This window comes from Anaeromusa acidaminophila DSM 3853 (genome assembly GCF_000374545.1).
GTDB lineage: Bacteria > Bacillota > Negativicutes > Anaeromusales > Anaeromusaceae > Anaeromusa > Anaeromusa acidaminophila.
In genome coordinates, this window is sequence record NZ_KB894584.1 from 114,876 (window position 1) to 172,546 (window position 57,671).

48 protein-coding genes and 1 riboswitch (2 of these 49 cut by a window edge) are annotated in these 57,671 nt (G+C 52.3%); of the genes, 39 read left to right on the forward strand and 9 right to left on the reverse strand.

All coding sequences use genetic code 11. The annotated features are described in order from the left end of the window. Positions 1-1,594, forward strand: the 3' portion of a protein-coding gene (locus tag C508_RS0103290; protein WP_018702115.1) for a methyl-accepting chemotaxis protein. Its footprint begins 449 nt before the window's first position; only the last 1,594 of its 2,043 coding nucleotides appear in the window; its start codon lies beyond the left edge, outside the window; its stop codon occupies positions 1,592-1,594. Positions 1,595-1,822: 228 nt separating this feature from the next. Next, complete coding sequence (locus C508_RS0103295) at positions 1,823-3,868, forward strand: methyl-accepting chemotaxis protein (RefSeq protein ID WP_018702116.1); 2,046 nt, start codon at positions 1,823-1,825, stop codon at positions 3,866-3,868. A gap of 53 nt (positions 3,869-3,921) precedes the next feature. Here C508_RS0103295 and C508_RS0103300 read toward each other — a convergent pair whose 3' ends face one another. Then, positions 3,922-4,122: a hypothetical protein gene (locus tag C508_RS0103300; RefSeq protein ID WP_018702117.1), complete on the reverse strand. Its 201-nt coding sequence runs from the start codon at positions 4,120-4,122 to the stop codon at positions 3,922-3,924. 173 nt (positions 4,123-4,295) lie between these two features. On the opposite strand from C508_RS0103300, the gene C508_RS0103305 reads away from it, so the two are divergent. From C508_RS0103305 to C508_RS0103315, 3 genes are all read left to right on the forward strand, one after another. Then, positions 4,296-4,913 carry a nitroreductase family protein gene (locus tag C508_RS0103305; RefSeq protein WP_018702118.1) on the forward strand — a complete coding sequence of 206 codons (618 nt, stop codon included), beginning with the start codon at positions 4,296-4,298 and terminating at the stop codon, positions 4,911-4,913. Continuing rightward, a complete protein-coding gene (locus C508_RS0103310) occupies positions 4,913-5,317 on the forward strand; it encodes a 2-thiouracil desulfurase family protein (RefSeq protein WP_018702119.1) in 405 nt (134 codons plus the stop codon). Before C508_RS0103305 ends, C508_RS0103310 begins: the two co-directional genes overlap by 1 nt. A gap of 118 nt (positions 5,318-5,435) precedes the next feature. Further along, the gene (locus C508_RS0103315) at positions 5,436-5,639 is read left to right on the forward strand and encodes a TOBE domain-containing protein (RefSeq protein WP_018702120.1); all 204 of its coding nucleotides are present in this window, start codon (positions 5,436-5,438) and stop codon (positions 5,637-5,639) included. A 311-nt stretch (positions 5,640-5,950) separates the two neighbouring features. Here the strand turns inward: C508_RS0103315 and C508_RS0103320 are convergent, their stop codons facing one another. Continuing rightward, entirely contained in the window at positions 5,951-6,829 is an 879-nt protein-coding gene (locus C508_RS0103320; RefSeq protein WP_018702121.1) for a LysR family transcriptional regulator, read from the reverse strand. Positions 6,830-6,939: 110 nt separating this feature from the next. On the opposite strand from C508_RS0103320, the gene C508_RS0103325 reads away from it, so the two are divergent. Next, the gene (locus tag C508_RS0103325) at positions 6,940-7,704 is read left to right on the forward strand and encodes a sulfite exporter TauE/SafE family protein (protein ID WP_018702122.1); all 765 of its coding nucleotides are present in this window, start codon (positions 6,940-6,942) and stop codon (positions 7,702-7,704) included. 248 nt (positions 7,705-7,952) lie between these two features. Here C508_RS0103325 and C508_RS17710 read toward each other — a convergent pair whose 3' ends face one another. After that, on the reverse strand, positions 7,953-8,861 hold the full coding sequence (locus C508_RS17710; RefSeq protein WP_018702123.1) for a LysR family transcriptional regulator: 909 nt from the start codon (positions 8,859-8,861) through the stop codon (positions 7,953-7,955). A 272-nt stretch (positions 8,862-9,133) separates the two neighbouring features. Here C508_RS17710 and C508_RS0103335 point away from each other — a divergent pair, with 272 nt between their 5' ends. The 11 genes from C508_RS0103335 (at position 9,134) to C508_RS0103385 (ending at position 24,895) form a co-directional block, all read left to right on the forward strand. Further along, entirely contained in the window at positions 9,134-10,327 is a 1,194-nt protein-coding gene (locus C508_RS0103335) for an MFS transporter (protein WP_018702124.1), read from the forward strand. A 119-nt stretch (positions 10,328-10,446) separates the two neighbouring features. Continuing rightward, positions 10,447-10,624: riboswitch (cobalamin riboswitch) on the forward strand. Positions 10,625-11,016: 392 nt separating this feature from the next. After that, a complete protein-coding gene (locus C508_RS0103340; RefSeq protein WP_018702125.1) occupies positions 11,017-11,979 on the forward strand; it encodes an ABC transporter substrate-binding protein in 963 nt (320 codons plus the stop codon). Further along, a complete protein-coding gene (locus C508_RS0103345) occupies positions 11,969-12,964 on the forward strand; it encodes a FecCD family ABC transporter permease (protein WP_018702126.1) in 996 nt (331 codons plus the stop codon). Before C508_RS0103340 ends, C508_RS0103345 begins: the two co-directional genes overlap by 11 nt. Position 12,965: 1 nt before the next feature. After that, positions 12,966-13,769, forward strand: coding sequence for an ABC transporter ATP-binding protein (locus tag C508_RS0103350; RefSeq protein ID WP_018702127.1), 804 nt, complete (start codon positions 12,966-12,968; stop codon positions 13,767-13,769). Positions 13,770-13,976: 207 nt separating this feature from the next. Beyond that, complete coding sequence (cobI, locus tag C508_RS0103355) at positions 13,977-14,666, forward strand: precorrin-2 C(20)-methyltransferase (RefSeq protein WP_018702128.1); 690 nt, start codon at positions 13,977-13,979, stop codon at positions 14,664-14,666. Positions 14,667-15,142: 476 nt separating this feature from the next. Then, complete coding sequence (locus C508_RS19325) at positions 15,143-19,609, forward strand: beta strand repeat-containing protein (protein ID WP_018702129.1); 4,467 nt, start codon at positions 15,143-15,145, stop codon at positions 19,607-19,609. Between the two features lie 285 nt (positions 19,610-19,894). Further along, positions 19,895-21,583, forward strand: a complete 1,689-nt coding sequence (locus C508_RS0103365) for a ShlB/FhaC/HecB family hemolysin secretion/activation protein (protein WP_018702130.1) — start codon at positions 19,895-19,897, stop codon at positions 21,581-21,583. Positions 21,584-21,934: 351 nt separating this feature from the next. After that, a complete protein-coding gene (locus tag C508_RS0103370; protein WP_018702131.1) occupies positions 21,935-22,213 on the forward strand; it encodes a hypothetical protein in 279 nt (92 codons plus the stop codon). Beyond that, positions 22,210-24,204, forward strand: a complete 1,995-nt coding sequence (locus tag C508_RS0103375; protein WP_018702132.1) for a clostripain-related cysteine peptidase — start codon at positions 22,210-22,212, stop codon at positions 24,202-24,204. Before C508_RS0103370 ends, C508_RS0103375 begins: the two co-directional genes overlap by 4 nt. A gap of 92 nt (positions 24,205-24,296) precedes the next feature. Further along, on the forward strand, positions 24,297-24,530 hold the full coding sequence (locus C508_RS0103380) for a hypothetical protein (RefSeq protein ID WP_018702133.1): 234 nt from the start codon (positions 24,297-24,299) through the stop codon (positions 24,528-24,530). A 17-nt stretch (positions 24,531-24,547) separates the two neighbouring features. Beyond that, on the forward strand, positions 24,548-24,895 hold the full coding sequence (locus tag C508_RS0103385; protein ID WP_026319333.1) for a magnetosome magnetite crystal formation protein family: 348 nt from the start codon (positions 24,548-24,550) through the stop codon (positions 24,893-24,895). Between the two features lie 265 nt (positions 24,896-25,160). Here the strand turns inward: C508_RS0103385 and C508_RS0103395 are convergent, their stop codons facing one another. Together C508_RS0103395 and C508_RS0103400 are read right to left on the reverse strand one after the other, a co-directional pair. Continuing rightward, the gene (locus tag C508_RS0103395; protein ID WP_018702136.1) at positions 25,161-26,498 is read right to left on the reverse strand and encodes a GHKL domain-containing protein; all 1,338 of its coding nucleotides are present in this window, start codon (positions 26,496-26,498) and stop codon (positions 25,161-25,163) included. After that, a complete protein-coding gene (locus tag C508_RS0103400; RefSeq protein WP_018702137.1) occupies positions 26,491-27,228 on the reverse strand; it encodes a LytR/AlgR family response regulator transcription factor in 738 nt (245 codons plus the stop codon). The genes C508_RS0103395 and C508_RS0103400 overlap by 8 nt, the downstream gene beginning before the upstream one ends. 260 nt (positions 27,229-27,488) lie before the next feature. Between C508_RS0103400 and C508_RS0103405 the strand changes: the two genes are divergently transcribed. The 8 genes from C508_RS0103405 to C508_RS0103435 all read left to right on the forward strand — a co-directional run bounded on the left by C508_RS0103405 (position 27,489) and on the right by C508_RS0103435 (position 34,333). After that, a complete protein-coding gene (locus C508_RS0103405; RefSeq protein WP_018702138.1) occupies positions 27,489-27,869 on the forward strand; it encodes a DUF8042 domain-containing protein in 381 nt (126 codons plus the stop codon). A gap of 312 nt (positions 27,870-28,181) precedes the next feature. After that, positions 28,182-29,537: a hypothetical protein gene (locus C508_RS17720; RefSeq protein WP_018702139.1), complete on the forward strand. Its 1,356-nt coding sequence runs from the start codon at positions 28,182-28,184 to the stop codon at positions 29,535-29,537. Positions 29,538-29,626: 89 nt separating this feature from the next. Beyond that, on the forward strand, positions 29,627-30,037 hold the full coding sequence (locus C508_RS0103415; protein WP_018702140.1) for an NUDIX domain-containing protein: 411 nt from the start codon (positions 29,627-29,629) through the stop codon (positions 30,035-30,037). A gap of 210 nt (positions 30,038-30,247) precedes the next feature. Further along, entirely contained in the window at positions 30,248-31,534 is a 1,287-nt protein-coding gene (locus C508_RS20640) for a methyl-accepting chemotaxis protein (protein ID WP_018702141.1), read from the forward strand. Continuing rightward, complete coding sequence (locus tag C508_RS20645) at positions 31,535-32,239, forward strand: methyl-accepting chemotaxis protein (RefSeq protein WP_018702142.1); 705 nt, start codon at positions 31,535-31,537, stop codon at positions 32,237-32,239. A gap of 220 nt (positions 32,240-32,459) precedes the next feature. Then, positions 32,460-33,017 (forward strand): V4R domain-containing protein, encoded by a 558-nt coding sequence (locus tag C508_RS17730; protein WP_071595760.1) that lies wholly within the window; start codon positions 32,460-32,462, stop codon positions 33,015-33,017. A gap of 395 nt (positions 33,018-33,412) precedes the next feature. Beyond that, positions 33,413-33,562: a hypothetical protein gene (locus tag C508_RS20250; RefSeq protein WP_018702144.1), complete on the forward strand. Its 150-nt coding sequence runs from the start codon at positions 33,413-33,415 to the stop codon at positions 33,560-33,562. Between the two features lie 81 nt (positions 33,563-33,643). Beyond that, positions 33,644-34,333, forward strand: a complete 690-nt coding sequence (locus tag C508_RS0103435; protein ID WP_018702145.1) for an FHA domain-containing protein — start codon at positions 33,644-33,646, stop codon at positions 34,331-34,333. Between the two features lie 362 nt (positions 34,334-34,695). Here C508_RS0103435 and C508_RS0103440 read toward each other — a convergent pair whose 3' ends face one another. The 3 genes from C508_RS0103440 to C508_RS0103450 form a co-directional block, all read right to left on the reverse strand. Beyond that, a complete protein-coding gene (locus C508_RS0103440) occupies positions 34,696-36,246 on the reverse strand; it encodes a hypothetical protein (RefSeq protein ID WP_018702146.1) in 1,551 nt (516 codons plus the stop codon). A gap of 2 nt (positions 36,247-36,248) precedes the next feature. Then, entirely contained in the window at positions 36,249-36,767 is a 519-nt protein-coding gene (locus tag C508_RS0103445) for a hypothetical protein (RefSeq protein WP_018702147.1), read from the reverse strand. A 297-nt stretch (positions 36,768-37,064) separates the two neighbouring features. After that, a complete protein-coding gene (locus C508_RS0103450; RefSeq protein WP_018702148.1) occupies positions 37,065-38,105 on the reverse strand; it encodes an AbrB family transcriptional regulator in 1,041 nt (346 codons plus the stop codon). A 255-nt stretch (positions 38,106-38,360) separates the two neighbouring features. Between C508_RS0103450 and C508_RS0103455 the strand changes: the two genes are divergently transcribed. The 8 genes from C508_RS0103455 to C508_RS0103495 all read left to right on the forward strand — a co-directional run bounded on the left by C508_RS0103455 (position 38,361) and on the right by C508_RS0103495 (position 48,303). Beyond that, positions 38,361-39,035, forward strand: coding sequence for a response regulator transcription factor (locus tag C508_RS0103455; RefSeq protein ID WP_018702149.1), 675 nt, complete (start codon positions 38,361-38,363; stop codon positions 39,033-39,035). Beyond that, a complete protein-coding gene (locus tag C508_RS0103460) occupies positions 39,032-40,045 on the forward strand; it encodes a sensor histidine kinase (RefSeq protein WP_018702150.1) in 1,014 nt (337 codons plus the stop codon). The genes C508_RS0103455 and C508_RS0103460 overlap by 4 nt, the downstream gene beginning before the upstream one ends. 22 nt (positions 40,046-40,067) lie before the next feature. After that, positions 40,068-40,832 carry an ABC transporter ATP-binding protein gene (locus tag C508_RS0103465; RefSeq protein ID WP_018702151.1) on the forward strand — a complete coding sequence of 255 codons (765 nt, stop codon included), beginning with the start codon at positions 40,068-40,070 and terminating at the stop codon, positions 40,830-40,832. Then, positions 40,819-42,711, forward strand: a complete 1,893-nt coding sequence (locus C508_RS0103470; RefSeq protein WP_018702152.1) for an FtsX-like permease family protein — start codon at positions 40,819-40,821, stop codon at positions 42,709-42,711. The genes C508_RS0103465 and C508_RS0103470 overlap by 14 nt, the downstream gene beginning before the upstream one ends. Positions 42,712-42,894: 183 nt before the next feature. After that, the gene (locus C508_RS0103475; protein WP_018702153.1) at positions 42,895-46,089 is read left to right on the forward strand and encodes an ATP-binding protein; all 3,195 of its coding nucleotides are present in this window, start codon (positions 42,895-42,897) and stop codon (positions 46,087-46,089) included. Between the two features lie 204 nt (positions 46,090-46,293). Then, positions 46,294-46,680 (forward strand): response regulator, encoded by a 387-nt coding sequence (locus tag C508_RS0103485; RefSeq protein WP_018702155.1) that lies wholly within the window; start codon positions 46,294-46,296, stop codon positions 46,678-46,680. A gap of 51 nt (positions 46,681-46,731) precedes the next feature. Beyond that, positions 46,732-47,487, forward strand: a complete 756-nt coding sequence (locus C508_RS0103490; protein WP_018702156.1) for a hypothetical protein — start codon at positions 46,732-46,734, stop codon at positions 47,485-47,487. Between the two features lie 141 nt (positions 47,488-47,628). Next, positions 47,629-48,303: a hypothetical protein gene (locus C508_RS0103495; protein WP_018702157.1), complete on the forward strand. Its 675-nt coding sequence runs from the start codon at positions 47,629-47,631 to the stop codon at positions 48,301-48,303. A 130-nt stretch (positions 48,304-48,433) separates the two neighbouring features. On the opposite strand, the gene C508_RS0103500 is transcribed toward C508_RS0103495, so the two are convergent. Then, positions 48,434-49,327 carry a LysR family transcriptional regulator gene (locus C508_RS0103500; protein WP_018702158.1) on the reverse strand — a complete coding sequence of 298 codons (894 nt, stop codon included), beginning with the start codon at positions 49,325-49,327 and terminating at the stop codon, positions 48,434-48,436. A gap of 216 nt (positions 49,328-49,543) precedes the next feature. Here C508_RS0103500 and C508_RS0103505 point away from each other — a divergent pair, with 216 nt between their 5' ends. The 6 genes from C508_RS0103505 to C508_RS0103530 all read left to right on the forward strand — a co-directional run. Continuing rightward, the gene (locus tag C508_RS0103505; RefSeq protein WP_018702159.1) at positions 49,544-50,749 is read left to right on the forward strand and encodes a metal-dependent hydrolase family protein; all 1,206 of its coding nucleotides are present in this window, start codon (positions 49,544-49,546) and stop codon (positions 50,747-50,749) included. Positions 50,750-50,793: 44 nt separating this feature from the next. Beyond that, positions 50,794-52,101 carry an MFS transporter gene (locus C508_RS0103510; RefSeq protein ID WP_018702160.1) on the forward strand — a complete coding sequence of 436 codons (1,308 nt, stop codon included), beginning with the start codon at positions 50,794-50,796 and terminating at the stop codon, positions 52,099-52,101. Positions 52,102-52,333: 232 nt separating this feature from the next. Beyond that, complete coding sequence (locus C508_RS19330; RefSeq protein WP_018702161.1) at positions 52,334-55,216, forward strand: bifunctional diguanylate cyclase/phosphodiesterase; 2,883 nt, start codon at positions 52,334-52,336, stop codon at positions 55,214-55,216. Between the two features lie 79 nt (positions 55,217-55,295). Continuing rightward, positions 55,296-55,895: a YitT family protein gene (locus C508_RS0103520; RefSeq protein ID WP_018702162.1), complete on the forward strand. Its 600-nt coding sequence runs from the start codon at positions 55,296-55,298 to the stop codon at positions 55,893-55,895. A 375-nt stretch (positions 55,896-56,270) separates the two neighbouring features. Further along, on the forward strand, positions 56,271-56,891 hold the full coding sequence (locus tag C508_RS0103525) for a helix-turn-helix transcriptional regulator (protein WP_018702163.1): 621 nt from the start codon (positions 56,271-56,273) through the stop codon (positions 56,889-56,891). 94 nt (positions 56,892-56,985) lie between these two features. Continuing rightward, on the forward strand, positions 56,986-57,671 hold the start of the coding sequence (locus tag C508_RS0103530; protein ID WP_018702164.1) for a helicase domain-containing protein. Its footprint extends 1,987 nt past the window's final position; 686 of the gene's 2,673 nt are visible here — the first part of the coding sequence; it begins with the start codon at positions 56,986-56,988; its stop codon lies off the right edge, out of view.

Sequence of the window (57,671 nt, forward strand, 5' to 3'; positions counted from 1 at the left end):
CAAGCTATCGGTAGTGATTGCTGTGCCGGTCTTTAATAAAGATGGCGGTCTGAAAGCGGTTTTAGCAGGGACTATGTCCTTAGAAAAATTGAATGAGGTATTAAAGCAGGTTAAATTTAAAGATACAGGCTATGCGTTTCTGGCGGATGATTCCGGCATGGTTCTGGCGCATCCCAAACGGCCGGAATTGGCTGGTAAGCTGAATGTGGCTAAAAAAGAGGTTAACCCGGAACTCAAGCTGCCGTCTAGCACGTTGGATGATCGAATGATTCAATTGTTTAAAACCGCATTGGAGAAAAATGATGGCGTACGCGGCGATTATACGTTTGTAGACGGCATAACGCGAATGGCTATCTATCAACCCATAGAGTTGGCCGGTGGCCAACGGTGGATGATCATGATCACGGCTCCATTGGACGAAGCTAACGCGGAAGTGCGGCATCTGACGTATATTATGCTGGGGCTCAGCGTATTCTGTTTGCTGTTAGCGATCGGAATCGCCGCAGTGATCAGCAAGCGCTTTGTAGCGCCCATACTCACCTTGCGTGATGCGGCGGAGCATATTGCAGCAGGGGATCTGCGCAGCCAGGAAGTGGCGGTGCAGTCGCAGGACGAACTGGGGCAATTAGCAGGCAGCTTTGCCGATATGAGCGGCAAGCTGCGCGATTTGGTGGTGCAGGTGCAGCGCGAATCCCAGCAGGTAGCGGCGGCCAGTGAAGAGCTGACAGCCAGCGCCGAGCAGGCGGCTCATGCGGTGCAGCAGGTAGCTGGAAGCGTGACCGAAGTGGCTGGCGGTGCGGATCGACAGCTGTCGGTGGCGCGAGAAGCCACAACCGAAGTGGACGTTTTGGCGAAAGAACTGGCCGGGGCCTCAAAGCGGGCCAGCGAAGTGCAAAAATCAGTGGCAAAAACCTCCCAAGCGGCGGAAAGCGGCGGCGAAGCCATCGGCAAAGCGATTCGCCAGATGCAGGCGCTCGATACGACGGTAACCCATTCGGCGCAGGTTGTGGCCAAGCTGGGTGAACGTTCCCAGGAAATCGGCCAGATTGTGGATACCATCAGCGGTATTGCCGGACAGACCAACCTGTTGGCCTTGAACGCAGCCATCGAGGCTGCACGGGCGGGCGAGCAAGGCCGTGGCTTTGCGGTAGTAGCGGACGAAGTGCGCAAGCTGGCGGAGCAAAGCCAGGAAGCCGCCGGACGTATTGCCTCTCTTATTGGCGAGATTCAAGGCGAGACAGGGCGTGCTGTAGAAGCCATGAATAAGGGTACGGCCGAGGTGAAAGAAGGTACTGTTGTCGCTGGCCAGGCCGGCGCGGCCTTTGAAGAAATTGTCGGCTTGATTCGTAAAGCCAACGAAGAAGTGGCGGCCATTACGACAGCCATCGAGCAGACCGTCAGCGGCAGCGGCCGTATCGTTCACGCCGTGGACGATATGCAAAACGTCAGCCGCGATACGGCGGAGCAGACCCAAACGGTGGCAGCAGCCACCGAAGAGCAGGCAGCCTCTATGGAAGAAATTGCTTCTTCCAGCCGTTCCTTGGCCCTGTTGGCGGAAGAACTGCAAGTGGCGGTCAGCCGTTTCAAAGTATAATTGAATCTATATTGTTCTCCCAAGTCTTCGCACAGCAAGTTGGAGTTGCTGTGCGAAGACTTTTTATTTTGTAAAATTTAACATAGCCAGGCAGGGAGTTGCGAATCAAAAACAGAACGTGTTGTGTAGCCAGGAAGTTTTGAAACCTAATGGGAATTCATGTAAAATATAAACATATGGGATGGAAATACTTTTTGCATAGGAAAAAGAACTGTAAGGAGGGGCACTATGAACGGCGTTAATACTCGGATTCAGACTCGATTAACGGTAGCGCTGGCAGGGCTTGTCGTTGTAACAATACTTATTTTGGGGCTGGCGAGTTATTGGCAGGCTAAAAGCGCCCTGTCGGAAAGTGTGGATGAAACCGCCTTTGCGTTGGCGGAACAGTACGGAATGCAGACGCAGTTTTTTACGGAAGAGGCGATTTTGCGCTTAGAAGATTTAGCTAGCGTGGATCTGCTTCGTGATAGTAGCGATACGGCGATGATAGCGCCGGTGTTGGCGGAAAATCAAAAACGAATTGGTATCTTTGAGAATATCAATTATGTAGCTAAGAATGGCGTTGGGATTCGCTCTAATGGTACGGCGACAACGAATACAGCCACGAGGGAGTATTTCAAAAAACTGCTGGCTACCCAAAAGCCTTGTGTTTCAGAAGTAGTCATATCCGGTTCAACCAACAAAGCCTCTGTAATTATTGCTGTGCCTGTGTTTGATCGAAAAGGGCAGCTGAAAGGCATGCTCGGAGGCACCTTGCCTTTGGAAAAATTACAAACGATGTTGCAAAAAGTTAAGTTTAAAGAAAGTGGTTATGCTTTTTTGGCGGACGACAGCGGCATGGTTCTGGCGCATCCCAAGCGGCCGGAACTGGCGGGCAAGCTGAATGTGGCCAAAAAGGAAATCAACCCGGAGCTTAAACTGCCAGCGAATACGCTAGACGATCGGATGATCCAATTGTTTAAAAACGCCATGGAGAAAAACGATGGCGTTCGTGGTGAATATACCTTTGTGGATGGCGTAACCCGGATGGCCGTATATCAGCCGATTGATCTGGCAGGCGGTCAGAAGTGGATGCTGATGATTACGGCGCCCGTAGATGAAGCTACGGCCGAAGTGCGTCACCTGACATACGTTATGCTGGGCTTGAGCATCTTTTGCCTGCTCTTGGCGGTTGGCGTGGCGGCGGTGATCAGCAAACGCTTTGTTGCGCCCATACTCACCTTGCGTGATGCGGCGGAGCATATTGCCGCAGGAGATCTGCGCAGCCAGGAAGTGGCGGTGCAGTCGCAGGACGAACTGGGGCAATTAGCAGGCAGCTTTGCCGATATGAGCGGCAAGCTGCGTGATTTGGTGGTACAAGTGCAGCGCGAGTCCCAGCAGGTAGCGGCGGCCAGTGAAGAGCTGACAGCCAGTGCCGAGCAGGCGGCTCATGCGGTGCAGCAGGTAGCCGGAAGCGTAACCGAAGTGGCTGGCGGTGCGGATCGACAGCTGACGGTAGCGCGGGAAGCCACAACCGAAGTGGATGCGTTGGCGAAAGAACTGGCCGGGGCCTCAAAGCGGGCCAGCGAAGTGCAAAAATCAGTGGCAAAAACCTCCCAAGCGGCGGAAAGCGGCGGCGAAGCCATCGGCAAAGCCATTCGCCAGATGCAGGCTCTCGATACGACGGTAACCCATTCGGCGCAGGTTGTGGCCAAGCTGGGCGAGCGTTCCCAGGAAATCGGCCAGATTGTGGATACCATTAGCGGCATTGCCGGGCAGACCAACCTCTTGGCCTTGAATGCGGCCATCGAGGCTGCCAGGGCGGGCGAACAAGGCCGCGGCTTTGCGGTGGTGGCGGACGAAGTGCGCAAGCTGGCGGAGCAAAGCCAGGAAGCCGCTGGACGCATTGCTTCTCTCATTGGCGAAATTCAAGGCGAGACAGGGCGCGCGGTAGAAGCCATGAACAAGGGCACCGCCGAGGTGAAAGAAGGCACCGTTGTCGCCGGACAGGCCGGCGCGGCCTTTGAAGAAATCGTCAGCTTGATTCGTAAAGCCAACGAAGAAGTGGCGGCCATTACGACAGCCATTGAGCAGACGGTAAACGGCAGCGGCCGTATCGTTCACGCCGTGGAGGATATGCAAACCGTCAGCCGTGGTACGGCGGACCAGACCCAGACCGTGGCGGCGGCCACCGAAGAACAGGCGGCGTCCATGGAAGAGATTGCTTCTTCCAGCCGATCCTTGGCTCATTTGGCGGAAGAACTGCAAGTGGCGGTCAGCCGCTTCAAAGTATAAGAGAAACAGGAAAGCGCCCTCTGCCGTTAGGCAGGGGGCGCTTTTTAGTCGTTTTAATTTCGTCCGTGGCGAGGATTAGATTTTTTCGGTGTTTGCGCATTTCTTTTTCGTTTTTCTTTGATCGCTAAACGAGCGGCGGCTTTGGCTGCTTTTGTTTGGTGATGGGTCCAAAACTTCCAGATGGCGTAAGCAGCGCCTAGAATTACCGCCGGCAGCAGGTTCCAAAAGAGCAAATCAAGTTCTTCTGCGGACATAAAGTTCCTCCTGGTAGTTTTAATTTGTTTTATTGTACCGACAGAATGACCGTTTGTACATAGAAAGAAACCGGATTATAAAAATAAAGTGGCTCCCATCAAGCATGGCTTTGAAAACCAGAAGAATCCGTGTACAATGAAACCATCATTACAATAATAAGGGGGCCTTGGATATGACGGATTGCAAGCGGCTGATGGAAGAGCGGCGCTCCGTGAATTTCTTTGATGCGGCGCAGCCATTGACACCGGAGCTTTTTCGGCAGATTGTGGAATTGGCGTCGCTGGCGCCGTCGGCCTTTAATTTGCAGCCTTGGCGGCTTATCGCCGTGCGCAGCGCGGAGGGAAGGCAACGACTGTGGCAGCTGGCGCAGCAGCAGCCCAAAGTCTTGGAAGCGCCGGTAACGTTGATTATTATTGGGGATCGCGGCGCATGGCAAGGCGACAATCCGGCCTGGGAAGAGCTGGCAGTCATGCTGGGCGGAGCGGAGGCCGTGAAACCATATCTGGCCATGGCGGAAGCGCTTTACGGCGCTACGCCGGAGCGGCGCATCAAATTTGCTGAGAGCAATGCAGCGCTTTTGGCGATGTCGCTGGCATACGCGGCGCGATGTTTTGGCGTAGAGGGCCACTTCATGTCGGGCATTGATTTTGCGGGAATTAAGGAAGGCTTTGCCTTGGATGAGGATGAGGAAGTGGTAATGCTTCTTGCTTTGGGCTATGCGGAGGGCGGCAAAGCGCTTTATCCGCGACGGAAACGTCGGACTTATGCTGAATTGGTGGAGGAAGTATAATGGAAGTGGTGAGCGCCTGCTTGGCAGGCATAATCTGCCGGTATGACGGAACGGCCCAAGAAGCGCCGGATGTAGTGGAAGCGGTGCGTCAAGGAAAAGCGCTGCCTCTTTGCCCGGAGATGCTGGGAGGCTTGCCGGCGCCTCGGCAAGCGGCGGAAATCAAAGAGGGCCGCGTAGTAACGGCGGCAGGCGTTGATTTGACGGAGCCCTTTCAAAAAGGCGCGGAGATTGCCACGCAAATCGCCATTCTAGCAGGCTGCCGCAAGGCGGTGCTTAAAGCTCGTTCGCCTAGCTGCGGCTGCGGGCGGATTTATGACGGAACTTTTTCCGGTCGGCTCATTGACGGTGACGGGCTGTGGGCGCGGGAACTAAAAAAAGCCGGCATAGAAGTGTCGGTAAGATGAACAGTTTTGTTTGTTTTTAGACGCAGGAAATGGAGGATGCAAAGAGAATCTCTGCAAAGAAAGCTTGGTGTGTAATGCGCATGATTAGCAGGCTTATCTTCAGCAGGAGGCGATTTGTATGAAAATCAGCGGCAGAAATAAACTGGGAGCTACGGTCAAGGAAATTGTTCGCGGCGGCGTGGTGGCTAAAGTGGTCATGGATTTCAAAGGGGAAGAGCTAGTGGCTGTTGTTACGAACGACTCTGTAGATGACTTGGGGCTCAAAGTTGGCGATGAAGTGACGGCGTTGGTTAAAGCCACGGAAATGATGATTTTGAAATAAAAGCAGTTAGAAAAAACCAGGCAAACGCGTACTAGGCGGTTGCCTGGTTTTTGATTTAGGATACCTAGAAAATTAAAGTACTGTAAAAAATCCCCCTGGCCCTGCGGGCCATCCCCCTTTAGCAAGGGGGACGCCTCCCTTGTCAAAGGGAGGCGCCGCCACAGCGGCGGAGGGATTCAGTTTCGCTGTAGTGTTTTAGCTCTCCGTCATACCCTCAGAAGATGTCGGTTGTTATGCCTTCCATAGCGCATTCGGAATTAGATACCTCACGTACCGTCAGGTGCATCCAGCACCGTCGCCGATTCTCTTGTTCAAATTTCTTTTTTGTTCTTTTCGCAGAAATCCAACAGCACATGGCAGGCTTGGGACAGATAGCGTTCTTCGTTCCAGGCGAAGCCGGCTTGGATGGAGAGGGGCGGCGTCAAGGGAAGACTGACGATGCGGGGGTGCTTGCGAGTAATATCGGCGGGCAGAAAGCCGACGCCTGCATTTTGCTCCACCAGGCTAAGAATGGTTTCGATTTGCCGCGAAGAAAAACGGATATGCGGCGTAAATCCATGGCGGGCGCACTCTTCTAAGATGAGCTGGCGCATATAGGTGTCTTCTTGAAAGAGCAGAAATGGCTCTTTGGCCAGCTGCGGCAACGAAAGGGACCGGGCGGAAGCCAGAGGGTGCGCCGGAGAGAGGCAGACATGGATGGCGCTTTCCGCCAAGGGACGCAGAGCCAGGCCGGGCGGCGCATCAGAGATGATCAGCAGTCCTAAGTCAAGCTCGTCTTCCAGAAGCTTGCGGCGCGTAGCGAGGCTGCCCGTCTCGGTGCACTGCAGCTCGATATCCGGATGTGCTGCATGAAAGGCGGCGAAAAGGCGCGGAAAGACAAAAGCGCCGATGACCGGCGTAATGCCTAGCTGAATGCGGCCTTTGCGGGACGCTTCGTAGTCCTTCATTTCTTCTTGGGCGTTATTGCGGCAGCGCAGCATAGCTTCGGCGTGCTGCAGCATGCGCTCCCCGGCTTGGGTGAGGCGGAGACGCCGTTGTTTGCGGTCAAAGAGAGGGACTCCCAGTTCTTCCTCCAATTTTTGCAGGGCAATACTGACCGAAGGCTGCGCTACGTGCAGCTGCGCGGCGGCGCGGCTGACACTGCCCAGACGGCAGACTTGCTGAAAATACTCCAATTGACGAAGTTCCATTGAAACCTCCATATAGTTATAAACTATATATAAATCAAAAATATATATTTTTATTCTATCAAAAGCTGCGGTATACTGCAAAAGAGAAGAAAAAAGCGGGAGGAATTACGATGGAACTGCTAGGATATTTAATTCTAGGGGTGGCGGTGGCTGCATTCGGTACGCTCGTAGGTATTGGCGGCGGCCTGATTTTGGTGCCCCTCTTCATTTTGGTATTTCATTGGGAGCCCAATTTAGCGGTGGGTACATCGCTGGTTGTGGTATTTTTTAATGCGATTTCCGGTACGGTGGCGTATATGCGGCAAAAGAAGGTGTACTATGACGCCGGTATTCGTTTTGCCTTGGCTACGCTGCCGGGGGCGTTTTTCGGCAGCTACGCGGTAAAGTACATTCCGGAAGCGGAATTTAAGGTGTTCTTTGGCGCGACCTTGATGGTTATGGCGGCGCTGATGTTTTGGCGCAACCATTCTAAAGGAGCGCCCAATAAGGGGACGGAAGTGCCTAAGAATTACAATCGTACCGCTGGCGTGCTTCTTAGTTTGTGCGTAGGCTTTTTATCCAGCATTCTAGGCATTGGCGGCGGCATTATCCATGTGCCGGCCATGGTCTACTTGCTGGCGTTCCCGGCGCATATTGCGACGGCAACCTCGCATTTTGTGCTGGCGATTTCTTCCATGGTCGGCGTGTTTTCGCATTTCTTGCTGCATAACATTCTGATTAAGGAAGCCTTGATGATTGGCGTCGGCGCGGTATTGGGAGCGCAATTGGGGGCGAAAATGTCCCTGAAAGTGAAGTCAAAGGCTATTCTGTCTTTGCTGGCGTTCTGCCTGTTCGGTTTGGGCGCACGCTTGGTCTTTACTGCAGGGGCCTTCTAGTAAGGCGCCGCTGCTTTATGTGCATCTCTCGATAAATCAATCTTTTTTCGATAGACTTTGTCAGAAAGCCTCAGCATAGCGCTGCTATGCTGAGGCTTTCTTTCGGGTTCGCCCCCTAAAAGACTTCGGTTTCTATGCAATCCGTAGATTTTCAGCGGAGACCGGATACTTGCCTTCCATGGCGTACATCACGTACCGTCAGGCGCGTTCAGCGCCGTCGTCGGAGCGTTTATTAAAGCGGCGGCTCCTTATAATTTTGGTACTTCTTCTTCTCGGGTTATGCGCTGTTCCAGCACGAAGTCTCGGAACTTGAGAGCTGCCGGCGACAGATAGCGTTCTTTGTGCCACGCGAGGCCGATGGTGCGGCGGCAGGGCGTGTCCTTGACCGGCAGGAAGGCTAGATGCAGATGTTCCAGACCGGCTAAATGAGGAATGAGGGCTACGCCCAGGCGGGCTTCTACCAGACCGGCGACGGTCATGATTTCTTCGCCTTCAAAGGTGATTTCCGGCTGGACGCCAGCTTGTTGCAGCAAGCGATCCGCTAACAGGCGCAGGCCGTAGTTGGGCTTGAAGGTAATCAGCGGTTCTGCGGCAATGTCCTGTAAGGATAAGCTTTCCTGTTGCGCCAGAGGATGTTCACGATGAACGGCGATAAAAATGTCTTCTTCAAAAAGCGGTCGCCACGCCAAATAAGATGGCGGCGTAGTAAAAGAACAAAGGCATAAATCCGTGCCTCCGCTATGGAGCTGTTCTAAAAGAGCGGCGGTGCTGTTTTGGTAAAGCCGGAAATGCACCTGCGGATGCAGGCGGCGGAACTGCTGCAGCAGCTCCGGCACAAGATGGGTGCCTTGGGAATGCAAAAAAGAAAGACTAACGCTGCCACGTTCCGGATGAATGAGGTCCAGCGCTTGCTGGCGTCCAGCTTCAATGCATTGCAGGCCTTGATCCAAGTTGTCGAGAAAAATACGTCCGCTGCGCGTTAGCTCCAGGCGTTTATGGCAGCGGTGGAATAGAGGAAACCCTAGTTCATCCTCTAAACGGGCTAGGGAACGGCTCAAGGCTGGCTGGGAAAGCGCCAACTGGCTGGCGGCTTGGGTCATGTGGCCCAGCGAGGCAATGGTGCGAAACGCATAGAGCTGCTGCAAATCCAAGGTCATCTTCCTTTCTAAAACATAAATATAATAACGGTGAACAAGAGAACCGGAGTCGCGAGAGGGTGCGCATGAGGGACTTCTCCATCGTGTCCTCCCTTTACTCACTCTACTCCTGTTTGAAATTTATTCCTTCTACTCCCAGCATACTGCTTTTCTGATCGCTTTTCCAGAAATACATAATTAAAATGCATCAAAATAATAAAAACGATGCATTGGACGCAAAGAATTGTTAGGAGTAAGATAAAAGAAAGGAACGTATTTTGGAGGCGGAGCTTGTGGGCTTGGAACGAGGAAATAGTAAGTATTGGCGCGCCTTGGCGGCGCTGTTTATGGGAAGCTTTGTGGAGTTTGCCCTTTTGTACGTGACGCAGCCGCTTTTACCAGCGCTGACAAAGGACTTTGCGTTGTCGCCGTCGGTGGTTAGTTTATCGGTATCTTTGACGACTGGCGCTATGGCGCTGGCGCTTTTACCGCTGGCGGCGGTGTTTAACCGGTTGCAACGCAAACCAACTATGCTGGCGGCGATGTTGGGCGCGTCGCTCTTGGCTATTGCGTCCGGCTGCAGCCCGAATTTTGAGCTACTGTTGGTCTGTCGGGCGTTGCAGGGGATGCTGATGGCGGCATTTCCCGCGGCGGCCATGGCCTATGTGAATGAAGAATTTGAGCCGTCCGGCGTGGGCTTGGCGATGGGGATTTATATTGCCGGTACGTCGATCGGCGGTTTGGGCGGACGTCTTTTGGTAAGCCTTCTCTCGGACTTTATGTCTTGGCGGACGGCGCTTTTAGTGATGGGCGGGTTCTGTCTGCTCTTGGCGATTTGTTTCTTTTGGCTGCTGCCGAAGGCGCAAAGCCGCCGCAGTACCGCGGTAAAGCAGGCCGGTCTGATGGCCGCGCTACCCTCCTTGTTAAAAACGCCGGGCATTCTTCCTCTATATATCGTTGGCTTTGTAGCGCTAGGCTCGTTTGTAGCTTTGTACAACTATATCGGCTATATATTGTTGGCGGCGCCGTATTCTTTTAGTCAGAGTCAAGTGGGCGCTGTATTTCTGTTATATTTGCTGGGGACAGTGAGCTCCATGGTTTCCGGCGGTCAGGTAGACAGGCGCGGCCCGGGAGCGGTGCTGGTGGCAGGGCTGTTGATGATGCTGGGAGGCGCGCTGCTTTCTTTAGGAACGCCACTGCTATGTAAGCTCGGCGGCTTGGGACTCTTTACATGCGGCTTTTTTACCACCCATGCGACGGCCAGCGGTTGGGTGGGACGCTTGTGCCGCGGCGATAAGGCGCAGGCGGCCTCGTTGTACTTGTTCTTCTACTATGTTGGGGCCAGTGTGATTGGCACAGGGAGCGGTATCTTTCTGGCCAGCGCCGGCTGGGCGGGTGTGATTGGAGTAACCGCCTTGATCCTCTCCGGAGCCTTGTGGTTGGCATGGCGTCAACAGGGATTGAACAGGAGAACCGGAGTCACGTGAGGGTTCGAAGGAGTAGAACCGGAATATAGCGTAAACTAGTGATTTCTTACGAGCTTGTTGCCGTCTTGCCTTTCTTTCTTGACGGCGGCAGGCTCCTTTGTTATAGTTGGGATAAGAAAATATAAATAAGTGGAGCAGGTGTCCCTAAGGGGCTTAATAGGGAAGTTCGGTGTGATGCCGACGCGGTCCCGCCACTGTAATGGGGAGCAAGTCCGTAGACGCCACTGGGAATTTCCTGGGAAGGCCGGACGAGCGAAGAACCAGAGCCAGGAGAACTGCCTGTTTGACAGTCACCGTCAGTACCTACGAGCGATGGGGAGGGGATTGCAGACAGCATGCGTGTTCCGCTGGCCAGCGGTTCGCCTGCCCGAAAGCAGTCTAGGATTCATCAACCCGGCGGTGCCGGGATTTTTTGTTTTAAAAGCGAGTTTGAACAAGAGAATCGGAGTCACGGGGTGCGATGTTTCAACAGGAGTAGAGTGAGTAGAGTGAGGGCTCGAATAGGAAGGAATAGATAGAGGAAATAGAGATGTCGTTGCGAGAAGCGGAGCGACGCGGCAATCTTTTGGGTCTTAAAACTTGTATCCTGTTTTCTATTGCATACCCTCCATTTACTCCCTCTACTCCTGTTCAATTCCCGTATTCCCCTTCGTTCCCGGCCAAGCTTGTTTTAGAAAGGAAGTACTTTGGTGAAAGTAAGAAGTTTCGTTCTGCCAGCGCTGCTGTTGGCGTTGCTGGTATTCATGGCTGGCTGCGGGTCATCTCCCGCAGCGCCTGCGGCATCAAAGGAAAACAGCTTTTCCTTTCAAGATGATACCGGGCGGACGCTGGCGTTGGCGAAAAAGCCGACTCGTATCGTCGTACTGACACCGTCGCTGCTAGAACCGCTTTATGCGGTGGGCGGTCAAGCGGTGGGACGGTCGGCATCGCGGTTGGGGGATATTCCAGATGCCGCCAAAGCCTTGCCTGAGGTTGGGTTTGCGTACCAAATCAACAGTGAGGCGGTCTTAGCCTTATCGCCGGATTTGGTGCTGGGGTTCCAGGGAATGCATGAAAACTTAATTCCTCTTTTCCAAAATGCCGGCGTGCCTGTGGCGCTGCTGCGGATGAAAGGCTATGAGGATTTGCTGCGCAACATTCGTTTGCTAGGAAGGCTGAGCGGCGATGAGGCTAAGGCGCAAGCGGAAGTGGCGCGCTTGGAGACGGCAAAAGAAGCGCTGCAAAAAAAGCTGCCTCAGGCGAGCAAACGTATCGTCATTCTCCACGCTACGGCCAAACAGGTAACGGTGGAGCTGCCTAATAGCCTGACCGGCGACATGGCGAACTTGCTCAAGGTGCAGAACGTAGCCGCTGGTTCGCAAGGGGTGGCGGCGGATGCGACCGCTGTCCCTTATAGTTTGGAAACCTTGGTTCAGCAGGACCCGGATATGATTTTAATCACCTCCATGGGTAGCACCAAGGATATTGAAAAGCGCATGCGCGATGACGTCATGGCCAGTCCAGCTTGGTCGTCTTTGCGGGCCGTGAAAAGCGGGCAGTTGTTCTTTTTGCCGCCGGAATGGTTTCAAGTGCATCCGGGCTTGAAGTATGACGCCGCCTTGCTGCACTTGGCGCAGACGATATACCCGGAGGTTTACGGTCATGCGCCCTGATGCAGCGGCCAGGCGAGCCTGGCGATGGCCTCTCTTAGCCTTTTTTGCGCTGCTGGCGGCGGGAGCTTGTCTTTTGGGCACGGTCAAAGGCGCGGCAGGGCTTTCTTTGCCGGAGGTGTGGCAGGCGTTAACGGGTGAAGGAAACGGCGGCAGTGCCCAGATTGTGCGCAACATCCGTTTGCCCAGGGTGCTTACCGGCGCGGCGGTGGGAATGAATCTGGCTTTGGCGGGGACGTTGCTGCAAGGCGTGCTGCGCAACAGCTTGGCGGATCCGCACATTATCGGCGTTTCCGCAGGGGCGGGCCTGACAGGCATCTTGATTTTAGTGATGTTTCCCCAGGCGGAGGCGCTTTTGACGCCAGCCGCCTTTGTGGGCGCCATCGGCGCAGCGGCGCTGGTCTATGCGCTGGCCTGGAACGGCGGTTTGCGGCCAGGACGGGTGATTTTGGCCGGCGTGGCCGTAGCGGCTCTTTTCGGGGCAGGTATTACTTCCCTTTTGATTTTCTACAGCGACCGGGTTCACGGAGCTCTGGCATGGATGGCTGGGGGGCTGGCTGCGCGGACATGGCCGCATGTGTACATGGTCTGGCCGTATGCGCTGGTTGGCGGTTTGATAGCTATGGCTATGGCCGGGCGTCTGAACCTGCTGCAGCTGGGTGACGATGTAGCGCGCAGCCTGGGTTTGGCGGTGGAAAAAACGCGGCTGTTGCTCATCGCTCTTGCGGCGCTATTGGCGGCCAGCGCGGTCAGCGTGGCCGGTTTGCTGGGGTTTGTGGGACTTATCGTGCCGCATGCGGCGCGCCTTTTGATCGGCAGCGACCATCGATTCTTGCTGCCGGCGGCAGGCCTGTTAGGAGCGGCGACGGTGACCTTTTGCGATACCGTCGCGAGAACGGCTTTTGCGCCGTTAGAGCTTCCGGTAGGCGTGCTGATGGCGGCCTTAGGAGCGCCCTTCTTCCTCTATCTTCTGCGAAAGGAACTGTGACATGAATATGCTCGAAGCGGAAAAACTGGTTTTTTCCGCGGCAGGACGCAACATTATTGAAGATCTTAGTCTGCAGGTTCCCGCAGGAGATGTGCTGGCCATTATCGGCCCCAACGGAGCGGGGAAGAGCACGCTGCTGAAAATGCTTACAGGACAGCTGACTCCTTCTGCCGGGTCCGTCCGGCTGCAGGGGGAGGCGGTGAACTCCCTGGCGCCTTCGGCGATGGCCAAGGTGTTGGCGTATGTGCCCCAGGGGCCGCAAGCCCCGCCGGATATTCTCGTGCGAGAGCTGGTGTCCTATGGGCGTCACCCGCACCGCGCCTGGTACATGGGCAGCCGCGCCGAAGACGAGGAAGCGGTAGAGCGGGCGCTGGAACGCACCGGTCTTTTGGACCTGGCGAAACGGCCGGTCGGGCTTTTATCCGGCGGCGAGAGGCAGCGGGCTTGGTTAGCGCTGGCGCTGGCGCAGCAGCCGCAGGTGCTGCTGTTGGATGAGCCGACTACCTTTTTGGATGTGTGCCATCAGTTTGAGTTGCTGGATCTTCTGCAGCGTTTGAACGAAGAAGACAATCTGACGGTGGTGCTGGTGCTGCATGAAATCAACCATGCTCTGCGTTACGCCAAACGGGTGGCTGTCGTCAAAGACGGTCGTCTGGCGGCCCTGGGACCTCCATGGGATGTGGTGACGCCGGAGCTGTTACGGCAGGTCTTCCGTGTACAAGGCGAAGTGGTGGCGGACAGCGACGGACGCGCGGCGCTGCTTATGCAGGGCCTGGACAGGAAGAGTGAACAGGAGTCACGGTGAAAACCGGAGGGCTCGAATGAGGGCTGCGGGGTACGGTTTTATTGAACAGGAGTAGAGGGAGTAGAGTGAGGGCTCGATTGATGGTTGCAGATGTTTAAAGTAAATAGCAGAGCTTTTCTGTTTCATATTTCGTATTTTGTAAATTAGGAGACGCTGATCTAATACATCAGCGCTTCCGTCAGGTAGATGAAGGAGGATTTTCTTATTATGGCAGGTTGTTTTATCGGCATTGGCGTAGGTCCTGGAGATCCGAAATTGTTGACCGTTCGGGCGGTTGAGTGCATTCAGGAGGCGGACGTAATTATTGCGCCGCGGTCCGAGAAAAAAGAAGAAAGTCGGGCGCTGTTTATTGCGCAGAGCTATATCAAGGCGGAAACGCAGATTATCAAGATGGTCTTCCCCATGGTCAACAGCAGCGAAGTGCAGCAGGAAGCTTGGAAGGAAAACCGCAAGGTGCTGCGCGAGCTGATGGAGCAGGGGAAAAAAGTAGTATTTCTTACCCTGGGCGACCCCATGTTTTATAGCACCTATATGTACGTATTCCAGGAATTGAAGGAAGCCGGCTATAAAGTAGAAAATGTTCCTGGCATTCCTGCTTTCTGCGGCATCAGCAATTATTTGGGGTATCCGGTTGCAGAAGGCACTTCGGTGCTGACGATCATTCCGGCTACCATGGAAGAGGGCGAGCTGGACAAGACCTTGGCCACGGCGGACAATGTGGTCTTGATGAAAGCCTATAAGAACGTAGCCTCCTTGATCGGCAAGCTGCGCACCGCAGGATTTAGCGGCGTTCTGGTGAGCAACTACGGTCTGCCGGATCAGAAGGTCAGCGAGTGGGAAGAAGTAGAGCGCGTTGGCGCACCGTACCTTTCGACCATCTTGGCGCGCCGGGCGTAGAGAACATAAAAACATAAGAACGGTACCCAGAGTAACTGAGTAACAGAGGAAATGCCAGAGAGAACGAGGCTTTGAACAAGAGTCGCGGTGAGAACCGGAGGGCCCACATGAGGGCTACGGGGGTTGGAATAGAAGGAAGAGCAGGGCAACGGACTTGATCCGTGGCTCTGCTCTTTTTTTTGTGTATCCTCCATCGTACCCTCCCGCGACTCCGGTTCTCTTGTTCAAATTTCTTTCTCTGTTTCCTCTGGATTTTCTCTGTTACTCTGTGTTCCGTTCTCCTGCGTACCCTCCGGTTCTCCGATTCTATTGTTTAGTGCTTCTTTTTGCGCCAAAACTTCCCGTTTACGAACAAAACTCCCCTTTTACGGAAGGTCGGTTGTTTTTTTCGATCCAACTCGTTATGGTAAAAGATGGAGTATTTGTTTTGAAAACAGCAGTACTGCTAGTTTTTAATAGATGAAGGAGGCCGTTTTATGCAACGGAAGTGGAAGCGGAATTGGCGCAGGGACGCGCTGCGCAGGGTATACGCAGGATTTTTAGCAGGGGCGCTGCTGTTGGGCGGGTACAGTACGGCGCTGGCTGCGCCGGAGGGCGGCACGGTTGCGGCGGGGAGCGCCACGATCAGCCAGAGCGGAGCGCTCACGACGATCAACCAGGCCAGCCAAAAGGCGATCATCAACTGGAACAGCTTTAACATCGCCAAAGGGGAGACGGTGCGCTTTAATCAGCCCGGGGCTGCGGCCATCGCCTTGAACCGCGTCACCGGCAACAACGCCAGCGCCATCTACGGCACCTTGTCCGCCAACGGCCAGGTGTTTTTGGTCAACCCTAACGGCGTGCTCTTCGCCAAAGGAGCGCAGGTGAACGTAGGGGGCCTAGCGGCGTCGACGCTGGGGATTTCGGATAAAGACTTTTTAAACGGCAACTATCAGTTCAGTGGCGACAGCGCGAAAAGCGTCGTCAACCAGGGCGAGCTGTCTGCTGCCGCGAAAGGCTACATAGCGCTCTTAGGGGCGAACGCCGTCAACGAAGGGGTCATTGTCGCCAAGGAAGGAACCGCCGCCCTGGCCGCGGGGAGCAAAGTAAATCTCGACTTTACCGGCGACGGTCTGCTGCATATGTCGGTAGACCAGGCTGCCGTAGCGGCGCTGGCGAGCAATAAAGGACTCATCCAGGCCGACGGGGGGCTTGTGGTGATGAGTGCCAAGTCCGCCGACGCTCTGGCGGGAACGGTGGTCAACAACAGCGGTGTTATCGAAGCGAAAAGCGTCAGCACGAAAAACGGCGTCATTCGTCTTGAAGGCGGTGCGAACGGAGCTGTGGTCAACAGCGGCACGCTCAACGCTTCCGGTCTGGAAGCGGGCCAAACCGGCGGCACCGTGAAGGTGCTGGGGGATAAGGTGTCCCTGACCAATACGTCGGTACTCAACGCCTCTGGCGATGCCGGCGGCGGCACGATTCTCGCGGGTGGCAACTACCAGGGCAGCGGCACGGAGCAGCGGGCTACGGAAACCAACGTGGCCGCGGGAGCGTCCCTTAAAGCTGACGCCGGTACCAGCGGCAACGGCGGCACCGTAGTTGTCTGGTCTGACAAAAATAGCACCTTCGGCGGGACGATTTCTGCTAAAGGCGGCAGCCAAAGCGGCGACGGCGGTAAGGTGGAAACCTCGGGTAAGCAAAAGCTGACCGTGGCGGATACGGCCAAAGTAGACACCACCGCCGACAAGGGGAAAACCGGCAATTGGCTGTTGGACCCATGGGACTTCACCGTTGCCCCTAGCGGCGGCGATATAACCGGAAGCGTGGTTTCCGGCTGGCTTGAAGGCAGTAATGTAATCATTGAGACGACACAAGACTACAGCGGTGCCTCCAACGACAATGGGGATTATGTAAATGGAAATAGTAGTGGAACTGGCGATATTAGTATCAATGACAGCATCACCTGGAATTCGTCCAACACCCTTACCTTATCGGCCTATAACAATATCAACATCAATGCGGCCATTAGCAGCACTAATGCCAGTAGTAGTTTGAAGCTAACTTCGGGGACGGGGAATAGCACTGGAAGTATTAGCGGTACTGGCACGGTTGATGTTGGTAGCGTAGCGATAACAGGCAATAATGTTACGCTCAATGCCTTGAACGCCTTGAAGCTGGGAGCTTCCAACGTTCGTGGCAACCTGAATATTACCTCCGGCGGCGATGTTACTCAGAGCAAAGTTTTAACAGTGGGAGGCGCGACAACGATAAACGCGCAAGGCAATACCATCGCTTTGGATTATGTTTTCCTTAATGATAAAAATAGTTTTACCGGCTCCGTAAGTCTGATCGGGCGCACAGCTACCTTGGCTAGCGCTAACAATCTGATGCTGGGAGCGTCCACTATCAGCGGCGACCTGACGGTCAATTCTAGCGGCGTTGTGACTCAGAACGGAACTTTGTCGGTGAATGGCGCTACAACAATCAATGCTAGAAGCGATGCAGGACAACTATACGACATCAATTTGACTGACATTAGTAATAACTTTTCAGGCGCGGTATCGCTGCGTGGCCAGAATGTCAGCATAGGCAGCGGCGCTTTGAAGTTGGGCCAAACCAGTGTCAGCGGAAACTTGGCTGTCGATGCCGGCGGCGATGTGGCTCAGACTGGACTGGTAATTGTAAATGGCACAACGACGCTGAACGCTGGAACAAATGATATCACTTTGACCAATGCATATTTTAACGATGCGGTCTCTCTTACCGGAAACAACGTTTCTCTGAGTAATAATAAATCCTTAAAACTGAATACTTCTCATGTTAACGGCAATCTGACGATCCATGCCGACGGTTCTGTGACTCAGAGCGGAGCATTGGAAGTACGCGGCGTGACGACGGTGAGTGCTACTTACAGTGGGACCGCGACAAAATACGATATTAACCTGAGCAATAACAATCAATTTATTGGCCCAGTGACGCTTACGGGCCAGAACGTTACGCTCAATACCTCCGGTCCCTTGTATCTGGGCGATATAACCGCCCCTGGAAGCTTTGCCGTTAGCGCCGGGGCTACGATCATTGCCGAAGGCGCGGTCAATGTGGGCACATTCGATCTCAAGGGCGGCGACTGGCGGCAGGAACGGGTTCTGCCGGCGTTCTCCGCCACGGATTTCCGCATTTCCGGCGGCTCCTTTCTGCGGGCGCTGAGTGGCGACGGAACAAGCAGCGAAAAGGCCTATCAAATAACCGACATCTATGGCTTGCAGGGCATGGGTTCGGACGCCGGGATGCGTGACAAATACTATACGCTGGCCAACAACATCGACGCCAGCGGCACTAGCGGCTGGAACGGCGGCGCTGGCTTTAACCCCATCGGCTACAGTGGCGGTAAATTCACCGGCAGCTTCGACGGCGGCGGGCATACCATTTCTGATCTGGCTATTAATAGATCTAGTGAGAGTTGTGTGGGTTTGTTCGGCTATACAAATGGGGCTACGATTTCAAACGTCGGCCTGCTTAATGTCAACTTGACTGGCAAAAATGATGTCGGCGGCCTGGTAGGGTATAACGCCAGCGGCACAGTTACAAATAGCTACGCCAGCGGCAGCGTTACTGGCAATTATTATGTTGGCGGCCTGGCGGGGTATAACGACAGCGGCACGGTCACAACTAGCTATGCCGGCGGCAACGTGGCTGGCAATTATTATGTTGGCGGGCTGGCGGGGTATAACGCCAGCGGCACAATCAAGAATAGCTACGCCAGCGGCAGCGTGATTGGGACAGCAAATTATGTTGGCGGGCTGGTGGGGTATAACGCCAGCGGCACAATCAAGAATAGCTATGCCTACGGCAGCGTTACTGGTGATAAACGTGTCGGCGGGCTGGTGGGGTGGAACCAAGGAACAGTCGAGAATAGCTATGCCAGCATCAGTGTGAATGGACAAGATACTGTCGGCGGTCTGGTGGGATATAACATCAACAACAGCACAGTCACGAACAGCTACGCCAGCGGCAGAGTGGAAGGACAACTCAATGTCGGCGGGCTGGTGGGGGCTAACAATGGTACAGTCGAGAATAGCTACGCCAGCGGCAGCGTTACTGGCGATGATTATGTCGGCGGCCTGGTGGGGAGGAACTTCAGTACAGTCACGAGCAGCTACTGGGATCGTAGTGCGACTGGCACCAACCAGCCCAAGGGAGTTGGCGATCAGGATAATAATGATGCTCAATACAAGGGCTTAGACTCTGACGAAATGAAAAATGTCGCTAATTTTAAAGACTGGGATATGATGACGATCTGGTATCTTAACGCCGGACAGTCTGCGCCAAAGCTCCGCTGCTTTGGGGTACCAACACAGCCACCGACCCCGACACCGGTGCCGCCACAGACTAGAACGGCGACCTATGCTTCGGTGCTGCAGGGCGTGCATCAGCCAGCGGCTAACAGCGGTTTCGGAGGAATTGTTTCCGGAGGCGGTGTGGTAACTCCAGGCGCAGCGCAGACCGCCAACCTTCGTTATGCAGACGGCTCTATCGGACGGACGTTGAGCGTCAGCGGCGCAGAGGTAACCATTGGCGGCGGGCTGGTTCAGGTGAACCTGGGAGCCGCCAGCAATGATGTGGCGGTCTATACGCCAGGAGGACAGAGGACGGTATATCGTTTTGATGCGGCCCATAGCGTCTTGTCGATTCGTGAAGGAGTCAGTGCTGCAACAGAGGCTGCGCCTAGGCTGGTGGCAGGGAGCGGGGAAAGCGCACCGTTTGAGTTGCTGGACGCGGTAGGGCATACGGCGCGGTTTGTTCTGGAGTATTACGGTTCCGGCGCGACGGTAACGGCGCAAAATGAGGCGGCTCGCGGAATGCTGAACCAGCCGCAACTGCTTACGGCGGCAGCGTTGGCCGCAGGGCAAGATCAGCTGGGGCTGGAAGCCGACGAAATGAAAGAACTGCTCTTGCGGTAAATCAGAGTTACGGAGAACGAGGATTGAACAAGAACATAGGAGTCAAGAGAAGGTGCGCAGGAGTAGGAACGGCACACAGAGTAATAGAGGAAAAACAGGCTTGAACAGGAGTCGCGAAGAGTCACGTGAGGGCCCGAATGAGGGTTGCGGGGTGCGGTATTGTAACAGGAAAATATAGATGAATTTCCTCATGCGTAACCTCCCGTGACTCCGATTCTCTTGTTCGCTGTTCCCGTACTTCTTTGTCTGATATAGTCTACGCAATAAACGGAGGATATGAGTTTGATGAAGCTGACAGGGAAAAAACAGGCCGCCGGATTGGCGGCGTTAGTGGCGGCAGCGGTCTTAGGGCTGCCGTGGGCGGCGGAGGCGGCGCCGCTGGAGGGTAAGGAGAATACAACGACGCCGGGAGGCTTGAAGGAGCATTTGCTGCCGCCGCAAGAGACGCCGAAGCCGAAGATCAAGGTGGAGCAGGAGGCGGTCCAGCCGGGGCCGACGGACGCAACGAAGATTCATGTGGCGCATATTCGCGTGACCGGGCAGGCGCTGTTCGGCGACGCGGAGCTGCAGCCGCTGCTGCAGGAGGCGTACGGCAAGGAGCTGACGCTGGCGGAGCTGGAACAGTATGCGCGGAAGGTGAGCCAGTATTTCCACAGCAAAGGATACTTGGTAGCGCGGGCTATTTTGCCGCCGCAGTCCATTGAAGAGGGCCAGGTGGAGATGCAGGTGCTGGTGGGGCGCTACGGCAAGATCCGCGTAGACAATCAGTCTCGCTTTAACACAACAAGCGCAGAAGGGCTGCTAAGGGAACTGCGTCCTGGGGACTACATACGAGAAAAAGAACTGGAGCGGGCGTTGCTGCTGCTTAGCGATACGGCAGGCGTGCAGAGCGCTGCTAACTTAACGGCCGGGGAGCAGCCAGGCACGGCGGACTTGGTAGTGCGCTTGACCGACGGGCCGCGCAGCAATGGTCAGCTATATTCGGATAATCACGGCAGCCGTTATACCGGCAGGAACCGACTGGGACTTAACTGGAACGTATTGAATGTCAGCGGTCAGGGGGACAGCGCGGGGGCTGGCGTAATTTTGGGCGAAGACCGTACCGACTACAATTTGTCGTATCAGAGGCCGTTGGGGGATTCGGGCGCGAAGTGGGGGCTTTCCTACGCGCGGCAGACGTATTCCTTGGGCGAGGCCTTCGCCAGCTTGAACGCCGACGGGGTTTCCGATACGTGGAGTCTCTTTGCGACGTATCCGATGGTACGTTCGCGGGACTACAATCTCAATGGGCGGTTCGGCTATGACCATAAGCAGTTGGAGGACCGTATTGGCTATGTGGGGACGAATAATCGCAAAAAAGCGGATGTTTGGAATCTGGGCCTCAGCGGCGACAGCCGCGATTCTCTGGGGGGCGGCGGCTACAACAGCTTTTCCCTGAACTTGGCCTACGGACGTTTGAGCCTGGATTCGGAGGATGCGGTTACCAATGACGCCGAAGCGCATACGGCGGGCAACTACACCAAAGGAAATCTTAGCTTGTATCGGGTGCAAAACGTGAATTCCCGCTTAGCCTTGCATGTGTCTTTTGCAGCGCAGGCGGCCAGCAAAAATCTGGATTCGTCGGAAAAGATGTCCTTAGGGGGACCGAGCGGCGTGCGGGCGTATCCGGTGAATGAGGCCTGCGGCGACAGCGGCTATGTGGCGACCGGGGAACTGCGCTGGAATTTGCCGAAGCCGACGCTGCAACTGGCGGCGTATGTAGACCAAGGACATGTGAACGCCAACAAGAGTCCCTGGGCGGGAGCGGGCGTGAACGGGCGAACCTTGTCCGGGGCAGGTCTGGGGCTTATTTTCAGCCGTCCCGGGGATTACGCCTTGCGTCTGGATTACGCGTGGAAGCTGACCTCGGAAGAGGCGGTGGCGGCGCCAGATAGCAAGGAGCGTATCTGGATTCAGGCAGTAAAATATTTCTAAGCGGAACGAGGCTTTGAACAGGAGAACCGGCGACGGCGCTGGATGCGCCTAGGGTCGGTTGCGCCATGGACGGCATGGCAACCGACATCCATAGAGGGTACGAATGAGGGAGCGGGGTACGGCTTTTTAACAGGAGTACAGGGAGTAAAGTGAGGGTTTGAAAGAGTTGAATTAAACAAGAATAAGTTAGACCAGCGGAGTGTTCATTAAAGCTGCCATTTTTTACATAAAGAACTGTAATACAAAGGGACCAAAGAAAAGATGGAGAATATTGGAAAGTAGATTGCTGCTCTGTACTCGCAAAGACAGGGAGCAGGCTGGCTTGTAGGGAACAGGAAAGGAGAATGAAAAATGAATCGAGAGATCTTTGCTGACGCGATTAGCGCGGTGCATGTGACGGGAAATTTGGTGCGTCTGGATTTGATGACGGTGCAGCCGCATTTGCAAAGCGAGAACGGGCAGCCGGTGGTGGAGGTCAACCAGCGGCTGATTATGCCGCTGGACGGATTTGTGCAGTCTTTGGCAGTGCAAGAGGATTTGGTGAAGAAGCTGCTGGAGGCGGGGGTGCTGAAGGCGACGCCTTCAGGAGGCAGCTTGTCGGAAGCGCTGCAAGAAGGAGAAAGCGCGTGACGGATTCTATGAAGAAGCCTTCTTTTTTCAAAGTGGCTCTAGCGTTGATTCTAAGTTTTTTCTTGTTGGTTTCTTTTACAGGCAGTCGGGCTGCTGCCGCCTATCGGCCAACCGATACGTGGACGATCTATTGGTATGTTTGCGGTACGGACTTGGAGAGCAAAAGCGGCGCTGCTTCCGCGGATATACAGGAGCTGCTGCAGGTGCAGTTGCCTGCCAATGTGCGGGTGCTTATTCAGACCGGAGGCGCTGTAGAGTGGCACACGCCGGCTATTCCGGCCGGAGCGGTGGGCCGGTACCTTTATGATAAGGACGGGATTCATACCTTGCAGGAGCTGCCGGACGCCGACATGGGGGCACCGGATACGCTGGCTGACTTTCTGCGCTATGGCGCGAAGAACTACCCGGCGGATCACCGCGTTTGCATTCTATGGGATCATGGCGGCGGCAGCGCGGCTGGCGTTTGCTACGACGAGCGGACGAAGAGGTCATTGAGTCTTAATGATTTGCGGGCGGCCTTTGAGGCTGCCGCTGCGCCGGATCATGAGAATCCGCCGTTTGAGCTGATTGGCTTTGACGCGTGTCTTATGGCGACGGCGGATGTGATGCACGATCTTCACGGCCTTACGCGTTATATGGTGGCCTCTGAGGAGATTGAGCCAGGCAACGGCTGGGACTATACGGGCTGGGTCGGTGCGCTGGCGCGGGATCCGTCTATGAACGGCGCGGCCTTGGGGAAAGCGATCTGCGACACCTATCTTGCAGGTTGTGAAGCCTATGGTACTGCTGATGCAGCGACCTTATCCGTGGTCGATATGCGGGGGCTGCCGAAGCTGCGCGAGGCGTACGAGGCGTTTGGCGCAGCGGCGTTGCGGCAGGCGGAGAAAAATCCGCAGGCGTTTTTTGCCTCTTTTTCAAGAGCTGCGGGGACGGCTGTAAGCTATGGCGGCAATACTCGCGAACAAGGCTATTCGAATATGGTGGATCTAGGGAGTCTTTCGAAGAATGCGCGCAGCCTGCTGCCGGGGGTTGCGGATACGCTGCGCCAAGCGGTACAAGAAAGCGTAGTGTATAAAGTAAATGGTCCTTACCGCAAAGAAAGCAGCGGTCTTTCGGGCTATTATTCCTACAATGGCGACGCAGATCATTTTATGGCTTACGCCGAGCAGGCCGCGCCGCTATTGCCGATGAAGTGTCTGTATTACGATCTAATTTTCGGGAAGATGCCGCCCCAGGCGACGCCGTATTTGCAAGGGTCTGTTGTCAGCGAGACGGCGGCTATCTCAAAGCCGGAGGAACGGAAAAAAATCTTTGATGTAAGTCAGCTAGAGGATACGCCGGTAGATATAGACAAAGACGGCAATGCCTTTGTGAAGCTGTCTGCGGCGCAGATGGAGAATCTGGCGTCTGTGCATTGCCAGCTTGTTTTTAAGAGCAAGGAAGATGATGTGCTTCTTTATTTGGGAAGCGACGCTGATATTAATGCGGATTGGGAAAAGGGAATTTTTAAAGATAATTTTCAGGGGAAGTGGCCCATGCTTGACGGCCATCCTGTCTATATTGAGATTACTTATGAAGGAGACGGTTACAATCTGTATTCCGTGCCGATCAAGCTCAATGGAAAAGAAGGCAACTTACAGGTGGCGTATACCTTCGAAGATAAAGCCTATCGTATCTTGGGCATGCGCCGGGGGATTGAGTCGAACGGGATGGCGGACAAGGAGCTTACGCCTCTTAAAGCCGGGGATGTTGTGACTACGCTGCATTACGCTATGAAGCTGAGCGGCCATGAGGAAGAATTTCAGCAGTTTGAGGTAGATACCTTTACGCTTGGGGCGCAGCCGCAGATCGCGGACGAGGCGATGGGCGACGGCGTCTACGGATATTGTTTTGAGTTTGTGGACCCGCAAAACAAAAGCGCTCTTTCCCGGATTGTAACGTATACCATTAAAGACGGTAAAATTGTTACGAGCGTTGAAACGAACAATTGAAGCGCTTCCGGGCGGTCTAGATTCCAGTAAGGGAGGTGAATTCTAGCAGGTACGCGGCTTAGGTAATGAAATCATAAAGAGGAGGAAAAAGTATGTCGAAGAAAAGTATTGCAATCGCTGTTGTTTTGGGCATTTTTGGATTTGGAGGGTTTTATGCGGCCGGCTTGAAAAAGGGGTTGCTGCTCTTTATTGGTATTGCCATTGGAGGGGCGTTGATTTCCAATTTCATTTCCCCGGAAATGGCGATTATTGCCACGATCGCCAGTGTTTACTTCAGCTACAAATGGGCCAGCGATTATAACGCGGCATTGGACGCGGGAAAATAGCAGGACGACTAGGCAGTATGGCGAACCTATCCGGGGGACAAAAAATGTTGGCGGCTGCGGCCCATTGCGGCTGCTTTTTCGGGGGCCTGGGTTTTTTTCTGCTGCCGCTGGCGATCTGGCTTTATAAGTGCAAAGACATATTTGTTGCGCATCATGCGAAGCAGGCCGTTCTTTTTCAACTGTTCCTGGCGCCAGCAATGATCGCGCTTGTTTTGGCTCTTTCCTTGCTAATGGCGACAGAAACCGCAGCGTGGATCGTCGTCATTGGCGGCGGACTTTTGTGGCTGGGCTGCGCTATGCTGGCGACGGTTCGAGCCTTGAGCGGAGAGTACTATGTCTATCCGATTTTACAATTTTTGGAGTAACGACGCTGCAATAAATAAATTTTTTTACTACACTCATTGCGGTGATGCCATTTTGGCAGTAAACGATAAAAGTACCCGGCAGAATGATCTGCGCCGGGTACTTTTTAGTTGGAAGCTTCAGGAAAAGAATCAAGGCGAACAAGAGTCGAGGGAGGGATACGGGTTTTTAACAGGAATAAAAGGCGGAACTAAATTCCTTATAAAAATCTTTCGCGTCTTTCGTGTGTTTCGCGGTTCATTAGCGTCCTTAAGCAGGATTTAGTGTTCAATTCTCGTTTGAGGGCAAGGTCAGCATGACCGAGACTTTAAACACATTGGCGTTTGGTTCGACGCGGACGACGCCTTGATATTTTTCCGCGATGGCGCGGACGCTTTGCAGGCCAATTCCTTCGACTGCGCCGCCGCGTTTATGAGACAGCAATGTTCCTTCGCGATAGTGTAGACTGCCGTCAAAGCGGTTGTCGAGCGTTAGGATCAGCATTTCTCCTTGCCGCTTCAGATGCAGGTGCAGCATCTGTTCATCCGGCGGCAATCTTCGGTTGCCTTCTAAGGCGTTTTCCAGCAGGTTTCCCAGGACGATGCATAAGTCCAGGTCGCTTATGCTTAGTTGGGGCGGGATATCGACGTAGGTGCGAAACTCGCAGCCTTGATCGGTTGCTTGACTTTGATAGTGCTGCAAAACGGCGTCGGCCAGATAGTGCCGACACAGAGGCGCTTGCGACGGCGGAGAGAATTCCCGCGCGTATTGGGCAAGATAGTCTGTGAGCTGTTCATATTGCTTGCCGTCCAGATAGGCTTGCATGGCCAGCAGATGATGGTGGAAGTCGTGGCGGATGGAGCGGGCCTCCTGGATACGGTTGGTAAGCAGTTGATAGTGTTGTCGCTGCATTTCCAATACTTCCTGGGAGGTGCGAATTTTTTCCTGCAAAACGGTATTTTGACGGGTTTGCTCCATGATTTTTACCAGAATATAGTAGCTGATCATGACGACCGCGCTCGCGATCATGCGGTAAGCAAGGTAGCGCCAGTTCCAGATGACGTCCGCCTTCAGCTCGGAACCGAAGAGAAAAGAGCCGACTACAAACATGCTGGGAAGGGTCCAGATGTACTTCCAGACCGGACTATCCAGTAGTAAGAGCGGGATAACTCTGTTTTTAAGAAAACGAAAAACAAGGGGATATGTCAGAAGAAGCTGCAGGATGATGACGATATTGGCAACAAGCAGGTCCGGCGCTTCTTCCCAGTATACAATGCCGAGAAATTCAAAAAAATGCGCAGTGCCGTAAACAAAAACCGCATAGGTCACCATCATGGTATAGACAAAAAACTGTTTAAAGAAAGCGCTTTTGATGAGAAGGAAAGACAGTATGGCGAAGCCGATGGCAAACAATAAGCGATAGAGGCCATAAATGTCAGAAGACCAATGTCCGTAGTAGCGCAGCAAGCCCATACCGGCCAGTTCCAAAAGCAAAATTATGGTATATAGCAGGCATACTGTGCGCAGGGAAAAACGCAGGTCTTTTAAAAAAGGGTAGTACCGCAGGAAACTGAAGGGTACTATGGATAAAATCAAGTATATGCAGGCTAAGATTGTTTCAATCATAATGCTTGGCGTCACTGTTCCTGGTAGTTGCAAAAAGATAATCTAAATAGCGTTGTTTAAGCGCCTGCCGGTCATTTTTGCGGATGGGAATGTGGTGCTGGTCATGAACAGTGAACTGCGTATCCTCCATTCGGGTAATGTAGCTCATGTTTGCCAAATAGCTGCGATGGCAACGCAAAAAAAGGCTTGCAGGAAGCTGGCGTTCTATTTCATCCAGGGGCGTATAGGTTTGAATGGTATTGGTTTTCGTATGGATCAAACACAGCTTGTCATAGATTTCGGCAAATAAAATGTCATTTACGTTGCAGCGTACGTCAAGGCGTTGTGATCGCATGGTAATATACGCAGGCTCTTTTTTTTGCAGGCGCGTCAAACGTTGAAATACCACCTCTAGCTGTGCTGCGGTGATGGGTTTCAAAAGGTAGTGCAGGGCGTTAACGTCAAAGCCGTCTACAGCGTGCTCCTGACTTGTGGTAACGAAGACAATGGCGCAGTTTTCGTCTTGTTCTCGCAGCGTGCGAGCCGTTTCTACGCCGTTGATTTGCTTCATGTAGATGTCTAGAAAGAGTAGTTGATAGCGTCCGGGGGCGAAAGCGAGTAGAAATTCTTCGCCCGTACTCCATTGGTCGATAGTTAGCTCTAGGTTGTTACACTGGCCGTATTCTTCGAGCAGGCGGCAGAGCCGTTCTCGGTCTTCGGTTCTGTCGTCGCAAACCGCTAGGTGCAGCAAAGCCGTCCCTCCTTAGGTTTTGTTTTATATATTGTAGCATACTCGTATCGGCTGGAAACAGCGCACGGCAGGAGAATAGGACTTTTGACGGGAGCAGGAACGGACCTAGAGAGGAACGGAGATGGAATAGGAGGAGCGGTGGCGCAAAAGGAGTATTAAAATTTGGTAGAATTTTGATTTCAGCAGGGAACTGTCTTGAAAAGAGCGAAATCTTCCTTTGTCAAGGATGATAGATCGCGGTTGCGCGAAGGAGGAAGCACATGGAAGTTACAGATGAACAAAAGCGAGATTTAGCTCGGCGGATGCTGGAAATTATGGAAACGATGGAAGAGGCGCTGCAGTATATGCAGACACAACTGGATGAACTGAAGCTGGAAGCGGCAAAGGAGCTTTTTGACGACTTTGCTGCGGCTGCGGGTCGTTTGACAGAATTGCTGCCGGAAATTTTTATGGAAGAGCGTAAGGAACAGTTAGTAAAAGTGTTGGAAGATCTTCGGGACGCTATTTCCGGCATGCAGGACGCTTTTGTCGGCGGAGAGCTGTCACAGATGCAGCAGGTGTTGGCGCAGGTGATGGCGCCAGCGTTTACTGCCTGGCGCGAGGAAGCGAGACAACATCTTTTAACTTGGGCAGCCGTTTAATATAGGGAATCGTTGATGCATTCACATCTCACGTCAAAATATCTCTTTTTCTCCCATACATCGTCAGAAAGCCTCGGCATAGCGCTGCTATTCCTGCGTTTTCTTTTTCGTCTGGTAGTGAAATAGATGACGGATGCCATGCCATTCATGGCGCAGCCGGCACTAAACGCGTTCAGTGCTGTCGTAATTTGACGGAGCGTTCATTGCATCATCGGTTCTCTATTTTTTTTGGTATTTTAATATTCACTCATAACCCTTTCGCTACTCCTGTTGAAAATCTCGGATATTCGTATCTCCTGGAGGTGTAGCCTCATGCACAAGGTTGTAATTTTAGGCGCTGCCGGACGCGATTTTCATGTTTTCAACACTTGTTTTCGCGATGATGCCGACAGTCTGGTACTGGCTTTTACGGCGACGCAAATTCCGGACATTGCAGGCAGAAGCTATCCGCCGTCGTTGGCGGGGCGCTTTTATCCGCAGGGCATTCCCATTGTGCCGGAGGAAGAACTGGAAGCGCTGCTTCGAGAGCAAGCGGTAGATGAGGTTGTTTTTGCGTACAGCGATGTTTCACATGAAACGGTGATGCATACAGCGTCAAGGGTCTTGGCTTCTGGAGCGGATTTTCGTCTTTTAGGTCCGGCGCGGACCATGCTGCAGGCGTCTAAGCCGGTTATTGCCGTATGTGCGGTGCGGACCGGCGCGGGCAAGAGCCAGGTATCGCGCAAACTAGCGTCTTGGCTGAAGGAATGGGGCTTGCGGGTAGCTATTGTACGCCATCCCATGCCCTATGGAGAGCTGGAGCGCCAGCGTTGTCAGCGCTTTGCTGCGGTGGAGGATTTGCAGCGCGCTCGCTGTACCGTGGAAGAACGCGAGGAGTATGAACCGCATCTGGCAGCAGGGCATATTGTGTATGCGGGTGTGGATTATGGAGAAGTTTTAGCGGCGGCTCAAGCGGAGGCGGATGTGCTTCTTTGGGACGGTGGCAATAATGATTTCTCTTTTTTTCGACCGGACTGGCTGCTTGTGGTAGCCGATCCTTTGCGTTTAGGTCATGAGCGTACGTATCATCCGGGAGAAACCAATTTACGCATGGCGGATACAGTGTTGATCAACAAGGTGGACAGCGTTTCCATGCAAGACGTAGCCTTGCTGCAAGCTTCGATTGCAGCGATTAATCCTGGAGCGGCAGTGGTGCTGGCGGCTTCCCCGCCTCGCTTGGACCGTGGCGACGAGCTAAAGGGAAAGCGGGTAGTGGTGGTGGAAGACGGGCCGTCTGTGACGCACGGCGGCATGCCCTATGGTGCGGGTCTGCTGGCGGCTCGCGCCGCCGGCGCTGAGGTTGTGGAGCCTTGGGAATGGGCCGGGGGTTCTTTGGCGCAAGCTCGGCAGATGTATCCGCATTTGCAGCAGGTGCTGCCGGCGTTAGGATACCAGCCGGAGCAGTTGGCGGAACTGGAGGCGGCGTTGAATGCCGCAGCCTGCGAGGCCATCGTCTCGGCTACGCCCAGTCGTTTGGAACGTTTGCTGCATCTGAATAAGCCCTTATACCAGGTTTACTACGATTTAGAAGAGCGGCCAACAGGAGTTTTACGTGGTATTCTCATGGAGAAAGTGCAAAAATGGAGCGAAACAGGGCAAATTCGGGACGTATTTACCAGTAGAATTTAGTTTTTTTTTGTGGGTTGGCAGGAAAAGTGATAAAAAGCAAGGAAAAGAAACATAATCCGACAGCGACAGCTGGAAAGGAGAAGATGAGAATGCAACAACGAGTAGCAGCACTCATCGTAAAAAAAGGTAAGGTACTAATTGCGCGGCGCAGCGAGGGCCGCACACAGGCTGGTTTATGGGAATTTCCCTGGGGAACATGTAACCCGGATGAAGCTCCGGAGGAGTGTTTAGAGCGAAATCTTGTAGACGTTATGGGCCTAAATGTGGCGATCGGCGGACGCTTTGCCTTGCGCTCCTATGGAGACGTGCGCTTGCTGGCCTATTGGGCGCAGTGGCAGGAGGGGAATTTTTCACTTTCCGGTCATGATGAGCTGGCTTGGGCTGGCCCGGAAGAATTGGGCAGCTATGAATTTATGCCCATGGATGTTTTTTTAGTAGAAAAGCTGATCCGTCAAGGCATGGGCGGTACGGCCGGCGACAGCAAAGCCATAGGGGGATAGCGTTTCCTAAACCCTGAAGGTTATAGTTGTTGCTCTGTTATGTTAGAGGTTAATTTTTAACTGGGTTTAACCAATTTTTAACAGAAGCTGTAGTGGCTTTTTATACAATCAAAGTACGAAGGGTATAATTAGAAGTATAAGCCTGTATTGGTTGAACTTGTTTTATCAAGGAGACATACGGATAGTAACAATAAGAAGGGGTGTAGGATTGTGAGCGATAAGGGAGTTTTAAAAACGGCGACAAAGCAGACCTTGCAGAGTAAATTGATTCTGCTGTTGGTTTTATTCGCCTTCTTGTCTGCCGCGCTGGTGGGCGGCGTGAGCACCTATATGAATGTAACGCAGAAAAAAGAAAATATTGCCGAAAGCAATCGTGAGCTGACCGGACAGGCGGCCAGTGAAATCGAGCGCTTTATGAGCGATGCCAAAGGCTTGACGGAAGCGCTGGCGGCGACGCCGACAGCACGGAGCATGGATGCGGCGCAACTAAAAGAAATGATTGTAGCGGCGCAACAAAAAAATCCGTATATGGAATTGATCTATGTTATGGACGCCAGCGGCATGCAAATTGCCAGAACGTCCGGTACTTTGGCCAATCGGGCGGATCGGCCGTATTTTAAAGACGCGATGGCCGGAAAATTGCATTTTAGCGATGCCTATATTTCCTCTTTCACCAAAGCGCCGACGGTGACGATTTCTACGGCGATTCGTGATGCCGCAGGCAAGCCTATCGGTGTTTTTGCGGCGGATATCAGTCTGAAATCGCTGTGGTCTATGGCGGAAGCGGTCAAGGTGGGGCAAGGCGGTTACTTAGATATTGTCGACAATAAAGGCAAGCTGTTGGCTCATCCGGATAAGGATAAAGTGCAGCAGAACGAGTCGGTTGCTGACCGGGCGTATATTGCGGCCGTGCTGCAGGGACAAAGCGGCAGCCAGGAAAGCGCTTCTACGCGGGGCGAGCAAGCCATGATTTCCTATTCGCCGGCCAAGTCTATCGGCTGGGGCGTTGTGGCGTATTTGCCTTCCAGCGAGGTGAGCAACCAGATTTGGACGATTGTGCTGACGATGGCGGGATTATTGTTGTTGGTGGCCGCTTGTGCGGGGGCGACGGCTGTTTATTCGGCCAAGGGGCTGGCCCAGCCGTTGTTGGTGTTGGATGAAGCGGCGGAACGCATGGCGGACGGCGACTTGAGCCGTAGCTTTGAAGTGGACGGCGTAGAGGAAATTATGCATTTGGGCGATTCCATTACCCGGATGCAGCAGAATCTTCACAGTATGATTAAGCAGGTAGCCAGCTCATCGGAACATTTAGCGGCTTCCAGCGAGGAACTGACCGCCAGCGCGGACCAGTCGGCGCAAGCGTCGCAGCAGGTGGCCCAGTCGATTACCGATGTAGCGCATGGGACCGATGATCAATTGCGAGCGGTACAGCAGGCGGCGCACGGCGTCGAGGCTATGTCCTCTAGAATTCAGGAAGTGGCGGCGAATTTGGGCTAGATGTCGCACTCTTCTACCGAAACGGCGCAGGCCGCTCGGGGCGGCGAAAAAGCCGTGCAAACAGCCGTGAAGCAGATGCAGCTGATCGAGTCGTCGGTTAGCCAGTCGGCGGAAGTAGTGGCCCGCTTGGGCGAACGATCTCAAGAGATCGGACAAATTGTGGATACCATCAGCGGCATTGCCGGACAGACGAATCTTTTGGCTTTGAACGCCGCTATTGAAGCGGCTCGGGCAGGCGAGCAAGGACGCGGCTTTGCGGTGGTGGCCGACGAAGTGCGCAAACTGGCGGAACAGAGCCAAGAAGCGGCTAAGCGCATTGCGGAGCTGATCAGCGAAATTCAGGGCGATACCCAAAGCGCGGTTGTGGCCATGCAGGATGGCACGCGCGAGGTGGAGCGCGGTACCGCGGTGGTGGATGACGCAGGTCATACCTTCACGCAGATAGTCGGTTTGATCGACTCTATGTATCAGCAGGTACAGCACGTAAGCCAGGCGGCGCAGGAAATCGGCGCGCACAGCCAAGACGTGGTGCAGTCGGTACAACGCATTGAAAGCATCAGCCGTGAAACAGCGGGGCATACGCAGACTGTATCCGCGGCCACGGAAGAGCAGTCGGCCTCCATGGAAGAGATTGCTACTTCCAGTCAGGCGCTGGCTAAAATGGCTGAAGAAATGCAGCAGACCGTGGGACGGTTCCGGTTGTAAAGTTGGGCAGATGGCGTTCCCCTAGCAAGAGTAGGCTCTTGCTAGGGGGCGTTTTTATTTATCCCCTTATTAAAGGCGGCGCCGCCAAAGCGGCGGAGAGGTTTGACTTCAAATGCTGCCTGTAAAAAATAGTTTTAATTTTGCAAAAAATGATTTTTTTTGTTACAATAGAATCGACGGAGATTCGATTCGGCTTGTTTATACGCAAGGAGGAATCAATATGGAACGTCGGTATCCTTTTTCGTGGGATCTTTTGGGCGGACTGAGTGAAGGACGGCCTACGCTGGGACGATATGCGAGGCTGGAAGCGTATCGGTTGATGCAGTATACGATGAGGGATGTGCTGGAAGAGCGCTTGGGCACGCAACAGGCGGAAGGGGTATTTTATCAGGCGGGTCAGTTGGCAGGCAAAGAGTTTTACCAACATATGATAGGGGAGACGCATGAAGGCCAATGGCTCTTGCGGAGGTTGCAGCAAGTTTTGCGGGAAATGGGACTGGGATTGCTCCATTTGGAAGAGGCGTCGCCAGATAATAGCCGCTTTGTGTTTGTGCTGAAGGAAGATCTGGATTGTTCCGGTACTCCGACGAAGGGCTATTCTAGCTGTTACTTTGATGCCGGTGTTTTTTCGGGCGTGCTGGAAGCCTTTTTTAAACAGCCTTACGATGTTGTGGAAGTTGAATGCTGGAGCCGTGGCGATGAGCGTTGCCGCTTTGAGGCTACCTTGGGGCAGGGCATAGGGCAGGCTTTTTCTGATTCCAGTCTGGTGCATGGATAAAAAAATAAAAGGTTGCGGTAAAATGAAAACATGCATTTTACCGCAACCTTTTTTGTCTATCGGACCGCCTTGCTCCAATAAAAGTCTCAAATACAAGCAAAGCCGCTATAGATTTTTATGCTCAAATGTAAAATTATAACGGGAATCGAGGGTGCAATGAACACTTTACCAAGGTGAGAGATTTTTTCGCCAGACGAGAAAGAAAAAGTAAGAATAGCAGCGCTATGCCGAGGCTTTCTGACGACATCTGACGGAAAAAGATCCAGCTTGGTTAAGATGTGCATAAACCAACGATTCCGTCTAGAGAGTGTAATAGAGTTGTCATGCCGTTGTCATAGCTCTGTAACATGAAAAAAGGTATAATCAAACTAACAAAAGGCAAAGGAGGATGCGTCATGAGACATAGTGGTTGGATTTTAGTCTTAGCGGTATTGGTTCTTCATGCATGGAAACCGGATTGGCTTTCTTTTGAAGGTTTTGGCGCTCTTTTGCCTTGGACGGAAACCATGCGCGGCGTGGCCGGATCGCTATTGCAGACATTTTAAACGCTTTCCTGACGTGCCTTCTTGGCAGGAAAAATTTTTCGCAGTATGATATAGAAAGAAATACGTCCAGGAGGGATGGCTGTGGAAGAAAATTGGTGCTTAGTTGTAGAAAAGGGAGTTCCCTATCCTTCCGGCAGCCGCATTATGCTGGAAAAAGGGGAATGGCTATTGGGGCGCAGCGGCCAGGGAGCGGCAGGGATGTATTTTGCCAGCCCCTTCGTCTCGCGTCGTCATTGCCTGGTTTGTTGTGATGAAACAGGCGTGAGCATAAAGGAACTGGGCAGTCGTCATGGTACCAGTGTTAATGGAGAGCCATTGCAACAGGAAGTACGGCGGCTAGCGCCGGGAGATCGATTGGAGTTGGCATCCGGTCTTGTGGCGTTGCGGCTGGAGCATGGAGGCGATGAAAAAACGCTCGACTTGAGTCGAACGTTGATGCTGCGCCAAGGCCTAGAGCTGCCGCAGGCGTTAGCGCTCTTTCCAGAGCGGCAAGAGTGCCAGGTATATGGGGAAAGCGTTTCCTTGAGCGGCAAAGAGTGGCATTTGCTGCAGCTTTTGTGGGAGCGCGCCGGCACGTTGGTGGACTATGAGACAATCAAGCGGGAGATTTGGCCGGAGCGTTTGCAGGCTGACGGTCAAGGCTCTGTGGACGTGGGCACGGACGAGCTGAATGTGCTTATTTATCGGCTGCGTAAAAAGCTGGGCGATGCTTCGCGGCTTTTGAAAACCGTCCGCGGCAGCGGACTTCTCTTGACAAGGAATAAGGATTGAACAAGAGAATCAGAGAATCTGAGGGTGCGAATGAGGGCTACGGGGAACGGTTTTTTAACAGGAGTAAAGGGAGTAGAGTGAGGGCTCGGCAGAGAAAATAGAGATTGCTTCGCTTCGCTCGCAAAGACAAAAGTTAGTTAGAATGACAATGAAAATTTAGAGTATAGATAGGCCAGCTTAGCGTGTCTTTGCGAGGAGCGACGTGATAAGCTCTCCGCTTTTATGATTGATATAATACCAGGTTAAACGAAAAACCCGGTCTAAGAAAGTAATCTTTCTAGACCGGGTTTTGTAGCTATATAGGAATTTATAATAGTTACTCTGTATCTCGTTCCCTCCGTCATACCCTCCATTTACTCCATCTACTCTTGTTTGTTATTATTATTTCCATTCTTTCGCCAAAGCTGCCAGGGGCCTTGCTCTTTTTCAAGATGGTACTGCGCGAAAAATTTGTCAGCTCGGTCCGGGGCTTCGCCGCGGACTAGCAGCCAGGGAACTTCCGGGTAGAGGTTCTCATAGCTCCAACGCCAGGAAATCCACTCATCATAGCGGGGCAATGTGGTTTCATCGACGTGTCGGCGGATAGTACCGAAGCGGTAGTCGATGAAGGCGTTGACGGCGAGCCCGCCGTTATCCAGCGTTTGATAGTTGGCAAAATGCAGATATACTGGGCGGCCGCGAAAAGAATTGTCGTAAAAGAGCGGCGCTACGAGGCCGCTTTCCGCTGCTGGCAGCAGGGAAGCATTAAAGCTGGCGCTGTCTTGACGGAAGGACCAGAAGTATTCACTCCAGGCGGCGCCGTGCAGCAAAGTCACCAGCAGCATGGCGGTCACCATTCGTTTGCCGAGAGGACGGACACTGCCGGCGCCGGCAAGAAGTACTAATGCTAGAAGCAAGAACACGCTGAAACGTTCATAAATAATACCGTGGCCGTCGATTTCTCGGGGCAGGACGAGCACACCGCCTAGCGAGAGGAAGAGAAGCAGCCAGACGGAAAAAAGCCGCTGTTGTTTCCAAGGCTTGCAACTGTATCGGCAACGATTCCAGGCGAAGACGCCTAAGGCCAGGGTGAAAAAGGAGGCCGCAAGATAACCGGCAGCGCCTTCATATAAAGCGCGATTGTCCAAGGTTACTGCGTCTGCTAAGCGTTGCGGCCAGGCGGATAGATATTCACCGCCCAAGTAGTAATCTTGCAGCAGGTGGCCGGTGTGAGATCCTGGCTGAAATCCGCCGCCTGCAGTGAGCCAAGCGGCGACGAAGAGCAGTACCGGCAAGGCAGCCGCTCCCAGCGGTACAAGGGAAGAAAGCTGTCTGCGTCGGTTGTAGGCGGCCTGCAAGCCGAGGAAGAAGAGCGCAAACAGCGTGGTCTGGCCGTGTAGAAAAAAGAGCAGTACTAAAAATAGGCTGAGGGGGATTAAGTGCTTGCTTTTGCCATCGCGGAGCCAAGCTAGCTGGCAGGACCAGGCGCCGCAGAAGGCAGGTAACGAAGCGGTATAGCCTACAAAACCCCAGGTGACGCTGTAATGGTAGAGCAAAAGCAGGGAGAGGACGGCGCCGCGTCCATCGCCGCCGAGACGGCGCAGCAAGCTCCAAACAGACAATGGCAGGGCTAGAATGTACAAGCCATAGAAAACGCGCGCTCCTTGCTCTACGCTGGCAAAGAAAGGGAGGCTGCAAAACCAAGGGAAAAACGTATTTGGCTGAAACAAACGCTCTAGAAGCACATAATTCCGGTAGAGACTGTCTGGGGCGTCATAGTCTCGGTAAATGGCGGCGACCGCCAAATGGTTGGGCAGATCGGTAAAAGGCCAAAAGGGAAGGTTCAGCATCCAATAGCATTGGAGCAGCCCCAACATGCCTGCGAGGGGCCAGAATATGCGGGGGAAAGAGAGCGCGGCAAAGACGTTTTTCATGATTAGCCTTTCAAGGTGGCCACAATGGCAGGCAGCTCGGTGGTGAACAAAGCGGCCAGACGATCATAGGAGGTGCTCATAAGCCCTCCCTCAGGCGGGGTCATGCGCTTGTCGACGACAAATTGCTCGTCCACCGCAGTGAAGGCTTTACAGTCTACAACCATGTCCAAGGGATTGACGGTAAACAGGATCACGTTTTTAACCTGGCGGTCAACGCAATAAGAAGTGAGATTGGCTGCTTGGGCGCTGGCGGCATTAGTGACGCCATGGCGATTCAAATCCCGGAGCACATCGGTACCTACATAAACTTCGCTGCCAAGAAGCAAGGAACTCATTTGCATGCGCAGTACCTGGTTCAGTCCTTTATTGAGAAGATCCAGGCCGGGAATATCCCGGTCACCGGCATCAATGTAAAGCGCTGTCGCCACAAAAGCGCTGTCGCCAGGCAATTCCGCCGCTTGGGCGGCAGGGGTCAAAAACAATAGAGCCAGAAGTAAAAACGGTAAAAAACGACGTAACATAATAGATTCCTTCTTTCGTTGTTATTGGGAGGGGTACGGAGATTGAACAAGAGTCGCGAGAGGGTACCCAAGAGAAGAACGGAGTACGGTTTTTTAACAGGAGTATAGGGAGTAGAGGGAGGGCTCGAAAAAAACATTAAAATATTTCAGGGAGCCAATGATTTAATGAACACTCCGCCAAGGCGAGGAGTGTTTCTGCCAGACGAGGAAGAAAACGCAGGCATAGCGGCGCTCTGCCGAGGCTTTCTGACGAAGTATGACGGAAAAAGAACCGCTGTGGCGCGAGATGTGAATAAATTAGAGGTTCCCTCGCCGAAAGTACCACTGAAAGAAAGGCGGGATGACCAAGAGGATGAAGAGCAGCCGGAATAGCTGGTAGGAAATGATGATGGAAAGATCCGCGTGGACCATCATGGCGGTGAGACCCATTTCGGCCATGCCCCCCGGAGCGGTGGCGATAAAGGCCGTAGCCAAACTATAACCATGCATGTTCGAGAGAATCAGGCCAATACCTAAGGTGGCGGTGAGGAGCATGACGACGGACAGCGCTGTCAGCGGTACGAGGCGTTTCCAGGAAGGGAGAGCTACCAAAGGAATGTTGAGGCCCATGTACGTACCGACGCACCATTGTGCGGTTTTTAGCAGCTCCGATGGTAAAGGCGGCGTAGTGTATCCCTGTAAGGACCAAATCGCCGTGCCTAAAATGGGTCCTAATAGCTGCGGCGTGGGCAAGTGCAGCTTTGTGGCAATAAACATGCCGCTAATGGCCAGGCCCAACGGCGGCAGATAGGCGAAGAGCAGTTCTTCAGCGCTGCCGGACAGGACGACGCCAGCGAGATCTACTTGATCCGCCAAGCCGTGCAAAACTAAAAAAGGCACTGTGAAGACCGTGGCCAAAAGGCGAAAGGTCTGCAAAAACGTGACGACCCCGGGATCGGTATGGGGCATTTCTTCGCTTAAAGCGGTCATTTGCGTCAGTCCCCCAGGCGTACTGCCTAGAAAGGCGCTGGACAGGCTGATGTCGGTGTAACGAGCCGTGACGGAAGCCATCCAAAGACTGATGGCGATTACCAAAACGGTCGAAAGACAGATAGCCGGTAACTGCTGTAAAATGGCCTGCGCCGTGTGCGGCGTGAAGGGAGCGCCCATGGCGTAACCAAGAAAGAGCATGCCGCCGTTACGAATCTGTACTGGCCAGGCCGCCGGGCGTTTTAGTAAAGCTCGCCAGAGTAGCACTGCCGCTAGCGGACCTAGCGTCCACGGCAGCGGCATATTTAGCCAAAAGAATAAAACGCCTCCGCAAGCAGCGACAAGGCCGGTTTGAAGCATGAGAAGCATGGTGAGTAAAGAACCCCTTTCAAAGCTAGGCTGCGATGAGGAATCGGCTGTAAGAAAAACGAAATACAGTGTAATAGAGAAAAGCTAGAGAATAGCAATCTTCTTGAGTATAGCGCAAGGAGATGGAGATGTCACCGTCTCGTGAGGAAACTGTAGGGAAAAAGTCATTTTAGTTTCCACGCGTCAAGAGGGACGGTATAATAGTAATAATAAAGAAGTTTGTCGAGCGGGCTGGAAGAAAAAGGGGGGCTGCGGATGTTTCGGATCTTGGTAGTCGAAGACGATACTAAGCTGAGGGAATTGATTCTGTTGAATTTGCGTAAATGGGGGTTTGAAACAAGGGGAGTAGAGGATTTTTCTAAAGTCATGGAAGCGGTAGAAGAACAGGATCCTCATTTGGTGCTGCTGGATATTAATTTACCGATGTATGACGGCTTTTACTGGTGTCGTAAAATTCGCAGCACCAGCAAGCGGCCTATCATTTTCATATCCTCCCGAGGCGCCAATATGGACGTCGTGATGGCTGTAAATATGGGGGGCGATGATTTTGTCCAAAAACCATTTTCCTTAGACGTCTTGGCGGCCAAAATACAAGCGTTATTGCGGCGCACTTATTCGTATGGAAAGGAAGAAGGCGAAACCGTAGAGCATCGAGGAGCCGTGCTCCACTTAGGCGAAGGAGAGCTTCATTATCAAGATAAGAAGATCACGCTGACGCGCAATGAGCTGCGTATTTTGCATCTTCTGATTAAGCATGGCGGCGAGGTGCTTAGCCGGGAAAAAATCATGCGTGCACTATGGGAAGATGAGAATTTTGTCGATGATAACACCTTGACGGTCAATATCAACCGGCTGCGGCGCAAATTGAGCGATGCAGGCTTGGAAGACTGGATTGAAACCCGTAAGGGGCAAGGATATGTGCTTGTATGAATTGGCGTGATTATGCGCGCGATCAAGCTGGACTTGCGGCGTGTCTGGTTTGCGTAATTCTTTTTGTCGCCGCGATGACGGCGCTGGACAATACGCTGCATATGGATTCGGGGAATTTATGGTATATGATGGGCGTGTGTCTTCTCTTTTTTGTATTTTATTGGATGTGTGATTTTGCTGTGCGGCGTCGGTATTTGCGCCGTCTGCAGGAGATGCTGGCGGACGAAGAGATGCTGGCGGATGCGGTGATGCCTCCCTTGCCGCGTCCTGCGAATCGGGAGCAAGCGCTATATCATGAAGTGTTGCAACGGATTTTTTCTGCCCAGGAGCGCCGCTATCGCCGGCTGCATCAAGATAGGCAGAAACAAGGAGAATTTCTGGCGACCTGGGTACACGACACGAAGATGCCTATTGCTGTGTCTCGCTTGCTTTTAGAAGGAGCGGCGGATACAGCGCCAGAACAGTTGCTGTCTAGCTTGGAGGAAGAGCTGGATCGCATTGAAGCCGGTGTGGAACGGGTGCTCTACTCAGCGAAACTGGAATCATTCGCCAAGGATTATTTGATTCAGGAAGTGTGGCTGGAGCAGGTGATCAAAGAAGCCGTGAAGCGTCATTCGCGAACCTTCATTGCTAAGCGGATTCGTCTGGATTTACGAGAATTACCGGGGTTGGTGTTAAGCGATCGTAAATGGTTGGGCTTTATTTTGGATCAAATTTTATCGAACGCTCTGAAATATACGGCAGTAGGAGGCTGTATCCGGGTATTTTCCGAGGGCAAAGGCCGTCATTGGAGGCTGTCATTGGAGGATAACGGCATTGGTATTCCGGCTGAGGATGTACCGCGCATTTTTGACAGGGGGTTTACTGGCCGCAATGGTCGGGAATTTCAGCATGCTACTGGCATGGGGTTATATTTGGCGGCGCAGCTGGCGGAAAAGCTGGGGCACCGTTTAGAAGTGGAATCGAAAGAGGGAGAATATACGCGCCTGATTATTGATTTTTCTTGGTAAGGTGCGAGAAAGGAGGAGACTTGTGATTCCGGTCTTGGAAATGGAACATGTCAGTAAGATATATGGTTCTAGAGGCGGTGCAACCGTAGCGTTAAATGATGTGTCGCTGCGAGTTATGCCTGGCGAGTTTATCGCGGTGATGGGGCCGTCTGGAGCAGGCAAGTCGACTCTTTTGAACCTGGCAGGAATGCTGGATCAGCCAACGTCAGGCAGTATTTTTTTAGAAGGCCTGGATATGCAGCGGATGAAAAAAGAGGAACTGGCGATGCTGCGGCGGCAAAAACTGGGCTTTATTTTACAAGAAGCCAATTTATTGGCTACGCTGACATTAAAGGAAAATATGCTGTTGCCATTACTGTTGGCGAAGATGCCTGTGGAGGAAATGGAAGACCGGGTAGCTTACTTGGCGGAGCGCTTGGGGCTGAAACGGGTTTTGGAGCATTTTCCTCAGGAAGTTTCCGGCGGGGAGAGGCAGCGTACGGCGGCGGCGCGGGCTGTCATTCACAGGCCGCGGCTGGTATTGGCGGACGAGCCTACTGGCGCGCTAGACTCGAAGGCAACGGCGGATTTATTGCGTGTGTTGACCGAGCTCAATGAAGAATATCAGACCACCTTGCTGTTGGTAACGCACGATCCTTTTGCAGCCAGCTATGCTAAACGTATTTTGTTTATAAAAGACGGCCTGATTTTTACAGAACTTCGTCATGGCGGCGATCGAAGGGAATTTTTTCAGCGTATTTTGGACGTGTTAGCCATGCTCGGAGGTGACGGGCGTGACCTTATTTAAGCTGGCGCTTTTAAATGTGCGCAACAATCTGGAAAACTATACGGTATACTTTCTTTCCATGGCGTTCAACATTACTATTTACTATCTTTTTGCGTCTTTACGCTTTTCTCAGGCGGTGCGTATGGTAGTAGAACGCGAACAGGAACTGGAGCTTTTTTTTAATCTATCTTCCGTAGCCGTGGCTTTATTTGCTGTTTTGTCTATCTGGTTTTCGACTTCGTTTTTTTTGCGTCGTCGCCGGGGCGAGGTGGCGATTTACGGTCTTGTAGGCATGACGCGCCATCAGGTGGGAACGTTGCTTTTTTTTGAAACGCTTTTGGCAGGAGTGGCGGCGCTGTTGCTTGGCATTCTTTTTGGCGTGGTTATGGCTAAATTCTTTCAGCTGTTGCTAATTTGGTTTCTTGGCTTTACAGGCTCGGTGCCTTTTGAAATTAGTTTAGATGCTATTTGGCGGACAAGCTTGATTTTTGGCGTATTGTTTATGATGGTAGCTTTGTATGGCTATGCCTTGTTGGCTCAGGTGACGCTGGGAACGATGCTTCATAAACGAAGAGAGGCGCCAACAAGGTCGGAATCGTGCGGCTGTAAGTCTTTGTGGATGCCGGCGCTATTGCTTTGCGGCTATGGTCTTTTGCCGTGGCAGCGAGGCCATGAGATTATTTGGCCCCAATTGATTTTGGCGGTGCTCTTTTTGTGTCAGGGGACTTATGCGGCTTTTCGGTATTTTCTGCCCTGGTTGCTGAAACGCTTAAAGAAGCAAGAGCGCTTCTTTCATGTAGTGCCGTTTTTAGCAGTTAATCAATTAAGCGTATTTTTACGCAGCCAGGTAAAGCTGCTGACCCTAGTCACTCTCTTGGGCGCTGCGACCCTTATCGCGGTGGGTTTAAGCTATCATATTTACCAGGAGTTATTGCAGGAACGCATGGCGCAAATGCCTTTTTCTTTTGCTTATATGAGCGATGACCTTCAGGTGGATGAAAAAGTGCGTGCTATTATCGACGGTTACCCCCAACATTTTATTGAAAAAGAAGTCGATGTGCGGTTTCTGCTGCTGCCACTGACTGAGAAGGATCTGCCAGGGTGGCATGAAAACGCAGAACTGCAGGTAGTGTCGAGAACCGCTTTTTCCCAGGCGGCGGCAGCCAAGGAATTAGATGTATCCTTGCCGAAGCTAGGCCCGCAAGAGGGTATCTATCTTTCTTATTACCGGGAGCCGGAGGAGGAGATGCCTGCCGGGAGGGAGTTGGATTTGGGCCGGGCGGGTACGGTTTTGTTGGTGAAGCACTGGCCATGGCCGGTTTTGAACGAATCACAGCGCGGGCCAGCGCTAATTGTTTCGGATGAAACCTATGCGCAATGGAGTCAGTGGGCGCCTTCTTTACGAGGAAAAGCGTATATGGTCGATAATCTGCGGGAAAGCCGGGAACTGACAGATGACATATATAGCGTGGTGCCGACAGAAGCGCAGTTGAGCTCGTTTTACGTCGATTTTCATCAGGCTGTAAAGCTTTGGGGCGTTTTGTTGTTTATGGGTTTTTTTATAGGAACCATTGTAATTTCTTCCAGTTGCAGTATTCTTTCCTTTCAGTTTCTCAGCCAGATACAAGTGAATAAAGATTTTTATGAATTGTTGCGGGGGCTGGGGGTAACCGCGGAAGAAGTTCACCTAATTTTGGCGGCGCAGCTCTTTCCATGTGTGGCGTTTTCCTGGTTTTTGGCCGTTTTTCACGCTTTTGTTGCGTTTTTTCTGTTCGGAAGCGTGTTTCAAGTATCGGTGCTGAGCTCTTCCCTATTGAATATAGGGATTTATACGGTTGTGTACTGTGGGTACTATTTCCTCACGATTCATTCCTGCATCCGGGGGTTAGCAGCGGAATAAGCTAGTGTCTGCTGATTAAAAACCGCATCGCGAAAATTTTTCGCGGTGCGGTTTTTTTCTTGTGTTTTACGTTAGGCAAGAAAACCTTAACCAAAAATTTACTGAAAGTTCACCTTTGACGGGAATGGACCTTCTACAATAAGAATGGCAGGATCAGAATAAAAAATAGCAGGTGTTGCAGGCATGAACAAGCTTTTAGAGCCGGCGGCTCGTTGGATGAATCGATTGAAGTACGCCTATAAATTTGCCGTAATCGGCGTGTTAATCGTTTTGCAGTCCGCCGTGTTGATGTATTTGCTGGTATCAGAGCTGAATAAGAATATTGAATTTGCTCGGCAGGAGCGTCTTGGCGTGCAATATGCGCAGATGTTGGGACAAGTATTTGTAGAAGGCGAGGAATATCGTCGTCTGCATTATTTGTATGTATATACTGATTCGTCTTTAGAAGGGCGGGTATTGGCGCAGCAAAATCGTGTAGATGCGGCGTTGGAGCGGGCAGAGGCGCTGGATCAGGGAGCGGCGGCGAACCTGAATGTGTCGTGGAAACTGCAAACGCTGCGTCAAGAATGGCTGACGCGCAAGCAAAATGCGGCCTCGCAGGGGACGGAGTCGGCGCAGGTGGCTTTTGAGTTAGATGGACGCTGGCTGCGCAGCGTAGGGGATTTGATGCAGCAAATCGGCTATGCGTCTAACTTGGCGTTGGATTCTGATTCTGACACGTCTTATTTAGTGGATACGGTTTTGCGAAAAATGCCGAATTTGTTGGACCGGTTGAATGCGGCGCAGACGGTGGAAGTAGAGTTGTTTAGCCAATCTCTTTCGGGAGAGCGAAGAAATCAATTTTTGCAGTATGTAGGCTTGATTCGCTCCGATTTGGACTTAGTGGATTACAATGCCAAGCAGGTACTGCGGCATAACGAGCAGGTTCGCACTCGACTGCAGCCTGTGACCACAGCGTTAGTGGAGAGCGCGCCTATTTTTGCTTGGAATTTTGAACAGAAAACCATTGGCCAGCAGGGCTTGCCTATATCTCGGGAATTGTTGAAAGCTACCGGGACGCGAGCCGTTCAGGAAACGATTCGGATGCAAGAAGAGACCTTTCAAATGGTTGATGAACTGCTGGCGTTGCGGATTGACACGTACATAAACTACCGTAACGCGGTTAGCGCTTTTGCCGGCGGCATTTTATTATTGCTGGGATATTTGTTTTGCGGCTTTGACATGTCGGTGCGCAAACGTATGTATCAGTTGAATTCGTTGATGGTTTGCGTCGCCAAAGGAGATCTGCAGGCGAGAGGGCGCAGTGATGCAAACGATGAAATGGGCGAGCTGACCTGCGAAATTAACCGTACCTTGGATTCGCTGCAAGCCATGTACGAAGAAGTGCAGCAATCACACGTCATGTTGGAGCGGTGGAATCAGGAGCTGGAAGATAAAATCAAAGAACGGACGACGGCGCTGCAAAATCTGTTGGATTACGCTGGTCAAGGATTTATGTCTTTTGGCGGCGATCTGCAAATTGATAAGGAATATAGCGCTGAATGTACGGTTATCTTTCGCAGGGACGTAGCGGGAGAAAACGTCTGTGCGCTGATTTGCCCGGAGGACGAAGCGCAACAGGTCTTTGTGTCGGCGGTGCTTGCCAAAATTTTGGCGGAAGAGAACGCTGCTTTGCGGGAAACGTATTTTTCCCTCTTGCCGGAAGCAGTCTCTTTTGAAGAACGGTATATCAGCATTATTTACAAGGTTATCGAAGGAGCGCCGCAAGGCGGGGGGCGTAAAATCATGCTGATACTGACGGATCGAACGGAGCAGAAGGACCTGGAGGAACAGATGCAGGCGGAGCGCGACGTGCTGGCGATGATTGTGCAGGTGGTGACGCATGCCGCGGATTTCTTTGCCGTCGTCAATCAATATACGCTCTTTTGCCAAGAAGGCATGGCAGAGCTGCTCCACAGCAAAAAACAACCGGCAGACGTTTTGGCGGACTTGTTTCGCGTGGTCCATACCTTTAAAGGTACTTTTGGGCAATTGCGGCTGCGTCAGACGATGCGTTTTCTGCACGAGATGGAGGATCGTCTGGCGGCGATTCGGACACAGGAAGGGGTCAATATGGCCAAAAGCGAGCTGGAAAAAAATTTGGCTGACTTTACGCCCGAGCGGATGTTGTGCTGGCTGCAAGAGGATATGTGCGTCTTAGAAGATAAATTAGGTCAAGATTTTTTCCAACGAGAAAATGTTTTGGTTATTGATAATGCAAGGCTGCTGGAGCTGGAAGCGAAAATGCAAGCCTCGCTGCCGAAGGAAGAATGCGGCGTTCTCTTGACAGCGATTCGTCGACTTCGCTATAAGCCATTTCAGGAGTTATTGCAGTCTCTTCCTGAATATACCTGCGGCTTAGCGGAGCGACATGGCAAGGCCGTGCACTCTTTTGCGGTCCACGGCGGGACAATAATGGTGGACCCGGCTAGATACAATGACTTTGTTAAGTCGATGGGCCACGTTTTTCGCAACGCAGTTATGCATGGATTGGAAACAGCGGACGAACGTTTGGAACAAGGTAAGGATGAGATTGGCTCTATTACTTGCTCGATTCGGGAGGAGGAAGGCGGGATTTTCCTTACTGTCGCTGATGACGGCCGAGGCATAGATCCGGGAGTTATTCGGAATTTGGCGGTGGAAAAAGGGCTGTGCTCTTTCGGGGATGCGCAGCGGTTGGGCCCGGAAGACTGGTTGAATTTTATTTTCGCGGATGGGTTTTCCGCGGCCGAAGAAGTGGACGAACTGGCTGGGCGCGGCGTTGGCTTGGCGGCGGTACGTTCGGAGTTGGAAAAATTAGGCGGGACGGTTACGGTGAGCAGTACTTTGGGAAAAGGTACGGAGTTTGCCTTCTTTTTGCCTTTTGAAAAGGAGAAAGAGATCGAACCGCTTTCTATACGGGATTTGGCAAAACCGCTGCTTCAGGAGGCGGAAGCGTTGCTGCAAGAGCAATGCGGCTTAGTAGTAGAGCGCATTCGTTATTTGGCTAGCGAAGCCGAAGGCAATCTGCAGCTGCGCAAAGTATCCTCCTTTTTGAATGTCAAAGGAGGGCTCAACGGAAAGATTTTACTGAGCGCCGACGAAAAAATCGTGCAGGCGAGCGTAAGCAACAAGCGTAGCACGGCGGAAGAGAAACTGGAAAATGTATTGTCGCAGCAGGCCCAGCAGCTTTTTCGGCAGTCTGTGGAGAAATGGCCCCAAGGGTCGGGCGATTTGGAAGTAGAGCCTTTGTTTAGTTTGCTGGCAGAGGACGCTTCCGCCAAATACTCGCACTCGCAGACATCCACATGGGTATTGGAAACGGCGGCAGGCAGTTTGTCGCTAAGCTTGATTTACTAGGGGGGAGGCGCTGCTTTACTCACATTTCGCGTCAAAGTGGCTCTTTTTCCGTCAAACAGCGTCAGGAAGCCTCGACAGAGCACCGCTATGCCTGCGTTTTCTTTCTCGTTTGACGAAAAAAGCTCTTGCTTTGTCGGCGTGTTCATTAAAGCAGCGTCTCCCTGGTTTTTTAAAAATAGCGTTTAGAAGGGAAGGAAGAAGCACATGGATAGAGTTATGATTGTGGATGATGCATTGATGATGCGTAAAACCTTACGGAGGATGCTGGAAAAGATCGACTGCGAAATCGTAGAGGAAGCAGCCAGCGGTGAGCAAGCGCTGTTAAAATATGCGCAGTGCAGTCCGGATTTGGTAACCATGGATTTGACTATGCCTGGCATGGGCGGCTTGGAGGCCATTCGTCAGCTAAAAGAGCAAGCGCCGGAGGCCAAGATCCTTGTTATCAGCGCATTGGGGCAAAAGCATGCGGTATTTGAAGCGTTGCAGTTAGGCGCGAAAAATTACATTGTTAAACCAATTAACGAAGGAATCTTACAATCGGTGGTGCGCTTGCTGTTAAGTGAAACTACCAAAGAGGCGGCTCATGGATAAACATCGCTTCTTCCATCCTGTCTGGCGTTGCCGTTGCGGGGAGGACCAGATATGTTAAATCAGCTTTTTGGAAACTACTTGTTAAATCAGGGATTGTTGGAACCGGACCAAATTTGCGAAGTCTTGCGGAGGGAATCGTCTAGCCAGGCTCAAGCGGGCCCCTGTGCAGTTGGGCCGGGAATACCAGCAATGCAGCAAGAAGAATCGCTTCCGTTGATGCATCTTATCTTGGAGCAAGGCTACCTGCAGCGTTCCAAGCTGGAACAGGCATGGCAGGAGTTTCACAGAGAATATGATAGCCGAGGAAGGCAAGAATCGACGGTTGATCATCCGTTGCAGCTGTCGTTTCCCTTTTTAGTAGAAAAAGAGGCGGCGATGTATCTCGAAACGTATGTAGCTTTGCTTTTGCACAATACGAAGCAGTTTTTAGAGGCGGCGTCCTATTTGGCGGGTTCAGAAGCGGCTCCAATTAGCAAGAAGGATGGCTATGTAATTACGCAAAAAATTTATGGAGATCAAACTTTTTTTACCGGCTTGCGGCTGCGAAAAAACGTGTTTTTAGAGCTGGCCAGCCGGTTTTACGGGGAAAGGCTGGAACAACTGAATGAATTGGCGATAGACTGCGTCGGAGAGTTTTTGAATGTACATAACGGCGCTTTTTGCAGTCTTCTTTCAAGCAAAGGCGTCTGGGCGGATCTGGAGGCGCAGCAGGCGCAGCCTTTTGGCTGTGAGCTGCAAAGCCGTATTTATCGGCTGGATATTGGTACCTCCTTTGGGCCGTTGGAAATGTTATTTGCCGTGCAGTAGGCGCTGAAAAAATTCTCAAAATGAAACTGGCATTCTTGATTCCGTATGGCAAGAATGCCGGTTTTATTTTTTTAGACAGGATTTAGCGGTTAAAGCGAGAAAAGAAGCATAATAAATAAATCAATAAGAGGAGAGAAGCGAATGAAGAAAGTGTGGCTTGTGTGTGTATTGACAATGCTTTTGGGCATGGGAACGGTCTGGGCGGCGGAAGACAGCGGTAAAGAACCTGGTTTAGGGGAAAAAACAGCGACGATCTTACAAGGCAGTGATAAAGCGTCACAAGATCAAACCAGTAAGCTGCCGCGGGTGGCTTTTCTCTATGTGAATAATGCTAAAACCGATTATGACGCCGAGATTGATGCGAAAATCTTGGATCATATGAAAAAAATAGCCGCAGGCCGCTGGATTCTAGTGGCTGGCGATGCCTATAAGGACAAGCTGGCGGCGATGGGGATTCAAAGCGTTACCATGGCGGAGCGGGCGGATATTCTGGCGGTAGCCAAAGATTCTGACGCCGATGCCTTGCTGGTAGTGGAAATCGAGCCCTTTACGGTTCGCGACGTGATGACCTTCTTTACGGTAGGAAAAAAGGTAACTACATCTATTCCGGTTAAAGCGATTGACAGGCATACGGGACTATACTTATATAATGGCAAATTCGTCGAAATGGGGCAGGATAATACCATGATCGGGGCTCTTGGCAATAAGTCGGTCAGCATGAAAGCTTTGGATCAGTTCTTTAGCAAGTTTGACGTCGTGGTGCCGGATAAGTTTGCCAATGTGAAGCGACTGGATTCGCCTGTAGAAAACAAGTAAACAAGTGTAACTAAAAAAGTAAGAAACCCCAGCGTCTTTTTGAAGGCGCTGGGGTTTCTTACTATAAATTCGCTATGCTTGCTGCGTATTCGGTGTTTTTTTTCTAAGGGAGTGCTGTCTACTTTTCTTATCAATGCTCGGCGGGAAATAGTTTTTTAGCCAATGAAACGAAGTGCTGCAGTTCGGGAGAGGTATTGGTTTTGAGCCAGGCGATGGTAGTGTGCAGAACCGGCTCTGCATGAAATAGCGGGCGGAAGCGGACTCCGCGAGCTTGACTGTGCCCCATGCCTTCGGGGACAAGAGCCACGCCCATGCCGGCGGCGACAAACGTAACGGTAGTTTGCAGTTCGTGGACTTCCTGAGTGATGGTGGGACTGAAGCCTGCTTGGTGGCACTGCTGTAGAGTCAAGTCAAAATAACCTTTTCCCACTGCGCGGGAAGTCATGATAAAATTTTCTTGCGAAAGCTCGCTCAATGCCAAGGGGCCTGGTTGAAAGGCTAGGGGATGGCTAGCGGGAAGGGCGATCATATACGGTTCTTTGTTGATGCTATGGCAGTATACGTCTGGAGCGTCAATTGGCAGGCATAAAAGACCCAGATGGAGTTTGCCGGCTTCGATGTCCCGCAGTTGTTCACTGGTCCCCAATTGTACTAAGGAAAGCTCCATTGAAGGATAAAGAGCTTGGTAAGCGGGAATCAAGCGGGGCATAACGGAAAAGGTGGCGATACCGGCAAACCCGATGGCTAAGCGTCCCAGTTCGCCGCGATGCGCTTTTTGCGCCAGGCGGCAAGCGTCGTCCACTTCGCCGAGAATATGTCGCGCTTTCTCCTGAAATACGGCGCCTGCCGGAGTCAGGGAAATTTTTCGATTTTGCCTTGAAAACAGCGTGAATCCAAGCTCTTCTTCCAAATCATGAATTTGTCGGCTTAAAGGCGGCTGGGCAATTTGCAGACGCTTGGCGGCATGGCCAAAATGCAGTTCATCTGCAACTGCCAGAAAGTAGCGCAAATGACGTAGCTCCATCAGAAGCTCCTTCCTTCAATACTTTTAAAGTATAAGAATGCATCAATTTATATATTGGACAGCATAAAACTTTTTAACTATACTAGCACTACGGACAAAGAGTTGCAAGAAAAGAATAGGGTTTGCAGTTCGAAGAGGAACGTTCGGCTTTTAGAAGTCGGAGGTTCTTTTTTTATTTGTCCTAGTAATAGCAAATACAGAAAGATGGTGGAAGTAATGAAGCATGCTTTGGGGTTAGGGAGACAGAAGCATGAATACCTTTTGCAAAATGTGCAGTTGGTGGATGTAGCCGCTGGCGAAGTGAAAGAAAAAAGTGTTTTGCATATACGAGACGGTTTGATTGAAGGCGTATATTCGTCAGGAGAAAACTTGCCGCGAGTGGCGGAATGCATGGACGGGCAAGGCCGGTATGCGTTGCCGGGCTTGATTGATCTGCATGTGCATTTGGTTTGGGACGGCAGTCCGTCGCCGCTGACAACCATGCGGGACGAAGGGGTATATCAGGCTCTGGGAAGAGGTATTGCCAATGCGCAAGCATCGTTGGCGCAGGGGGTGACAACGGTGCGGGACGTGGGGTCAGTGGATAATGTGGCGGTTGACATCATGGCCTTGGTGGATCGGGGCGTGCTGCTGGGCCCCGATGTGGTGGCGGCGGGAAGCATTATTCAGCCTACCGGCGGTCATGTGCCGGAGCTAGGGCATATCGCGGATTCGCCGGATGAGTTGGTTAAGGCGGTACGAACGATGAAGGCGCGCGGCGCGGCGGCGATCAAGGTAGCCTCTACCGGCGGCGCTTACGGGCCGGAGGAGATTGGTCCTTCGCTGTACTCGCAAAAAGACTTGGAGATTATTGTGCGTGAAGCTCATCGGTTGGGAATGAAGGTAGCTTCGCATTCTCTAGGCAAAATAGGGATTGAAAATGCTGTCTGCGCTGGCGTAGATACTATTGAACACGGGGCGGATATTGCGGACGAGGTATTGCAGCTTATGAAGCGCCAAGGCACGTTTTTAGTCCCAACGCTGGCAGTATACAAAAAGCTGTCTGAAAGCAGCGGCGAAATTCCCGAGGCGTACGTGGAAAAATCGCGCACAGTGACGGCGTGGCATCAAGACACCTTCCGACGCGCCATGGCGTTGGGGGTAGGCATTGCCTTGGGAACGGACGCGGGCTCGCCGAATTTTGGCCCTCATCCGTCTGTATTTGTGGAAATGCAGGCCATGGAAGCTTACGGGATGAAAGCGCTGGATATTTTACGCTGCGCAACTTGCGCCGCCGCTAAAGCGTTGGGACGAGAAGCGACAGTTGGCTCTTTGGAGGAGGGAAAGCAGGCGGATCTTTTGCTGGTGAAGGAGAATCCGCTGCAAAAACTGGCGGCGTTGTTTACGGACAAAAAGGTTATTGCCAAAGGCGTGACGCTGTAGGAAGGGATTAGTAATCGGCGGGGTTAAGAAAGGAGACGATGAATATGAAGGCAGCCTATGCGGTGCAAGAAGAAAAGCGTCTAGGCGGATCTATGGCGAAAGCGGTTTTAGCCGGCTCGGTAGGTAATGCGCTGGAATGGTTTGATTATGGTTTATACGGGTATTTTGCTTCCATTATTTCTTCGCAGTTTTTTTCGTCCAAGGATCCGGTGACGGCGCTCATGCTGTCATTTATTGTCTTTGGCGTGGGCTTTGTCATGCGTCCGGTGGGCGGCCTCGTTTTTGGCCATTATGCGGACCGGGTGGGGCGGCGGCAGGTGCTGACTTGGACGGTCATGCTGATGGGTTTGAGCACCTTTGCCGTAGGCTGCTTGCCTACGTATGCGCAGATCGGCATTTGGGCGCCGATCTTGCTCGCGGTTTGCCGGTTATTGCAGGGAGTTTCTACAGGCGGTGAATGGGGCAGCTGCATGTCTTTCTTGGCGGAGTATTCAACTCCCCACAATCGAGGGTTTATTGTCAGCTGGTCGCAGTTCAGTATTGCCGTGGGCCTGCTTTTAGGTTCCGGGTCCGGCGCGCTCTTAAGCGCTATGCTGTCGCCGGAGGATATGAACGCCTGGGGATGGCGCCTGCCGTTTTGGACCGGGCTGTTGATTGCATGTTTTGGCATGTTTATTCGCAAAAAAGTAGATGAAACGCCAAGCTTTAAGGCGTGCGAGGAAACGCAGGCATTAGCGCAGACGCCGCTCATGGAAGTGCTGCGCAACTATAAAAAAGAAACTGTTTTGAGTTTTGGCATTGTTATCGGCTGGACGATTTCTTACTGGCTGGTTATGGCCTATATGCCGACGTACATTTCTAAAGTCTTGAAATTTCCTCTTTCCGTGGGCTTGTCGCTCAATACGTTGCTGATAGTTGTTTTTATGCTAGCCATTCCTTTTACAGGGATTCTGGCGGATAAAATTGGCCGTAAGCCGGTAATTATAGCAGCTTCGCTGGGCTTTGTTTTGTTGGGATATCCGCTATTCTCCGTACTGAGCACGACGCAGGACTCCATGGTTATGTTGGCGGTTTTAGTGGCGCTGGCTCTTTTGGAAGCGCTCATCTGCGGCGGCGCGACAGTGTACATGACGGAGATTTTTCCGACGAACATTCGCTGTAGCGCTATTGCCATCGGCTATAATATTGCCGTGGCTTGCTTCGGCGGGACGGCTCCTTTTATTTCGACTTGGTTGATTGCTTCCACTGGAGATAATTTGGCTCCCACCTACTACTTGATGGCGGGTTCCATTTTATCATTGTTGGTCATGGTGTTGCTGGCGCATGAGACCAAAGACAAAGAATTGGCCTGAGCGGTCTTTTGAAGAGTCCTTCTTGTAAAGGGGGGCTCTTTTTTTGCTTTTCAAGATAGCCCTTTTAAGGAAGTACGAATTTCATAACTTTTGTTCAAAAATTGCGCCTTGTACTTTTGGTTATTTTATGTTTCGTTTTCTTGCCTTCCTATAGTGTATTATTTTCAAGCGGCAGGATTTGGAAAATGCAAAAAGAATACTTAACCCAATAGTATTCATTGGAGGGGTAGCTATGCGTATTCGCGCGAGGCTGACAATTCTATTTGCCGGATTAACCGGAATATTGCTGATAGCAGCTGCTTTTTTGGGATACTATCTTGTGCAGCGGGAACTGACGGAGAAGATTGAGCGGGAACTTTCAAGCGCTGTGATTATGCATGCAAACGACTTGAACAATAATCTTTTAAGCAAGAAAAAACTGCTGGAAATCAGTTGGTACAATTTGGAGTTTGAGGCGCAGTACGGTAAGATTACACCGGCGATGCTGTCCGGCTACAAGCAGGTGGATCCGGAACTGACGGATATGTATTTTGCTTTTGTAAGCGGGGAATTCATTGACGGCAGCGGCTGGGTGCCGCCAGTAGGCTATGATCCCAGGCAGCGGCCTTGGTATAAGGAAGCCATGGAGGCTGGACGCATTACCGTGACGCCTCCTTACTTTGAGTTTGTAACGCAGCAGATGGCGCTGGCCATTGCGATGCCGGTGCGCAATGCGCAGGGACAGATATATGGGGTTGCCTCAGCGGATGTACTTTTGAAGACGTTAGTGGAGAAGCTAACTTGGGCAACTGAGTATGAAGGCGGTTATGCGTATCTTCTTGATCGGAACGGAACAATATTGTTGCATCCAGAGGCAGCGCTGCTGGGTGTTAATGTAGTACAATCTCCCGACTATCAGAATGATTTAAAAGAGGTCATTCAACGGATGCAGCGGGAGGAGCAGGGGTGGGGACGCTATTTTTACAAGGAGCATCATCGACTTGTGTATTTTAAGCAAGTGCCGGAGGTGCAGTGGACGCTGGTCATGTCGGTGCCGGAAGATGTGGTCTATGCGCCGCTGCGGCAATGGGCGATTCTGTTTTTAGGAATTCTTTTCGCGGCGACAGGGTTGATGGCGGGCGTATCCTTTTGGGTAGCGAAGCGAATTAGCCGTCCGATTGATGAGCTAGTGGGGCAAGTCAAGCGTATTGGCGAGGGAGAAGCCGTAGAAGAGGTCCAGGCTTCCGGTTATGATGAACTGGACGAGTTAGCGGTTGCGTTTAATCGCATGGCCGAAGGGTTGCAGGAATCGTTTAGCGAAATTTCCCGCCAAGGAGAGAAAAATGCGGCGCAGCTTCATTCCTTTCAAGAGGTTACCGGGCATTTAATTACGCAAGGAGAATCGACACAAGCGATATTTGCAGTAGTTACCAAAGATGTCATTCGCTTGGTGGGTGGCCTGCACAGCGTCATCTCTACGTTAAGTGAGAGCAAAGAAAGCTGGGTAGTTCGCCATTCGGCCGGACCTTACAGCTTGCCGGTTGGCTTTCAAAGCGGTCTTTCCGAAGGGATTACCGAAGAAGTACTGCGGCGAGGCGAAGCTGTATTTGTACCGGATTATCATGCGTATGCTAAAGCGTTGTCGTTTTTTAAGGATATTCCCATAGGCAGCTGCTTAGGGTTGCCATTGCAGATTGGCGGAGCGACTATTGGGGTGTTGGTGGTGTCGTGGTCGCAAAAGATGGACGCGATTGATATCAGAACCGACTCCATCTTGCGGCAGTATGCTAATATTGTCTCTACGGCGTTGGCCAGGGCGCAAGACCGTGAACATATGTATGAGCTGGCTTATATTGATGAATTGACCGGGCTGCCTAATCGGCGGAATTTTTATAAGCAGCTGCAGGAAAAACTGGTAGCAGGGGGCGCTCTTCTGACAGGGCACGTTTTTCTGCTGGATTTGGATAATTTGAAGCTGATTAATGATTCGTTGGGGCACAGCCGGGGAGATAATTTCATTTGCTCTGTAGCTGCAGCGCTAAAAAAAGGTATGCCTGTCGGCGGCATGGTAGCCCGGCTGGGCGGCGACGAATTTGGCTTGTGGCTGCCGGAAACGGCATGTAAAGAAGCGGGGCCGCTAGCGGAAGCGTTGTTGCGGGCCATTGAAGCGGGCGAAACAGTGGAGGAGCATCCGTTGCATATAACGGCCAGCATGGGTATTGCCGCGTATCCTCGCGATGGCATGACCGTAGAAGAGTTGCTGCAAAATGCCGATGCTGCTTTATATGAAGCCAAAGACAGCGGTAAAAATGCTTGGCGCATGTGTACAAGGGAATTAGTGCAGGAAAGCAGAGAGAAGCTGTTTTTATCCAACGCCTTGCGCAGCGCCATAGCCAGTTGCGAGTTTAGTCTGGTGTTTCAGCCGATTGTTGATGCTGCCAAGAAGCTGGTCGCCTTTGAAGCGTTGTTGCGGTGGAGCAGCTTAGAATATGGGCAGGTGCCGCCGGGCAAATTCATTCCCCTGGCGGAGCAATGCGGTTTGATGCCGCTCATTGGCCAGTGGGTGATGGAGGAAGCGTGTCGGTTTGCGGTCAAACTAAAGCAGCGCGGCTTAGCGTCGATACGGGTGCATGTGAATGTATCGGCGCAGCAATTGGAGGATGAAGGTTTTTGCAGCATGGTCGATGGACTTTTGCGCGAAAAGCTGCAAGACCGCAATGCCATTATCTTGGAGGTTACGGAAAGTGTGTTTATGGCATCGATCGGGCAGGCGGTAACCAGCTTGCATACATTGAAGCAGCAGGGACTTACTCTTTCTATGGATGATTTTGGGGAGGGATTTTCTTCCTTGGCGCAGTTGCTGCGCTTGCCCTTTGAGTCTTTGAAAATCTCCCGTACGCTGGTGCGGCATTTGGGCGATGATGCACGCCATATGCAATATATTGCCGCCATTGTGGAAATGATGCACGCCTTGAATATGGAAGTAGTCGCCGAAGGCGTGGAAACCGAGCTGGAGTGGCAAAGTGTTGGGAGTTGCGGCTTTGATTTAGTACAGGGCTATTATATTGCGCGTCCTTTGGCGCCGAATGCGGCGTTAGAATGGGCGCAGGAAAACAAAAATCAACAAAGTGTTTAAAAGTTACAAAAAATGTTGACAACGAGTGCGCCTTCTTTTAAGATGGAACTATTCCATTTTGAAAGAAGGCTGTTTTTCTATGAAACGGATGTTGACGGTGTTGGCGGGCTGTCTGGCTATCAGTCTGGGTATTTTGATTTTTAAATATGCGCATATTACCACGGGAGGCACGACCGGTTTGGCCCTTAATTTGGCCTATTGGCTGCAGATTCCCTTTGACGGTTTGTTTTTTGTGGTAAATACGCCTTTTTATATTTTGTCGCTCAAACGGTTGGGGTGGAAGTTTACCGCCAGCACGTTGCTGTCGGTTGTGACCGTAGTCTTGCTGACCGGTGTGGAGCGTATCGCTCCAGCGATGCAGCTAGATCCCTTGTTCGGCGCTCTTGCGGGCGGCGTGCTGGCCGGTTTGGGCTTGTCGCTGCTCTTTATGGGGCAAAGCTCCTTGGGCGGAACCGGCGTGTTGACTGTGTATTTGCAGCAGCGCTATGGCTGGGATCCGGGGAAACTGAATTTCTGCTTTGACGCCGTAATCGTAGGTTCTAGCATAGTAGTGGTCGGTGCCGGGGAAGCTTTGTTTTCAGCGCTGTCCATCGTGGTGGTTTCCAGTGTAATCAGCTTGTTTAGAAAGCGCATCGCCAGTTCCTACCAAGCGCCGGCGGCAAACGCCGAAGCGGCGTAGAAGTTGGGGACGAACAAGAGAATAGGATTGACCGGAGGATACGGCAGAGGGTTACGGAAAAATAGGAGTTCAATCTCGGTATAAAAAGTCGCCTTATGGCGACTTTTTTCAATATGCCAGAAGTTGGCTGGGAAACAAGGAATAGAGCGGTTTTGTGAGAACTACAAATCAAATTTCGCGATTTTCGCGGTTGGATAAAAAATTCGAGAGACGTTGCTAACGAACCGCGAAATACACGAAATACGCGAAAAAGGTTTTCAAGAGATTATGTCTTTCACTTTTTTCTCCTGAGGACCCTCTCGGGACTCCGGTTCTCTTGTTCAATCCTTGTATTTGTTTCTCCTTTGCCAGAATGATATGATAGAGGCAAAGGCGGTGAATGGTTTGCAAAAAGAAGCGGCTCTGGAATTTTTGGATCGCTTGGCGGCAGGAGTGGCCCAGATGTTTGGCCCGTCCTGCGAAGTGGTAATCCATGACATGAACAATAAAGAAAGCTCTATCGTCTCGATCTATCACGGCGAGGTGACCAAGCGCCAGGTGGGTGACAGCTTGTCTATTTTGGGCGTGCAGAAGCTGGACGAGTTTTTTGAGGGCCGGGACTTTGTAAACAGCCAAGGAAAAACCAAGGAGGGGCGGCTTTTAAAAAGCTCCACCTTTCATTTGCGCGGCGAAGACTATCATTATGCCATCGGCATTAATTACGACTATACCCATCTAGACTTAGCCAAATCGGTACTGGCGGAGCTGACAGCCGTGGGTGCGCCGATAGAGGAGGAGCTTCATGGCGCGGCGCCTACGTTGGATTCTATTTTTGAGGCTTGCCTGCAGCGTTTGGGAAAACCCGTCGCGCTGCTTAACCGTGAGGATCGGCTGCAAATGATTGCGCTGCTGAGCGAGCAAGGGGCGTTTCAATTTGCCAAAAGCATTCCTACGATTGCGGAAAAATTAAATGTGTCTCGCTTTACCATCTATAAGTATTTAAAAGAGCGATCTTGAGAAATTTGAACAAGAGAACCGACATCCATAAGGACTTTCTTGGCCCAGGCGGCAGGATTTTGAAGGACAACGTATAATATCACAGTAGAGAGAAATGCGGGAAAGCAGCGTGGCGGCGTTGGCTTTCCTTTTTTTGCATAGCAAGGAGTGTTGGGGATTGGCGGAGCAGCGCAGGCAGTTGGTAGCCCGCAATTTTTGGGAAAGCGTGCCTTTGGAAAAACGGGCTTTTGTCGCCGCGAGGCTGCCGGAGTATTTGGCCAGACTTTCCGGGCCGCTGTTTGCCCAGACCAAAGGGATGTATGTCCGCTCGCTCCAGGGCGGCGCGCGGACGGTTTATAAATTTCGCGTCAACAGCGGGGATCGAATTTTGTTTTTGTATGCCCGGGATATACCGGGGTTGCGCCGGGAGGTGGCTCCGGACAGCGTGGTGCTGCTGGAGTACTGCAAGCATGACGAGCAGGTGAGGCGAGGCGTCTCCTTGCAGGCGGAGGCGGCGGTTGCCGGGGCTGAGGAAGCGGCTTTTTGCGAAGAACCCTATGAAGAAACCGGAGAGAGCGAGTCCTTGCGTCGCAGCCAGCAATATTGGGGCAATGTGCCGCAAATTTTGGATGCCGCCGCTTGGTATTTGACGACCGATGAAGGCTTGGCGCGTTTGGTGGAAGAAGGCCGGGGCGACTGGCAGTTGTACCTCAGCCAGGAGCAGTATGATTGCGTACGCAGCGAAGGAGAGCCTTTGTTTTTGGCCGGCGGCGCCGGTACAGGCAAGTCCACAGTGGGTTT

Excerpts from the sequence above, each read along its gene's own strand:
- C508_RS19325 (WP_018702129.1), top strand. The coding sequence starts at position 15,143 with ATGCAACGGAAGTGGAAGCGGAATTGGCGCAGGGACGCGCTGCGCAGG.
- C508_RS17710 (WP_018702123.1), bottom strand. The coding sequence starts at position 8,861 with ATGACCTTGGATTTGCAGCAGCTCTATGCGTTTCGCACCATTGCCTCG.
- C508_RS0103500 (WP_018702158.1), bottom strand. The coding sequence starts at position 49,327 with ATGGAGCTACGTCATTTGCGCTACTTTCTGGCAGTTGCAGATGAACTG.
- C508_RS0103325 (WP_018702122.1), top strand. The coding sequence starts at position 6,940 with ATGGAACTGCTAGGATATTTAATTCTAGGGGTGGCGGTGGCTGCATTC.
- C508_RS19330 (WP_018702161.1), top strand. The coding sequence starts at position 52,334 with ATGCGTATTCGCGCGAGGCTGACAATTCTATTTGCCGGATTAACCGGA.
- C508_RS0103510 (WP_018702160.1), top strand. The coding sequence starts at position 50,794 with ATGAAGGCAGCCTATGCGGTGCAAGAAGAAAAGCGTCTAGGCGGATCT.
- C508_RS0103495 (WP_018702157.1), top strand. The coding sequence starts at position 47,629 with ATGAAGAAAGTGTGGCTTGTGTGTGTATTGACAATGCTTTTGGGCATG.
- C508_RS0103450 (WP_018702148.1), bottom strand. The coding sequence starts at position 38,105 with ATGCTTCTCATGCTTCAAACCGGCCTTGTCGCTGCTTGCGGAGGCGTT.
- C508_RS0103440 (WP_018702146.1), bottom strand. The coding sequence starts at position 36,246 with ATGAAAAACGTCTTTGCCGCGCTCTCTTTCCCCCGCATATTCTGGCCC.
- C508_RS0103350 (WP_018702127.1), top strand. The coding sequence starts at position 12,966 with ATGAATATGCTCGAAGCGGAAAAACTGGTTTTTTCCGCGGCAGGACGC.
- C508_RS0103300 (WP_018702117.1), bottom strand. The coding sequence starts at position 4,122 with ATGTCCGCAGAAGAACTTGATTTGCTCTTTTGGAACCTGCTGCCGGCG.
- C508_RS0103295 (WP_018702116.1), top strand. The coding sequence starts at position 1,823 with ATGAACGGCGTTAATACTCGGATTCAGACTCGATTAACGGTAGCGCTG.
- C508_RS0103395 (WP_018702136.1), bottom strand. The coding sequence starts at position 26,498 with ATGATTGAAACAATCTTAGCCTGCATATACTTGATTTTATCCATAGTA.
- C508_RS0103485 (WP_018702155.1), top strand. The coding sequence starts at position 46,294 with ATGGATAGAGTTATGATTGTGGATGATGCATTGATGATGCGTAAAACC.
- C508_RS0103380 (WP_018702133.1), top strand. The coding sequence starts at position 24,297 with ATGTCGAAGAAAAGTATTGCAATCGCTGTTGTTTTGGGCATTTTTGGA.
- C508_RS0103385 (WP_026319333.1), top strand. The coding sequence starts at position 24,548 with ATGGCGAACCTATCCGGGGGACAAAAAATGTTGGCGGCTGCGGCCCAT.
- C508_RS0103310 (WP_018702119.1), top strand. The coding sequence starts at position 4,913 with ATGGAAGTGGTGAGCGCCTGCTTGGCAGGCATAATCTGCCGGTATGAC.
- C508_RS0103370 (WP_018702131.1), top strand. The coding sequence starts at position 21,935 with ATGAATCGAGAGATCTTTGCTGACGCGATTAGCGCGGTGCATGTGACG.
- C508_RS0103490 (WP_018702156.1), top strand. The coding sequence starts at position 46,732 with ATGTTAAATCAGCTTTTTGGAAACTACTTGTTAAATCAGGGATTGTTG.
- C508_RS0103315 (WP_018702120.1), top strand. The coding sequence starts at position 5,436 with ATGAAAATCAGCGGCAGAAATAAACTGGGAGCTACGGTCAAGGAAATT.
- C508_RS0103365 (WP_018702130.1), top strand. The coding sequence starts at position 19,895 with ATGAAGCTGACAGGGAAAAAACAGGCCGCCGGATTGGCGGCGTTAGTG.
- C508_RS17730 (WP_071595760.1), top strand. The coding sequence starts at position 32,460 with ATGGAACGTCGGTATCCTTTTTCGTGGGATCTTTTGGGCGGACTGAGT.
- C508_RS0103520 (WP_018702162.1), top strand. The coding sequence starts at position 55,296 with ATGAAACGGATGTTGACGGTGTTGGCGGGCTGTCTGGCTATCAGTCTG.
- C508_RS0103445 (WP_018702147.1), bottom strand. The coding sequence starts at position 36,767 with ATGTTACGTCGTTTTTTACCGTTTTTACTTCTGGCTCTATTGTTTTTG.
- C508_RS0103455 (WP_018702149.1), top strand. The coding sequence starts at position 38,361 with ATGTTTCGGATCTTGGTAGTCGAAGACGATACTAAGCTGAGGGAATTG.
- C508_RS17720 (WP_018702139.1), top strand. The coding sequence starts at position 28,182 with ATGCACAAGGTTGTAATTTTAGGCGCTGCCGGACGCGATTTTCATGTT.
- C508_RS20645 (WP_018702142.1), top strand. The coding sequence starts at position 31,535 with ATGTCGCACTCTTCTACCGAAACGGCGCAGGCCGCTCGGGGCGGCGAA.
- C508_RS0103305 (WP_018702118.1), top strand. The coding sequence starts at position 4,296 with ATGACGGATTGCAAGCGGCTGATGGAAGAGCGGCGCTCCGTGAATTTC.
- C508_RS0103475 (WP_018702153.1), top strand. The coding sequence starts at position 42,895 with ATGAACAAGCTTTTAGAGCCGGCGGCTCGTTGGATGAATCGATTGAAG.
- C508_RS0103460 (WP_018702150.1), top strand. The coding sequence starts at position 39,032 with ATGAATTGGCGTGATTATGCGCGCGATCAAGCTGGACTTGCGGCGTGT.
- C508_RS0103320 (WP_018702121.1), bottom strand. The coding sequence starts at position 6,829 with ATGGAACTTCGTCAATTGGAGTATTTTCAGCAAGTCTGCCGTCTGGGC.
- C508_RS0103405 (WP_018702138.1), top strand. The coding sequence starts at position 27,489 with ATGGAAGTTACAGATGAACAAAAGCGAGATTTAGCTCGGCGGATGCTG.
- C508_RS0103415 (WP_018702140.1), top strand. The coding sequence starts at position 29,627 with ATGCAACAACGAGTAGCAGCACTCATCGTAAAAAAAGGTAAGGTACTA.
- C508_RS20250 (WP_018702144.1), top strand. The coding sequence starts at position 33,413 with ATGAGACATAGTGGTTGGATTTTAGTCTTAGCGGTATTGGTTCTTCAT.
- cobI (WP_018702128.1), top strand. The coding sequence starts at position 13,977 with ATGGCAGGTTGTTTTATCGGCATTGGCGTAGGTCCTGGAGATCCGAAA.
- C508_RS0103505 (WP_018702159.1), top strand. The coding sequence starts at position 49,544 with ATGAAGCATGCTTTGGGGTTAGGGAGACAGAAGCATGAATACCTTTTG.
- C508_RS0103345 (WP_018702126.1), top strand. The coding sequence starts at position 11,969 with ATGCGCCCTGATGCAGCGGCCAGGCGAGCCTGGCGATGGCCTCTCTTA.